Origin of the sequence: Streptomyces xylophagus (genome assembly GCF_000716435.1) — a bacterium.
Taxonomy (GTDB): Bacteria; Actinomycetota; Actinomycetes; order Streptomycetales; family Streptomycetaceae; genus Streptomyces; species Streptomyces xylophagus.
Genome location: NZ_JNWO01000016.1, coordinates 114,682 through 170,794 on the forward strand (window position 1 = coordinate 114,682; position 56,113 = coordinate 170,794).

At 70.2% G+C, this 56,113-nt stretch carries 52 protein-coding genes and 2 pseudogenes (2 of these 54 running past the window's edge); 30 read left to right on the forward strand and 24 right to left on the reverse strand.

The genetic code is table 11. From position 1 onward, the window contains the following. A protein-coding gene (locus OO70_RS32040; RefSeq protein WP_043678806.1) for a nucleotidyltransferase family protein crosses the window boundary here: on the forward strand, positions 1-47 show its final stretch. The gene continues 568 nt to the left of window position 1, outside the view; only the last 47 of its 615 coding nucleotides appear in the window; its start codon lies off the left edge, out of view; it ends in the stop codon at positions 45-47. A 191-nt stretch (positions 48-238) separates the two neighbouring features. Then, positions 239-1,861, forward strand: coding sequence for a malate synthase A (gene aceB, locus OO70_RS32045; RefSeq protein WP_043678809.1), 1,623 nt, complete (start codon positions 239-241; stop codon positions 1,859-1,861). Between the two features lie 44 nt (positions 1,862-1,905). Here the strand turns inward: aceB and OO70_RS32050 are convergent, their stop codons facing one another. Then, positions 1,906-2,208: a SelT/SelW/SelH family protein gene (locus OO70_RS32050; RefSeq protein WP_043678811.1), complete on the reverse strand. Its 303-nt coding sequence runs from the start codon at positions 2,206-2,208 to the stop codon at positions 1,906-1,908. Next, positions 2,205-3,119, reverse strand: coding sequence for a HipA family kinase (locus OO70_RS32055; RefSeq protein ID WP_043678815.1), 915 nt, complete (start codon positions 3,117-3,119; stop codon positions 2,205-2,207). Before OO70_RS32055 ends, OO70_RS32050 begins: the two co-directional genes overlap by 4 nt. Positions 3,120-3,363: 244 nt before the next feature. On the opposite strand from OO70_RS32055, the gene OO70_RS32060 reads away from it, so the two are divergent. Further along, positions 3,364-3,606, forward strand: coding sequence for a hypothetical protein (locus OO70_RS32060; RefSeq protein ID WP_043678817.1), 243 nt, complete (start codon positions 3,364-3,366; stop codon positions 3,604-3,606). Positions 3,607-3,626: 20 nt separating this feature from the next. Here OO70_RS32060 and OO70_RS51395 read toward each other — a convergent pair whose 3' ends face one another. Then, positions 3,627-6,227: a protein kinase domain-containing protein gene (locus OO70_RS51395; RefSeq protein ID WP_078651643.1), complete on the reverse strand. Its 2,601-nt coding sequence runs from the start codon at positions 6,225-6,227 to the stop codon at positions 3,627-3,629. A 151-nt stretch (positions 6,228-6,378) separates the two neighbouring features. Further along, entirely contained in the window at positions 6,379-7,878 is a 1,500-nt protein-coding gene (locus OO70_RS32070) for an IucA/IucC family protein (protein ID WP_043678819.1), read from the reverse strand. Between the two features lie 37 nt (positions 7,879-7,915). Here OO70_RS32070 and OO70_RS32075 point away from each other — a divergent pair, with 37 nt between their 5' ends. From OO70_RS32075 to OO70_RS32085, 3 genes are read left to right on the forward strand one after another with little or no spacing between them, the layout of a single operon-like run. Further along, entirely contained in the window at positions 7,916-9,484 is a 1,569-nt protein-coding gene (locus OO70_RS32075; RefSeq protein WP_234336996.1) for an IucA/IucC family protein, read from the forward strand. A gap of 9 nt (positions 9,485-9,493) precedes the next feature. Continuing rightward, complete coding sequence (locus tag OO70_RS32080) at positions 9,494-10,759, forward strand: VWA domain-containing protein (protein WP_043678821.1); 1,266 nt, start codon at positions 9,494-9,496, stop codon at positions 10,757-10,759. Then, on the forward strand, positions 10,759-11,574 hold the full coding sequence (locus OO70_RS32085) for a hypothetical protein (protein ID WP_043678824.1): 816 nt from the start codon (positions 10,759-10,761) through the stop codon (positions 11,572-11,574). Before OO70_RS32080 ends, OO70_RS32085 begins: the two co-directional genes overlap by 1 nt. Before the next feature lie 49 nt (positions 11,575-11,623). Here OO70_RS32085 and OO70_RS32090 read toward each other — a convergent pair whose 3' ends face one another. Beyond that, entirely contained in the window at positions 11,624-12,253 is a 630-nt protein-coding gene (locus tag OO70_RS32090) for a winged helix-turn-helix transcriptional regulator (RefSeq protein WP_043678827.1), read from the reverse strand. 88 nt (positions 12,254-12,341) lie between these two features. Between OO70_RS32090 and OO70_RS32095 the strand changes: the two genes are divergently transcribed. From OO70_RS32095 to OO70_RS32115, 5 genes are read left to right on the forward strand one after another with little or no spacing between them, the layout of a single operon-like run. Beyond that, a complete protein-coding gene (locus OO70_RS32095) occupies positions 12,342-13,550 on the forward strand; it encodes a pyridoxal phosphate-dependent aminotransferase (RefSeq protein ID WP_043678830.1) in 1,209 nt (402 codons plus the stop codon). A gap of 59 nt (positions 13,551-13,609) precedes the next feature. Continuing rightward, a complete protein-coding gene (locus OO70_RS32100; protein ID WP_043678833.1) occupies positions 13,610-14,143 on the forward strand; it encodes an HAD domain-containing protein in 534 nt (177 codons plus the stop codon). 3 nt (positions 14,144-14,146) lie between these two features. Beyond that, positions 14,147-14,746: a histidine phosphatase family protein gene (locus OO70_RS32105; protein WP_043678835.1), complete on the forward strand. Its 600-nt coding sequence runs from the start codon at positions 14,147-14,149 to the stop codon at positions 14,744-14,746. A gap of 49 nt (positions 14,747-14,795) precedes the next feature. Then, positions 14,796-15,425 carry a hypothetical protein gene (locus OO70_RS32110; protein WP_043678840.1) on the forward strand — a complete coding sequence of 210 codons (630 nt, stop codon included), beginning with the start codon at positions 14,796-14,798 and terminating at the stop codon, positions 15,423-15,425. Between the two features lie 55 nt (positions 15,426-15,480). Further along, positions 15,481-15,903, forward strand: a complete 423-nt coding sequence (locus OO70_RS32115) for an acyl-CoA thioesterase (protein ID WP_043678841.1) — start codon at positions 15,481-15,483, stop codon at positions 15,901-15,903. 7 nt (positions 15,904-15,910) lie between these two features. Here OO70_RS32115 and OO70_RS32120 read toward each other — a convergent pair whose 3' ends face one another. Next, on the reverse strand, positions 15,911-16,300 hold the full coding sequence (locus tag OO70_RS32120; protein ID WP_043678844.1) for a winged helix-turn-helix transcriptional regulator: 390 nt from the start codon (positions 16,298-16,300) through the stop codon (positions 15,911-15,913). Positions 16,301-16,401: 101 nt separating this feature from the next. Here OO70_RS32120 and OO70_RS32125 point away from each other — a divergent pair, with 101 nt between their 5' ends. Then, entirely contained in the window at positions 16,402-17,841 is a 1,440-nt protein-coding gene (locus tag OO70_RS32125) for an MFS transporter (RefSeq protein WP_043678851.1), read from the forward strand. A gap of 38 nt (positions 17,842-17,879) precedes the next feature. On the opposite strand, the gene OO70_RS32130 is transcribed toward OO70_RS32125, so the two are convergent. After that, positions 17,880-18,743 (reverse strand): NAD(P)H-binding protein, encoded by an 864-nt coding sequence (locus OO70_RS32130; RefSeq protein WP_199827451.1) that lies wholly within the window; start codon positions 18,741-18,743, stop codon positions 17,880-17,882. 87 nt (positions 18,744-18,830) lie between these two features. On the opposite strand from OO70_RS32130, the gene OO70_RS32135 reads away from it, so the two are divergent. Together OO70_RS32135 and OO70_RS32140 are read left to right on the forward strand one after the other, a co-directional pair. Next, the gene (locus tag OO70_RS32135; RefSeq protein WP_051741830.1) at positions 18,831-19,631 is read left to right on the forward strand and encodes an AraC family transcriptional regulator; all 801 of its coding nucleotides are present in this window, start codon (positions 18,831-18,833) and stop codon (positions 19,629-19,631) included. Between the two features lie 144 nt (positions 19,632-19,775). Then, complete coding sequence (locus OO70_RS32140) at positions 19,776-20,594, forward strand: chitosanase (protein ID WP_043678857.1); 819 nt, start codon at positions 19,776-19,778, stop codon at positions 20,592-20,594. Here OO70_RS32140 and OO70_RS32145 read toward each other — a convergent pair. The 7 genes from OO70_RS32145 to OO70_RS32175 form a co-directional block, all read right to left on the reverse strand. Beyond that, positions 20,579-21,949 carry a nucleobase:cation symporter-2 family protein gene (locus tag OO70_RS32145; RefSeq protein WP_043678860.1) on the reverse strand — a complete coding sequence of 457 codons (1,371 nt, stop codon included), beginning with the start codon at positions 21,947-21,949 and terminating at the stop codon, positions 20,579-20,581. The two genes, OO70_RS32140 and OO70_RS32145, sit on opposite strands and share 16 nt — an antisense overlap. A gap of 204 nt (positions 21,950-22,153) precedes the next feature. Next, positions 22,154-23,527: an 8-oxoguanine deaminase gene (locus OO70_RS32150; protein ID WP_043678863.1), complete on the reverse strand. Its 1,374-nt coding sequence runs from the start codon at positions 23,525-23,527 to the stop codon at positions 22,154-22,156. A gap of 64 nt (positions 23,528-23,591) precedes the next feature. Beyond that, complete coding sequence (pucL, locus tag OO70_RS32155; RefSeq protein ID WP_043678866.1) at positions 23,592-24,476, reverse strand: factor-independent urate hydroxylase; 885 nt, start codon at positions 24,474-24,476, stop codon at positions 23,592-23,594. Between the two features lie 6 nt (positions 24,477-24,482). Beyond that, the gene (gene uraH, locus OO70_RS32160) at positions 24,483-24,908 is read right to left on the reverse strand and encodes a hydroxyisourate hydrolase (RefSeq protein WP_043678869.1); all 426 of its coding nucleotides are present in this window, start codon (positions 24,906-24,908) and stop codon (positions 24,483-24,485) included. Then, on the reverse strand, positions 24,905-25,420 hold the full coding sequence (uraD, locus tag OO70_RS32165; RefSeq protein WP_043678872.1) for a 2-oxo-4-hydroxy-4-carboxy-5-ureidoimidazoline decarboxylase: 516 nt from the start codon (positions 25,418-25,420) through the stop codon (positions 24,905-24,907). The genes uraH and uraD overlap by 4 nt, the downstream gene beginning before the upstream one ends. 107 nt (positions 25,421-25,527) lie before the next feature. After that, positions 25,528-25,896 (reverse strand): helix-turn-helix domain-containing protein, encoded by a 369-nt coding sequence (locus tag OO70_RS32170; protein WP_043678874.1) that lies wholly within the window; start codon positions 25,894-25,896, stop codon positions 25,528-25,530. Beyond that, complete coding sequence (locus OO70_RS32175; RefSeq protein ID WP_043679138.1) at positions 25,893-26,144, reverse strand: hypothetical protein; 252 nt, start codon at positions 26,142-26,144, stop codon at positions 25,893-25,895. The genes OO70_RS32170 and OO70_RS32175 overlap by 4 nt, the downstream gene beginning before the upstream one ends. 186 nt (positions 26,145-26,330) lie before the next feature. On the opposite strand from OO70_RS32175, the gene OO70_RS32180 reads away from it, so the two are divergent. The 4 genes from OO70_RS32180 (at position 26,331) to OO70_RS32195 (ending at position 29,466) form a co-directional block, all read left to right on the forward strand. Further along, positions 26,331-27,152, forward strand: a complete 822-nt coding sequence (locus OO70_RS32180; protein ID WP_043678876.1) for a TIM barrel protein — start codon at positions 26,331-26,333, stop codon at positions 27,150-27,152. A gap of 22 nt (positions 27,153-27,174) precedes the next feature. Further along, positions 27,175-28,065 (forward strand): 2-hydroxy-3-oxopropionate reductase, encoded by an 891-nt coding sequence (locus OO70_RS32185; RefSeq protein WP_043678879.1) that lies wholly within the window; start codon positions 27,175-27,177, stop codon positions 28,063-28,065. A gap of 474 nt (positions 28,066-28,539) precedes the next feature. Further along, positions 28,540-28,788 (forward strand): hypothetical protein, encoded by a 249-nt coding sequence (locus OO70_RS32190; RefSeq protein ID WP_043678881.1) that lies wholly within the window; start codon positions 28,540-28,542, stop codon positions 28,786-28,788. A 117-nt stretch (positions 28,789-28,905) separates the two neighbouring features. Continuing rightward, positions 28,906-29,466 carry a TIGR04222 domain-containing membrane protein gene (locus OO70_RS32195; RefSeq protein ID WP_051741834.1) on the forward strand — a complete coding sequence of 187 codons (561 nt, stop codon included), beginning with the start codon at positions 28,906-28,908 and terminating at the stop codon, positions 29,464-29,466. Positions 29,467-29,610: 144 nt separating this feature from the next. Here the strand turns inward: OO70_RS32195 and gcl are convergent, their stop codons facing one another. Next, positions 29,611-31,395 (reverse strand): glyoxylate carboligase, encoded by a 1,785-nt coding sequence (gene gcl / locus OO70_RS32200; protein ID WP_043678884.1) that lies wholly within the window; start codon positions 31,393-31,395, stop codon positions 29,611-29,613. Positions 31,396-31,574: 179 nt separating this feature from the next. Between gcl and OO70_RS32205 the strand changes: the two genes are divergently transcribed. After that, positions 31,575-32,294 (forward strand): hypothetical protein, encoded by a 720-nt coding sequence (locus OO70_RS32205; protein ID WP_043678887.1) that lies wholly within the window; start codon positions 31,575-31,577, stop codon positions 32,292-32,294. 32 nt (positions 32,295-32,326) lie between these two features. Here the strand turns inward: OO70_RS32205 and OO70_RS32210 are convergent, their stop codons facing one another. Both OO70_RS32210 and OO70_RS32215 read right to left on the reverse strand, forming a co-directional pair. Then, positions 32,327-33,916: an AMP-binding protein gene (locus OO70_RS32210; protein WP_043679145.1), complete on the reverse strand. Its 1,590-nt coding sequence runs from the start codon at positions 33,914-33,916 to the stop codon at positions 32,327-32,329. 20 nt (positions 33,917-33,936) lie between these two features. Then, a complete protein-coding gene (locus OO70_RS32215) occupies positions 33,937-35,607 on the reverse strand; it encodes an AMP-binding protein (protein WP_043678890.1) in 1,671 nt (556 codons plus the stop codon). A gap of 146 nt (positions 35,608-35,753) precedes the next feature. Here OO70_RS32215 and OO70_RS32220 point away from each other — a divergent pair, with 146 nt between their 5' ends. The 3 genes from OO70_RS32220 to OO70_RS32230 all read left to right on the forward strand — a co-directional run bounded on the left by OO70_RS32220 (position 35,754) and on the right by OO70_RS32230 (position 40,551). Beyond that, entirely contained in the window at positions 35,754-36,566 is an 813-nt protein-coding gene (locus OO70_RS32220) for a helix-turn-helix transcriptional regulator (protein ID WP_043678893.1), read from the forward strand. Between the two features lie 172 nt (positions 36,567-36,738). After that, positions 36,739-39,555, forward strand: coding sequence for an ATP-binding protein (locus OO70_RS32225; protein ID WP_043678896.1), 2,817 nt, complete (start codon positions 36,739-36,741; stop codon positions 39,553-39,555). A gap of 204 nt (positions 39,556-39,759) precedes the next feature. Further along, positions 39,760-40,551 (forward strand): S1 family peptidase, encoded by a 792-nt coding sequence (locus OO70_RS32230; protein WP_043678899.1) that lies wholly within the window; start codon positions 39,760-39,762, stop codon positions 40,549-40,551. Between the two features lie 103 nt (positions 40,552-40,654). On the opposite strand, the gene dmpI is transcribed toward OO70_RS32230, so the two are convergent. Both dmpI and OO70_RS32240 read right to left on the reverse strand, forming a co-directional pair. Continuing rightward, positions 40,655-40,837: a 4-oxalocrotonate tautomerase DmpI gene (gene dmpI / locus OO70_RS32235; protein ID WP_043678902.1), complete on the reverse strand. Its 183-nt coding sequence runs from the start codon at positions 40,835-40,837 to the stop codon at positions 40,655-40,657. Positions 40,838-40,929: 92 nt separating this feature from the next. Further along, a complete protein-coding gene (locus tag OO70_RS32240) occupies positions 40,930-41,796 on the reverse strand; it encodes a LysR family transcriptional regulator (protein ID WP_043678905.1) in 867 nt (288 codons plus the stop codon). A gap of 66 nt (positions 41,797-41,862) precedes the next feature. Here OO70_RS32240 and OO70_RS32245 point away from each other — a divergent pair, with 66 nt between their 5' ends. Then, a complete protein-coding gene (locus tag OO70_RS32245; protein ID WP_043678908.1) occupies positions 41,863-42,510 on the forward strand; it encodes a LysE family translocator in 648 nt (215 codons plus the stop codon). Positions 42,511-42,523: 13 nt separating this feature from the next. Here the strand turns inward: OO70_RS32245 and OO70_RS32250 are convergent, their stop codons facing one another. Beyond that, positions 42,524-43,633 carry a winged helix DNA-binding domain-containing protein gene (locus OO70_RS32250; RefSeq protein ID WP_043678911.1) on the reverse strand — a complete coding sequence of 370 codons (1,110 nt, stop codon included), beginning with the start codon at positions 43,631-43,633 and terminating at the stop codon, positions 42,524-42,526. Between the two features lie 162 nt (positions 43,634-43,795). On the opposite strand from OO70_RS32250, the gene OO70_RS32255 reads away from it, so the two are divergent. Both OO70_RS32255 and OO70_RS32260 read left to right on the forward strand, forming a co-directional pair. After that, positions 43,796-44,965, forward strand: coding sequence for a magnesium and cobalt transport protein CorA (locus tag OO70_RS32255; protein WP_043678914.1), 1,170 nt, complete (start codon positions 43,796-43,798; stop codon positions 44,963-44,965). 741 nt (positions 44,966-45,706) lie between these two features. After that, positions 45,707-47,212 carry a GMC family oxidoreductase gene (locus tag OO70_RS32260; RefSeq protein ID WP_043679148.1) on the forward strand — a complete coding sequence of 502 codons (1,506 nt, stop codon included), beginning with the start codon at positions 45,707-45,709 and terminating at the stop codon, positions 47,210-47,212. 325 nt (positions 47,213-47,537) lie between these two features. On the opposite strand, the gene OO70_RS32265 is transcribed toward OO70_RS32260, so the two are convergent. Beyond that, positions 47,538-48,572 carry a helix-turn-helix domain-containing protein gene (locus tag OO70_RS32265; protein WP_051741838.1) on the reverse strand — a complete coding sequence of 345 codons (1,035 nt, stop codon included), beginning with the start codon at positions 48,570-48,572 and terminating at the stop codon, positions 47,538-47,540. A gap of 233 nt (positions 48,573-48,805) precedes the next feature. Here OO70_RS32265 and OO70_RS51400 point away from each other — a divergent pair, with 233 nt between their 5' ends. Beyond that, positions 48,806-49,996 carry a transposase family protein gene (locus OO70_RS51400; protein WP_051741840.1) on the forward strand — a complete coding sequence of 397 codons (1,191 nt, stop codon included), beginning with the start codon at positions 48,806-48,808 and terminating at the stop codon, positions 49,994-49,996. A 58-nt stretch (positions 49,997-50,054) separates the two neighbouring features. Beyond that, a pseudogene (locus OO70_RS57115) lies at positions 50,055-50,144 on the forward strand (IS5/IS1182 family transposase); the annotation flags it as partial. 37 nt (positions 50,145-50,181) lie between these two features. On the opposite strand, the gene OO70_RS32275 reads toward OO70_RS57115, so the two are convergent. The 3 genes from OO70_RS32275 to OO70_RS32285 all read right to left on the reverse strand — a co-directional run bounded on the left by OO70_RS32275 (position 50,182) and on the right by OO70_RS32285 (position 52,539). Beyond that, positions 50,182-51,228: an amidohydrolase family protein gene (locus OO70_RS32275; RefSeq protein ID WP_043678917.1), complete on the reverse strand. Its 1,047-nt coding sequence runs from the start codon at positions 51,226-51,228 to the stop codon at positions 50,182-50,184. Further along, the gene (locus tag OO70_RS32280; RefSeq protein WP_051741841.1) at positions 51,225-51,770 is read right to left on the reverse strand and encodes a hypothetical protein; all 546 of its coding nucleotides are present in this window, start codon (positions 51,768-51,770) and stop codon (positions 51,225-51,227) included. Before OO70_RS32280 ends, OO70_RS32275 begins: the two co-directional genes overlap by 4 nt. 136 nt (positions 51,771-51,906) lie before the next feature. Continuing rightward, complete coding sequence (locus OO70_RS32285) at positions 51,907-52,539, reverse strand: TetR/AcrR family transcriptional regulator (protein ID WP_043678920.1); 633 nt, start codon at positions 52,537-52,539, stop codon at positions 51,907-51,909. A gap of 160 nt (positions 52,540-52,699) precedes the next feature. On the opposite strand from OO70_RS32285, the gene OO70_RS32290 reads away from it, so the two are divergent. From OO70_RS32290 to OO70_RS32300, 3 genes and pseudogenes are all read left to right on the forward strand, one after another. Further along, positions 52,700-54,274: a bifunctional 3-(3-hydroxy-phenyl)propionate/3-hydroxycinnamic acid hydroxylase gene (locus OO70_RS32290; protein ID WP_106971802.1), complete on the forward strand. Its 1,575-nt coding sequence runs from the start codon at positions 52,700-52,702 to the stop codon at positions 54,272-54,274. A gap of 8 nt (positions 54,275-54,282) precedes the next feature. Then, positions 54,283-55,146 carry an alpha/beta fold hydrolase gene (locus OO70_RS32295; protein ID WP_043678926.1) on the forward strand — a complete coding sequence of 288 codons (864 nt, stop codon included), beginning with the start codon at positions 54,283-54,285 and terminating at the stop codon, positions 55,144-55,146. Further along, positions 55,143-56,113 (forward strand): annotated as a pseudogene (locus tag OO70_RS32300) (VOC family protein); it runs 37 nt beyond the window's last position. Before OO70_RS32295 ends, OO70_RS32300 begins: the two are co-directional and overlap by 4 nt.

The window sequence follows — 56,113 nt, forward strand, 5'->3', positions numbered from 1 at the left end:
ACACTGAGGCGGATCTCGTCCACCTTGAACAAGGCCGTCCACTTTGAGTGAGCGGAGTGGCACTGAGCGCCACTTTGGCTCGATCCGGAGAATCTCGACGTCAACAAACCATTGAACTTCCACGATGAGGAAACTAGTATCCACTGTTCAGAAGCGCCCGACGGCTCCTCGGGTGCTCCCAGCCCTACCCGGGTCACCTGGCACCCGGTGCCTCGCTCGCTGAAGGAAGTGACAGTTCATGTCCGCACCAGCGCCGTCCTCGCCGGTCGTCGTCGACGCCGAACCCCTGCCCCGGCAGGAGGAGGTCCTCACCGACGAGGCCCTCGCCTTCGTGGCCGAGCTGCACCGCCGGTTCACGCCCCGCCGGGCCGGACTCCTCGCCCGCCGGGCCGAGCGCCGTGCGGAGATCGCCCGCACCTCCACCCTCGACTTCCTCCCGGAGACCGCCGCGATCCGCGCCGACGACTCCTGGAAGGTGGCCCCCTCCCCCGCCGCGCTGAACGACCGGCGGGTCGAGATCACCGGCCCCACCGACCGCAAGATGACGATCAACGCCCTCAACTCGGGCGCCAAGATCTGGCTCGCGGACTTCGAGGACGCCTCCGCGCCGACCTGGGAGAACGTCGTCACGGGTCAGCTCAACCTGATCGACGCCTACACCCGGGCCATCGACTTCACGGACCCCAACTCCGGTAAGTCGTACGCCCTGAAGGCCGAGGACGAGCTGGCGACCGTCGTGATGCGGCCGCGCGGCTGGCATCTGAATGAGCGTCACCTCTTGGTCGACGGCGAGCAGGTCCCGGGCGCCTTCGTGGACTTCGGGCTGTACTTCTTCCACAACGCGCAGCGGCTGCTGGACCTCGGCAAGGGCCCGTACTTCTACCTCCCGAAGACCGAGTCGCACCTCGAAGCCCGCCTGTGGAACGACGTGTTCGTCTTCGCGCAGGACTACGTCGGCATCCCGCAGGGCACCGTCCGCGCGACCGTGCTGATCGAGACGATCACCGCCGCGTACGAGATGGAGGAGATCCTCTACGAACTCCGCGACCACGCCTCGGGGTTGAACGCGGGCCGCTGGGACTACCTGTTCTCCATCGTGAAGAACTTCCGTGACGGCGGGCCCAGGTTCGTCCTTCCGGACCGCAACGCCGTGACGATGACGGCCCCGTTCATGCGGGCGTACACCGAACTCCTCGTCCGCACCTGCCACAAGCGCGGCGCACACGCCATCGGCGGCATGGCGGCGTTCATCCCGTCCCGCCGTGACGAGGCGGTCAACAAGGTCGCGTTCGAGAAGGTCAAGGCGGACAAGGACCGTGAGGCCGGGGACGGTTTCGACGGGTCCTGGGTGGCCCACCCGGACCTGGTGCCGATCGCCATGGCGTCCTTCGACGCGGTGCTCGGCGACCGGCCGAACCAGAAGGACCGGCTGCGCGAGGACGTCGACGTCAAGGCCGCCGACCTGATCGCCGTGGACTCGCTGCACGCCAAGCCGACGTACCCGGGGCTCGTCAACGCCGTTCAGGTGGGCATCCGTTACATCGAGGCGTGGCTGCGCGGGCTCGGTGCCGTCGCCATCTTCAACCTGATGGAGGACGCGGCCACCGCGGAGATCTCGCGCTCGCAGATCTGGCAGTGGATCAACGCGGACGTCGAGTTCGAGAACGGCGAGCGGGCGACTCCCGAGCTGGCGCGCAAGATCGCCGCCGAGGAGCTGGAGAACATCCGCGCCGAGATCGGCGCGGACGCGTTCGCCGCGGGCCACTGGCAGCAGGCCCACGACCTGCTTCTGGAGGTCGCGCTCGACGCCGACTACGCGGACTTTCTGACGCTGCCGGCGTACGAGCAGCTCAAGGGCTGATCCTCAGCCGAAGAGCTGACCAATCAACTGCCGCGAGGCGAGGCTCACTTGTCCGAGTGGCCCAGGGACTTTCCCGGGGCCACTCGGTCGCGTACGAGCTTCTTCACGGCCGTGGGCTCCGGGAAGCCCTGTTCGCGGCGGTCCCACACCACCTCGTCGTCGACGCGGACGACGAAGACGCCACCGGTGCCGGGTTTCAGGGAGAGTTCCGTCAACTCGGTCTCGAAGGTGGTGAGGAGTTCCTGCGCGAGCCAGGCCGCGCGGGGCAGCCAGCGGCACTGGGTGCAGTACTCGATCTGTACGCGGTGCTCCTGCTGTACGCGGTTCTCCGCGAGGGCGTCCGTCATCCGAGGTGTACCGACCAATCCTGTTCCGCCGCCGGTCTGCCGTGCAGGTCGGGGACCCGCTTGAGCCAACTCGGGCGGCCCTGCTGTGTCTTCGCCGCGCGCCGGGCCTCCTCGGCGGCGAGTTCCTCCCGGCTGGGGAAGTCGGTGGGCAGCCAGGCCGCGGAGGCCCGCACGCGCGCGTGGAGGTAGGCGACGTACGCCTCGCGGACGGCGTCGGGGGTCGCGAAGCCCGGTTCGTCGGCCAGCCAGGCGTCCGGCACCTCCGCCGCGATGCCGCGCAGCAGTTCCTCGGTCACCCGGGGGGCGAGTTCGGTGTCGGCGGCCCGGGTGTCGGGGGTGTAGCGGCCGAGGGCGTGGTGGCGGAAGTCGTAGGCCTTCGTGGGGTCGGCGCCGTCCCAGCGGTGGTGGAAGACGAGGGCGGCGCCGTGGTCGATGAGCCACAGTCGCGGGGGTGCGATGCCGAGCGTCGGCCAGATCATCAGGTTGGAGCTGTGGACCGTACGGTCGACATTGACGGTCAACGCGTCGAGCCAGACGACCTTCCCGGCCTCCAGCGGGTCGACCGTGCACCGGGCCGCGATCTCCGGGGTGAAGTCCTGCGCACCCGGCAGATAGTCCATGCCGAGATTCAGACCGACACTCGCGCTGTGCAGGTCCCGTACCTCCTGGTGGGGCTCCTCGTCGGCGATCGCCGGGTCGAAGTGCACGAGCACCAGTTCCGGGAAACGGAGTCCGAGGGCGCGGGCCAGTTCCCCGACGATCACTTCGGCGACCAGTGCCTTGCGGCCCTGCGCGGAGCCGGTGAACTTCACGACGTAGGTGCCGAGGTCGTCGGCCTCGACGACGCCGGGGACGGAACCGCCCGACCTCAGGGGCGCGACGTAGCGGGTTGCCGTGACCTCTCTCAGCATTCCTCAGGCCTCCCGCCCTCTTCGATCTTGCGTGAAGTGATCAGAGTAACCGAGGGTGATCGCCGGAGGAGTGCCCGCGTCACGGCTCGCTCTGCAGCCGGTTCTGCCGGTACGGGGCCCCGGTCACCGGTACAGCTTCTACCACCGCTATATCTGAACCGGCGGTTTACCCAAGGGTGCCCCCCACGACCACTTCGGTCGCCGGGACCCCCCCGCTGCGACATGAACGGACACGGAGACACGCATGGCCATCCCCCCGGACTCGATTCGTGGGCTCATTCTCTTCGCACGCCCCACCAACCCTTGGGCACTGCTCTCCGCACGACTCACCGTCTGGACCGCTCTGTCGCTGCTGTCGGCCCTGACCCCGGTCTACAACGCGGACGCCCTGCTGTGGATCTGGCCCTTCGCTCTGATCGCATGTCTCCTGATGGCCGGTCAGGCGATCGGCGCGATGAGAGGCAAGAGCCAGGCCGGAACCGGGTGAAACAGCCGGGTCGGCGCGGTTCAGCGCCAGGAGGGGTGGCCCTCCGGGGTGGTGCCGGTGGTGAGCCTGCGGATGCCTGTGCCGTCCGCGCGGACGGCCCAGATCGCCGGTTGGTCGAAGGGGCCGCGGACGAACGCCACCCACTTGCCGTCCGGGGACCAGACCGGGTCCATCTCCTGGGCGGCCGTCTGCACCAGCGTTCTGTCGTCCGTGCCGTCCGTCCTGACGACGTGGATGTCTCCGCCGGTGCTCACACCGGGTGCTCCGGCGGTGTAGGCGAAGTACTTGCCGTCCGGGGACCAGACGGGGTCGAGCGCCCGCCGGGCCTGGTGGGTCACCTGCACGGGTTCGCCCCCCGGCCGCGAGGGATCGACGACGTGGATCTGCCAGCCCGAGGTCTTCTGCAGGCAGACGGCGATGTGCTTGCCGTCGGGGGACCACGCCGGGTCCTCCACCTTCGCGGTGCCGGTGGTCAGTTGCTGCGCCGAGCCGTCCGCGACGGTCACGACGAACAGCTGCTGCACGCCGTCCGCCCGGCGCAGTACGGCCAGCCGCTTGCCGTCCGGGGACCAGGAGACCCGGCCGCCCGCGATGGCGGCGATCCGGCGCACGCCGGTACCGTCCGCGTTCGCCGTCCAGACCGCCGATTCCTGCGCCGTCTTCCGCGTGAACGCGAACGACTTGCGGTCGGGGGCCCACTGCGGAAGAGCGTCACACGTCCCGTCGATCAGCTGCTTCGGGTCGTCCGTGGTGGAGTCGCGACGCCCGATCACGCTGTGGCATGTCGACGACCCCGGGTCCGTGTCCATGCGCACCAGCAGCGGGGCGTCAGGAAACGCGGCGGGCGTCGACAGCCGGGGCGAGGAGGAGACCCCAGCACCGGCACCGGCGTCGTCCTGACCGGAACCGGCCCAGGGATGCCACACCAGCAGACCCGCGGTGGCCGCCACGACCAGCAGCGCCGCTACGGCGACGGTCCTGCCGCGACCCCGCCGCTTGCCGGCACCGCCAACTGGTCCAGCGCCGCCCACGGGCACGGAGCCGCCGGGCGGCTGCAGCGGGGCGGACGCGAAGTCCGGCGCCGGCCCGAACTCCGGCGCGGGCCCGAAACCAGGCCTGGGGCCGGGCGACGACCGGACGGTCAGTGGATGGGAGGCCCCGGCCCACCCATCGGCAGGCGCCTGCGGAACGGCCCCGGCCAGCGGCCGTGCGCCATCCGTAGGCTCGCCGGGCGCCATGGGCCACGGATCGGCAGCGGCGACCGGCCGCTCACCAAACACCGGCTCAGTAGGTACCACCGACCCCGCCTCGGCAGCCCCGACCGGCCACCCCCCGAACCCCGGCTCAGCAGCCGCTCCCGACCGCTCACCGATCACCGGCTCGGCAGCCCCGACCGGGCGCTCCCCGAACACCGGCGCACCAGACACCACCGACCCCGGATCACCCACACCCGACCGCTCCTCAAACGCCGGCGCGCCAGACATTCCCGGCTCCGGATCACCACCCGCTACTGGCCGCCCACCAAACACCGGCGCACCAGACACCTCCGACCCCGCGTCGCCACCCCCAACCCACCGATCCCCGAACACCGGCGGCGGCCCGGAGAGCGCCGTACGCGGATCAGCGGGCGAGGCCGCCAACCCATCCGCCGGACCGCCCACCGCCAACCCATCGGCAGCCGGACCACCCGCCAGAAAACTGCCCCCCGCCGGACCACCCGCCCCCAAACCGTCCGCCCCCGCCGCGAAGTACGCCGCCGGGTCCTGACTCCTCCGTACGAGCGCCGTCGCCTCGGCCGGTAGCCACACGTCCGACGGATGCTGGACGACGAGTTGGTCGAGGAACTCCAACGGACCGGGGCGGTCCCGCGGGTCCTTGGCCAGGCAGGCCGCGACCAGTTCGCGCAACCGGCCGGGAACGTCCGTGAGGTCCGGCTGTTCGTGGACGACGCGGTAGGGCCAGGCGGCCGACGCCCCGTCGCCGAAGGGAGCGTGGCCCGCCGCCTGGCCGAGGACGACACCCAGGGCGAACATGTCCACGGCGGGAGTGAGCGTGCCCCCGGTGAGCTGTTCCGGCGCGAGGAAGCCGAGGGTGCCGATCTGGAAGCCGGTCTGGGTGAGGGCCGTACCGTCGAGGGCCCGTGCGATGCCGAAGTCGATGACCCGGGGGCCGTCCTCCGCGACGATGATGTTGGCGGGCTTCAGGTCGCGGTGGATGACCCCGGCCTGGTGGATGGCGGCCAGTGCCTCGGCGAGGCCGGCGGCCAGCACGGTGAGGGTGTCCGCGGGAAGGCGGCCCACCTGGTCGAGAACGGCCTGGAGCGTGGGTCCGGGTACGTAGGCGGTCACCAGCCAGGCCGGTTCGCCCTCCGGGTCGGCGTCGACGACCGGCGCGGTGTGGAAGCCGCCGACGCGGCGGGCCGCGGCCACCTCGGCGGCGAATCTGCGCCGGAAACCCGGTTCCGTGCTCAGTTCGGGCCGTACGACCTTGACGGCCACCGCCCGGCCCGACCGCGACCGGCCGAAGTAGACGACGCCCATTCCGCCCTGGCCGAGCCGTCCGACCAGCCGGTATCTGCCCTCCCCGACAGAGGCGGGATCACCTGCTTGGAGCGGCTTCATGACTCCCCCATCTCGCCCCGTCGTCTCGCCCTGTTCGCACCCCGTCGAGCGACTGGAATCAGCCGCGAGGCTCCCCAATCCCAGCCATCAGTCTAGGTGTTCCGCTCATGACGTCACCGGGTTCGGAACGGTTCCCCTCACGCCCCCCACGTCACCCCGCCAACGGGTTCGGCAACGGCAGATAGCGGGCGTCGGCGCCGTCCGCCCCGGTCCAGCGCAGCAGCAGGTTGGTCTTGCCGGGCAGGGTGGGCGAGGCGAGGAGTGCGGCGGCCTCGGGGAGGTCGTGGCGGGCGAGTTCGGCGCGGACGGCGGGCCAGGGGTCGAGGGTCGGGTGGCGCTCGGCGAGGACTCCGGCGATCTCGACGAGATGGTTGACGACCAGGCAGTACACCAACCGCTCCCACCCGGCGGCCCGGTCCACGTCCGTCAACAGCTTCACGCCCTCCGCGTCCCGGTACAGCGCCTGCGCGGGCATGCCGTCCGCGTCGACGGCGACCAGCGTGTTCTGCAGATGTGCTTCGAGTACGACGCCGTGGTCGGCGAAGGCGGTCAGCGCGGGCGGTACGACCTGGCGCAGATACGCCTCCCACCAGGCCCCCGGGTCGGCCGCGACGGAGAGCGGGTCGCCGGCGAAGCCCTCCACCAACCCCGCGGCGAGCAGCGGGGTCGTGCCGGGCAAGAGGTGGTCGCGCAGGCCGTCGCGGACCAGGACGGCGAGTTCCTCGAAGGCGAAGTCGGCGGTGCGATAGCCGCGGTCGCTCAGCCAGGCCGCCGGACCGCTCATCGCGGCGAAGGCATCCCGGACGGCCGTGTCGGTGCGCTTGAGTTTCAGCAGGTCGTGGCGCCAGAGTCGGCGCACGTCGTTGGTGATGCGCACGTCGAGGCTGAACTTGAGAAACAGGTCCTCGGCAGGGCTGTACACCGTCCGGATCGCCGCCGTCGGCCAGACCGGGGTCGCGGTCGTGCCGAGGCGGATCAGTCGGCCGTCCGCGAAGGCCTCCGCGAGGCCGCCGCCGACGAGGTCGAGCTGCCAGGGGTGCGCGGGCAGCAGCCGGTAGCCGGGCGGGGCCTCGCCGAGGGCGTCCAGGGCCGAGACGTCCCCCTCCTCCACGACCGCGTCCTCGCGCAGCCCCAGCAGCACCAGCGGGAAGCGTGCGTACGCCTCCGGGGCGTAGGGCAGCCAGCCCGCGACGGGGCCGCCGCCGCGTGCCTTGGGCGCGGGATGGTAGGGATGGCCGGTGATCAAGGACTGTTCGGAGCGGAGATACGGGTCGTCGGGCGCCGTCGCGCTCTCGCACGCGGTGAGCAGCGCGGCGACCGCGTCACGGCTGTCGGTCATCTCGGCGGGCAGTTCGTGGTTGGACACCCCGGTGTGCCGGGTCAGTTCCTCTGCTACGAGTTTCACGAGTTCGGGGTGGTCTACGGGCTGCCAGTCGCCGTCGGCGTACACCTCGGGCTCGGCCGGCCGCCGCTCGCCCCGCACCCGCAGCAGTCGACCGCTGCCCGGCAGCCGGTACACCCGTCGCTCCCCCGCGTCCGGCAGCGGCCGGGCCACCTCCCGCAGCAGACAGTTGAGCAGCGGCGCGGCCGCGTACGCGTCGGCGCGCTCCGCCACGTCGTCGCCCGGGGGTGTGAAGTCGACGCGATCCATTCGTTCCCCAAGTCCGTGTCCTGCGATCGCGATCAGTATGTCTCTCGTCGTCACCGACCAAGACGCCCCGTCCGCACCCGAGGAGTCGACCGTGGACCGTCCCCCGCTTCCCGAGGCCGAGGTCGCCGAGGAACTCGCCGCCGTACGGCCCGACCTCCTGCAACGGTACGCGGCCGAACTGCCCGGCGCCCGCGCGGCGGTCCTCACCCGGCTGTGGCGGGCGCTCGCCCATGAGCCGCTGCCGTGGATCACCGGCCGGGCCCCGGGCCTGTTCCTACGGCTCTCCGGCGGCCGGACGCTGCACGGCCCGCCCGCCGACCCCTACGCGACCGACGCGTACGTCACCGTCGTCCACCTCGACGGCGTGACCTACGACGATCCGGCGCGGCTGATGACCGACCTCGCCGTGCCGCACGGGACCGCCTTCGCGGTCGAACTCGGGCACAGCGTCGCCTCGTTGGCGCTGTCGCGGGCCAACCAGCCCGCCCCCTCGGAGGAGTGGCCGGCGCACGACTGGGAGTGGGAACAGCGGATCGTCGACGGGCATCCCTTCCACCCCAACTGCCGTTCCCGGCCCGGGTTCTCGGTGGCCGAGCAGCTCGCCTACGGCCCCGAGCACCGGCCTGTCGTGGAGCTCGGGTCGGTGCCGGTGCGGGCGGACGAGTGTCTGCTGACCGGGGTGTGGCCGGACGAACTGCGGGACGCGGGACGGCTGTTGATCCCGGTGCACCCGTGGCAGGCGGTACACGTGTTGAAGCGGGCGGGGGACGAACCGGTGGACGCGCATCCGCTGATGTCCCTGCGCACCCTGGCCCTGGCCGACGGTCCGCACGTCAAGACCGCGTTGAGCGCCCGGCTGACGTCCTCGGTGCGGGACATCTCCGTCTACTCGATCGGTCTTTCGGCGGCCCTGTCGGCGTTCGGGGAGACCCTGGCGGCGCGCTCCGACGGCCTGTTGCACGTCACCCGCACCCTGGGCGCGGCCACCGCCAACTCCCCGGATCTCGCCGCCGTGTTGCGGGAGTCACCACAGACGTACGCGGCCACGGAAGCGGGCGAGCGGGTTCTGCCGGTGGCCGCTCTCGCGACCACCGACCTGCCCCGATCGCCCGTCTGGCTGGCCGAGTTCACACGCCTCGCCCTCGTCGTCTGTCTGCGGCTCCTGGAGTCCGGTGTGGCCCTTGAGGCGCACGGTCAGAACCTGCTGGTGGTGCTGTCCCGTTCGGGTGCCCCGGTACGCCTGGTCTACCGCGATCTCGCCGACATCCGGGTCAGCCCGAAGCGCCTTGCCCGGCACGGGATTCCGGTCCCGGAGCTGAGCGGACGGATCGTCACGGACGACGAAACGACGCTGCGGCGCAAGCTGTTCGGCTCGCTGGTGGCGGGCGCGCTCGCGGGTACGGCGGGTTCCGGTACGGCGCTCAGGGCGGCGCTGGCGGCGGTCGTACCGGATCTTCCGCGGACGCCCGACCTGCTCGCGCTGCTCGAACAGCCGCTGCCGGCGAAGGCGTTGACGCTGATGCGGCTGTCGCCGGAGCTGCCCGGGGACCAGTGGACCGGGCTGCCGAACCCGCTCGTTTTGGAGCCCGGTCCATCTGATCAATAGGATCCGGCGATGATCACAAGACAACGGCTGGCGGCGGGGATCTGTGCCCTGCTCGCCACCCTCACGGCCGGGGTCGCCTTCCCTGCCGGAGCGGTCGCCGACGAGACGGACTCCACGGCCTCCCCCAAGGTCGAACTCGTGCTGGACGTCAGCGGTTCCATGAGCGCCAAGGACATCGACGGCGGCTCGCGGATGGCAGCGGCGAAGCAGGCGTTCAACGAGGTGCTCGACGCGACACCCGAAGAAGTACAGCTCGGCATCCGCACCCTGGGCGCCAACTACCACGGCAACGACCGGAAGACGGGCTGCAAGGACACCGCGCAGCTGTACCCTGTGGGCACCCTGAACCGCACCGAGGCCAAGGCCGCGGTCGCGACGCTCACACCCACCGGCTGGACGCCGATCGGCCCGGCGCTGCTGAAGGCGGCGGACGACCTGAACGGCGGTGACGGCACCCGCCGTATCGTCCTGATCAGCGACGGCGAGGACACCTGCCAGCCGCTGGACCCGTGCGAGGTGGCCCGCGAGATCGCGGCCAAGGGCATCGGCCTGACCATCGACACCCTGGGTCTGGTGCCGGACACCAAGACCCGCGACCAGCTCAGCTGCATCGCGGAGGCGACCGGCGGCACGTACACCTCGGTGCAGCACAAGGAGGAACTCTCCGACCGCGTGGGCCAGTTGGTGGACCGCGCCGCCGACCCGGTGGTGACCCCGGTCGCCACCGAGGGCACCGCCCAGTGCACGAGCGCCCCGACCCTCAAGTCCGGTCTGTACACGGACCGCGAGGAGTTCGGCAAGCAGCGCTTCTACCGCGTGGACGTCAACCCCGGTCAGGAGCTGCGCGCTTCGGTGAGCGTCGGCGCCGACCGCGAAGTGAACCCGGACTACGGGGTGTTGCTGCGGGCGGTCACCGTGCACGGCCGTGAGATCGTGCGCGGCGAGGGCACGGGCAACGGGCGTACGGATGTGATCTCCACCGGGCTGCGCTACCCGAAGGCGGAGAGCGACGACGACAACGCACCGGCCGAGACCGTGTGTCTCCAGGTCACCAACTCCTTCTCGGCGGCCTCCGGGGTGAAGACCACCCCCGGTCTGCCCCTCGAACTGACCGTCGACGTCGTGGACGCGCCCAGCAAGGCGAGCGACGTGGCCTCCTTCGGCCTCGGCCGCGGCTGGTGGCTGCTCGGCGCACTCGTGCTGACCGGCTTCGTGGCGGGTCTGCTCTGGGGCTGGCTGTCCCGCTGGCGTCTCGCGGTCTGGAGGACCAACTGATGCGGATCACACGTGTGTTGAGCACGGCCCTGCTGATGGCGGGGCTGGCCGCGGGACCCGCGGTGGCGGACTCCTCGCCCTCCGCGAGCCCCTCCTCCTCCGACGACAGCTCGGCCCCGACCCAGGCCGGCACCTCCTTCCGTACGGCGACGGAGCTGGACCAGGGGCAGACGGGCACCGCGACCGGCTCCACGGGTGACTACCTGTACTGGTCGTTCGCCGCGGACGCCGGTCAACGCCCCACCGTCAAGGCGACGGTGAAGCTGCCGGACACGCACGCCGGGGAGACCTGGCAGCTCGACGTGTACGACGGGCTGCGGCGCCGCCAGGCCTGCCAGTACGGGGCTGCGACGCGCACCGCCGCGCAGGACGCGACCTCCGTGGACCTGGCCTGCACGCTGCGTACCGTCCGTGCCTGGTCGGAGACCTGGGCCAACGACCCGCTGCCGGGCACGTACTACGTGCGGCTGACGGTCGTGGATCTGCAATCGTCCGACCTGGGCCTTCCGGTGAGCACCGAAGTACGGGTGGATTCCAAGGACATCGGCGGTGCGGCGGCGGTGGACGGTTCGCTGGCGCAGCCGCTGACGCCGGGGATCGCGGCCAAGTCGGCATCCGATGACGACAGTTCGTCGTCGACTTCGGCCGCGCTGTCGAGCATCGAGCCCGACGGCGGCTGGTCCTCCGGGTGGTGGTCCGACCGCTGGGTGTGGACGGGTGTGGGCGGTGTGCTGGCCGCGCTCGCGGGGATCGGCGGGTATGCGCTGACCCGGGGGTCGGGACGGCCGAGGCGGGTTCCGCCGCCCGGCATGTGACTCCGTGACGGATCATCAGAAGGCCCGCTCATGGCGGGCCTTCTGCCGTTCACGCCTCTCGCAGCGCCTTCGCGAGCGTGCCCTCGCCGGTCACCTCGATGCGTCCGGCGCGTACCGCGTCGGGCACGCTCAACTCCCCCTGCGCGACGGCCGTACACGTGTCGACGCCGAGCACCAGCCGAGCATCTGGCTCCCGGGGTGCAGGCCCTTCGCCGTAGACCGGCCCGTCCTCCTCCGCCCCCACCCAAAGGTGGAACTCCCCCTCCTCCAGCCGGACTTCGACGAGCCCCTCCCCCTCCAGCGCCCGCAGCAGCGGCATCGCGAACCAGTGCGCACGCACCGCGTCAGTAGGCCGCCGCTCCCCCAGTTCGGGCGCACCCCACGCACCGAGCGCTTGCAGTACGGGCAGCAACTCCCGCCCCCGGCCGGTGAGTTCGTAGACGTAGACGGCACCGGGAGGCGACAGCCGCCGCCGGGTCGTCAGCCCGTCCCGTTCCATGTCCTTCAGCCGTGAGGCGAGTACGTCCGTGCTGACACCCGGCAGATCGGCGTGCAGGTCCGTGTAGCGGCGCGGGCCGGCGAGGAGTTCGCGGACGATCAGCAGGGTCCAGCGGTCGCCGACGAGGTCGAGCGCCCGGGCCGCGGAACAGTACTGGTCGTAGCTTCGGCGAGGTGACATGCGACGCAGTCTAGACATGTTGTTGGACTTTCCAAGCTCACACTTGGTAAAACCAAGCAACACACGAAGCCGATGGGGCGAGGGCGCAATGGAGTTCCGGCAGTCGAGCAAGCTCAGCGAGGTCTGTTACGAGATCCGCGGTCCGGTGATCGAGCATGCCAACGCACTGGAGGAGGCGGGCCACAGCGTCCTGCGCCTGAACACCGGCAACCCCGCGCTCTTCGGCTTCGAGGCGCCCGAGGAGATCCTCCAGGACATGATCCGGATGCTCCCCCAGGCGCACGGCTACACGGACTCCCGCGGCATCCTCTCTGCCCGGCGTGCGGTCGCCCAGCGCTACCAGACCCTGGGTCTCGAAGTCGACGTGGACGACGTGTTCCTGGGCAACGGCGTCTCCGAGCTGGTCTCCATGGCCGTACAGGCACTGCTGGAGGACGGCGACGAAATCCTCATCCCTGCCCCGGACTTCCCGCTCTGGACGGCGGTGACGACCCTCTCCGGCGGCAAGGCGGTCCACTACCTCTGCGACGAACAGGCGGACTGGTACCCGGACTTGGACGACATGGCGGCGAAGATCACCGACCGCACCAAGGCCGTCGTCATCATCAACCCGAACAACCCGACCGGCGCCGTCTACCCCAAGGAGATCGTCGAGGGCATCCTCGACCTCGCCCGCCGGCACGGCCTGATGGTGTTCGCCGACGAGATCTACGACCAGATCCTCTACGACGACGCCGTGCACCACTCGGCCGCCGCGCTCGCTCCCGACCTGGTCGTCCTCACCTTCTGCGGCCTGTCGAAGACGTACCGGGTGGCCGGCTTCCGCTCGGGCTGGCTGGTGGTGACGGGCCCGAAGCAGCACGCGAAGAACTACCTGGAGGGCCTGACGATGCTGGCCTCCATGCGGCTGTGCCCCAACGCGCCCGCGCAGTACGCCATCCAGGCCGCGCTCGGCGGCCGTCAGTCCATCCGCGACCTGACCGTCCCCGGCGGGCGACTGCACGAACAGCGCAACGTGGTGTGGGAGAAGCTGAACGAGATCCCGGGGGTCTCGTGCGTGAAGCCGAAGGGCGCGCTGTACGCGTTCCCCCGGCTCGACCCCAAGGTGCACAAGATCCACGACGACGAGAAGTTCGTCCTGGACCTGCTGCTCCGGGAGAAGATCCAGGTCGTCCAGGGCACCGGCTTCAACTGGCCGACCCCCGACCACTTCCGCATCCTCACGCTGCCGTACGCGGACGACCTGGAGGCGGCGATCGGGCGGATCGGACGGTTCCTCGGCGGGTATCGGCAGTAGCAGTCCCCTTCCCGTCGCCGTAACAGATACCTTCGCGCCGCCCTGGGTATCTCCTCCGCATGGTCGATCCCCCCTTACTCCTCCTCGACGTCGACGGCCCCCTGAACCCGTACGGCGCCCGGTTCCTACGCCATCGCGGCTATGTCACCCACCGACTGTGGCCGGCGAACTGGTCGGCCCGGCAGAAACCGGGCTCCCGGCGACTGCGGCGGGGCCTGCGGGTGCGGCTCCACCCGGGGCACGGGGAGCGGATACGCGCGCTGCCGTACGAGCCGGCCTGGGCCACCACCTGGATGCACCAGGCCAACGAACTGATCGCGCCGGCGATCGGGCTGCCCGACGACCTGCCGGTGATCGAGTTCACCGACATGTTCACCAGGGCCCCGGACGGGCTCTACTGGAAGACCCGGCAGGTCGTGGCCTGGGCGGCGGGGCGACCCTTCGTCTGGGCCGACGACATGATCACCGACCTGGACGTGAGGCATGTGGAGGTGCACCACGACGGGCCGGCACTGCTGCTCCAAGTGAACCCGCGCAAGGGTCTGCGCGAGAGCGATTTCGCGACGTTGGAGCAGTGGGCCCATAGCCTGTGAGGTATGGGCGATCTTTTCCTCGTACGGCACGGAGAGACCGAATGGTCCCGGTCGGGGCGGCACACCGGCTTGACCGATGTCCCGCTGACCGCGAAGGGGCGGGAGGAGGCGCGCGGCCTGGTGCCGCTGATCCGTTCGCACCGGGTCGGCGCCGCGTTCGCCAGCCCCTTGCAGCGGGCCCGGGAGACCGCCGAGCTGATCGGGCTGACGGACGTCCGCGTCGATGTGGACCTCCGGGAGTGGGACTACGGCGGGTACGAGGGGATCACGACCGTCGAGATCCAGCGCACCCGGCCCGACTGGTTCCTGTTCACCGACGGGGTCGCGCCCGGGCCGCCGGACCATCCCGGGGAGAGCCCGGAGCAGGTGGGGCAGCGCGCCGACCGCGTGCTGTCCAAGGTGGAGGCGGCCCTCGCCAACACCGAGGGCGTGGTCGTCCTGGTGGCCCACGGCCATTTCCTACGGGTGCTCACCGCGCGGTGGCTCGGACTGCCGCCGTCGGACGGGGCGCTGTTCCAGCTGGCGACCGGGACGCTGTGCCGGCTGGGCACGGAGCACGGTCGGCCGGTCATCGCCGCGTGGAATGTCAGACCTCCGTCGTAGCCTTCGAATGAGCCGCGGACACCCATGACGCGGCGGGGAGGAGCACGCCGTGACACGACCGCCGACCGCCGCGCAACGGCGTGTCATCGACTCCGCCGATCCCGTCTCCGGGCGGCTGCGCGGTACGGAGGCGCAGCTCGCCGCGCTGGTGAAACGGGGGCTCGCGTTCCGGCACCCGCGTCCGCCGCACGACTACTTCCTGACGCCGGCGGGGCATCGCCTGCGGGAGACGGCGCCGGAGGTCCCCGAGCCCGTCGTGGAAGCCCCCACGACCGCCGGGGTGTTCGCCGCGCGCATCGGCGGTGAGGAGACGACAGCCGGCACCGGTCCGGCCCGCACCCGTGAGGTGCACAGCGCCTGGCAGGGGCTGCTGGAGCTGCGCCGGATGACGAATCCGGACGGTTCCGTGGACCGGCCGTGCGGCTGGGAGCGGACGCATCTGGTGCAGGCCGCCGCGCTCGCCCTGGAGGCGGCCGGGCACCGGCCCGCCGGGCGGGACGCGGAGGGTTACCGGGTGCGCGCGACCCCGCAGCCCGAGGCCGTCGCCGTGCGCGACCCGGACGGGGAGGCGCTGCGCGCCTGTGCGGGGACGCTGGAGCGGGCGGGCTGGCAGGTGAGCGGGCACAACGAGCCGCGAACGGGGGCGAGTTATCTGCTGGCCTCACCGCGAAGGACCTGACGGGCATGCCAAGATCGGGAGGGCAGATCGTCCGTCAGTGCGAGAAGGGAACGCAGTGAGCGAGCCGTTTTCCGTCCCGGTGACCGTCCGCGGATACGAGACCGACAGCCTGGGACACCTCAATCAGAGCGTGTACCTCCAGTACGCGGAGCACGCCCGCTGGGCGCTGTTGCAGGCCGCGGGAGTGGGCCAGGCCGAGTTGCTCGCCCAGGAGGTCGCGCCGGTCGTCCTGGAGACGACCATCCGCTATCTCCGCGAGCTGCGCGCGGGCGAGGACATCGAGGTGAGTTGCGTCTTCGAGTGGGGCGAGGGCAAGACGTTCCGGGTCCTGCAGACGATCACCAAGACGGACGGCACGGTCTCGGCGGAGGCCGCGTCGGTCGGCGGCCTGCTGGACCTCAAGGAACGCAGGCTGATCGCCCAACCGCAGGAATTCTTCAAGAAGTTGACGACGGACCCGGGGCTGTTCGGGCTCTGAGCGGCGGCTACTCCGGCTCGCGCCCGGTGTCGTAGGCCGCGCGGGACTCGGCGATGTAGACCCGGTTGCGCTCCGCCCAGTCGGTCAGCCGTTGCAGGGTCTCGTGCAACTCCTCGGCCACCGGGGTGAGTTCGTACTCGACCTTCGGCGGCACCGTCGGGTGCACGGTGCGGGTGACGAGTCCGTCGCGTTCCAGATTGCGCAGGGTGAGGGTCAGCATGCGGCGGCTGATGCCCTCGATGCTGCGCTCCAACTCGGTGAAGCGGATGGGTCCGTGAGCCGCCGCGACCAGGATCTGCACGCTCCATTTGCCCGAGACCCTGTCAAGAACTTCGCGGACCGGACAGGCGTGCGCGTTCACGACCTGGGCGGTAACACCGGTGTTCCCCTGGGACATCCAAGTGCCTCCTTACGACGACCTCCATGGTTCCCCACGATGGTCCCTGTTACAAGTCGTGCCCTTACGGGTGCTACGGAGAACTATGGAGGCCACGAGCCATGTCGACCCTGTCGGAGTCACCGCCCCGAACGCTGGACCGAACGTACTCCCGCTGGGCGTCCCTCGTCGTCCTGTGCGCGGGGACGCTGATGACGATCCTGGACGGCAACATCGTCACGGTCGCCATGCCGGCGATCCAGAACGACCTCGGCTTCTCGGGGCCGGGGCTCGCCTGGGTCGTGAACGCCTATCTGATCCCGTTCGGCGGGCTGCTGCTCCTCGTCGGGCGGCTGGGCGATCTGGTGGGCCGCAAGCGGATGTTCGCGGCGGGACTCGCCGTGTTCACCGCGGCCTCCGTACTGTGCGGGGTCGCGACCAGCCAGGGGATGCTGATCGCTGCGCGCGCGGTGCAGGGCGTCGGCGGGGCGATGGCCTCGGCGGTCGTCCTCGGGATGCTGGTCGCGCTCTTCCCGGAACCGCGTGAACAGGCCCGCGCCATCGCGGTGTTCAGCGCGGTCGGCGCCGGGGGCGGGGCGCTCGGCACGTTCCTCGGCGGGGCGCTGACGCAGGCCCTGAACTGGCACTGGATCTTCCTGATCAACCTGCCGATCGGCATCGTGGCGTGGCTCGCGGCCGTCCGCGTCCTCGCCCCGGAACAGGGCGCCGGGCTCGGCAGCGGCGCCGACTATCCGGGGGCCGCGCTGGTCACCGGCGCGCTGATGCTCACGGTGTACGTCATCGTCGGCACCGGGGGCCGCGGCCTCACCGCGACCCTCCTCCTGGCCGCCCTGGCCCTGGCCCTGTTCGTGGCGTTCACCTTCCGCCAGGCCCGGGCCGCGCGCCCCCTGCTCCGTCTCCGACTGTTCCGCTCCCGCCTCCTGACCGGGGCGAACGCCGTCCAGATCCTGATGATCGGCACGATGTTCGGCTTCCAGTTCATCGGCGCGCTGTACGTCCAACGCGTCCTGGGCTTCAGCGAGTTGCTCACCGGCACGGCGTTCCTGCCGGCACCGGTCGTGATCGGGGTCCTGATGCTGGGCCTGTCGGCACGGACCATCGGCCGCTTCGGCGCGTACCGGGTACTGCTGGCCGGGCTGGTCCTGATCATCGCCGGGATGGCCCTGCTGAGCCGCGCCCCGGCCGACGGCTCCTACATCACAGACGTACTCCCGCCGCTGCTCCTGCTGGCCACCGGCTTCGCCGCCGCGATGCCGGCGCTGACCGGGCTGGCGATGTCCGGGGCACGGGAGGAGGACGCGGGACTGGCCTCCGGGCTCTTCAACACCACGCAGGTGGTGGGCGGTTCACTGGGACTGGCGGTGCTGTCGACACTGGCGGCGAGCCGGACCGACGGACTGGTCGCCCGGGGTGCGGAGTTGATCCCGGCGACGGCGGAGGGGTATCAACTCGCCTTTCGTGTGGGTGCGTTGCTCGCGGCGGGGGCGCTGGTGCTGGCGGCGGGGGTGCTGCGGACCAGGCCGGGACAGGGGCGGGACTGACGCCCTCGCCCCGGCCTCACTGCCCGCCCGCGCTCGGCTCACCCCTCCCCGAACACCTCCCGATGGTCCTCGACCCACTCCCGGTAAGTTCGCGCCGAACGCCCCAGCACCTCTCCCACGTCCTCGGTGACGACCTCGTTGCCGCCGTCGCGGACGTACGCCCTGCTGATCTCGGAGGCGTCGATGAACGTGTCGCTGAAGCCCAGTCCGAGCAGATACTCGCGCGCCTCGGTCGAGGACAGGTCGCGCACCTCCACCGGACGTCCGAGGACCCCGGCGAGGACGGCGGCCTGGTCCGGAACGCTGAGTACCTCGGGGCCGGTCAGGGTGTATGTGCGGCCCGAGTGGCCCGGGTCGAGCAGGGCGGCCACCGCGACCTCGGACACGTCACGCGGGTCGACCACCCCTTGGCCGCCGGTGCCGCTCGTGTTCGGTATCGGGCTGCCCGACCGCACGGACGTCGCCCAGCCCAGCGTGTTCGAGGCGAAGGCGGAGGGGCGCAGGACCGTCCACTCCAACCCGCTGTCCCGCACGGCCTGTTCACCGGGTACGTGCCAGGTGCCGACCGGGCCGATCGCGGGGTCGCCGGCGCCGATTCCGGAGAGCTTCACGATCCGGCGCACCCCTGCCGCCCGTGCCGCCTCGACCAGACCGCGGTCGCGCTCGGCGTCGTCCGGCCCGAACACGCCCACCAGGAAGGCGACTTCGGCGCCGGTCATCGCCGCCTGCACGGAGGCGCGGTCGGCGTGGTGGCCGCGCGCCGTGTCGACTCCGGAGGGCACCTGGGCCTTCGCCGGGTCCCGGGTCAGGGCGCGCACCTTCTCACCGCGCGCCGCGAGCTGTCGTACGACTTCACTGCCGATGGTGCCGGTGGCACCGGTCACGAGGATCATGGCACCCACAGTGGGCGGGGAACGGCGCTCGGTTCTAGGAGATTCCGGCACGTTCCCGGGCCGCGTAGGGCCCGCCCGCGCCCTTACCTTGGAGGGGTGACGAACCCCGACCTGTCCGAACGGGAGTTGAGCCTGCCGGACGAGCTGCGCCCCTGGATCGCGCGCATCACCGACCTGACGGTCAGCATCGTTCCGGCGGAGCCGTTCGTCCATCTCCCGGACCCGGAGACGAAGTTGGTGGTGCGCGTCGAGGGGAACGGCCGGCGCAGTGTCCTCGTCGTCGGGCCTCGGGTCCGGGCCACGTACCACGCGGCCAAACGCCTGGTGTCCTGCGTGGAGTTGCGGCTGGCGCCGGGCACCGCACGGCCGTTGCTGGGTGTTCCGGCGGTCAATCTCGTGGGCCGGGCCATGGCCTTGAGTGATCTGCCGGGTGGAGCGGCCCGGCAACTGGCCTTCGAGCTGGGCGGGTTGGAGCCCGAGGCCGCGGTGGCGCGGCTCACGGAGGTGCTCCCGGCGCGGCTCACCGCCGTCGCGGACCCCTCCCGCACCGAACTCGTCCGGGCCGGCGTCCACGCGATGTCGATCCGCACCGGCCACCTCCCCGGCCCGGTGCCCGACGTGGCCCGCGAACTCTCCGTCAGCGAACGGCAGTTGCGCAACCTGTTCGCCGAGGGGGTCGGCCTCTCCCCCAAGCACTACGCCCGTATCAACCGGGTGCGTGCCGTGGTCGCCCACGCCACCGAACTCTCCTGGGCCCAACTCGCCGCCGCCACCGGCTACTACGACCAGTCCCACATGACGTCCGACTTCCGCGCCCTGATGGGGGTCCCGCCGCGGTCGTACTTCACGGGCCGACTTCCCGAGGCCATGCCCTGCCAGGCGGTGCGGCGCGGCTGAGTTCGGCGTCGCGCGCCAACCTCACGGCGTGGCCGGGGAATTCACAGTGACCTGCTAACTCCGCCCCACGGCCCTCCCAAGTTGGCGAGCGAGTCTCAGCTGCCTTTCAGAGTCGCTGTGTACCGCGCCCGCCTTGGAGTCGACGTGCCGTTCTTCCGAAGAAAAGCCACCCGCCGCACCCTGCTCGCCGCCCTCGGCACCGCGGCGATCGCGAGTCAGTGGCCGTCCGCCGAGGCCTCGACGGTGAGTGCGGCGGGGCTCGACGCCCCGGCGAAGAAGGACATCGCGATGCGGCTGGTGTCGAGTGCGGAGAACTCCTCCCTGGACTGGGAGGCGCAGTACAAGTACATCGAGGACATCGGCGACGGCCGCGGCTACACCGGCGGCATCATCGGTTTCTGCTCCGGTACCAGCGACATGCTGGCGCTCGTCGAGCTGTACAGGAAGCGCGCTCCGGGCAATGTCCTCGCCGGCTATCTGCCCGCGCTGCGCGCCGTCGACGGCACCGCCTCGCACAAGGGGTTGGCCCCGGGCTTCCCCGCCGCCTGGCGCAAGGCGGCGAAGAGCTCCGCCGCGTTCCGCAAGGCGCAGCGCGACGAACGCGACCGCGGCTACTTCGACCCGGCCGTGGCACGCGCCAAGAAGGACGGGGTGGGCACGCTCGGGCAGTTCGTCTACTACGACGCGATGGTCATGCACGGCCCCGGCACGGACCCCCTCTGCTTCGGCGGCATCCGCGCCCGGGCCCGCAGGCACGCGACCACGCCCACCGACGGCGGCGACGAGACGACGTACCTCAACGCCTTCCTCGACGCGCGCGTCTGGGCGATGAAGCAGGAAGCGGCGCACAGCGACGTGACCCGGGTCGAGACGGCCCAGCGGGTGTTCCTGAAGAAGGGCAACCTCGACCTGGACACACCGCTCAAGTGGAAGGTGTACGGGGACAGTTACGAGATCGACTGACCGGTCAGGGGTACGGCCTCGGTCGTACCCCTGATCTGCGTCTGCTCGTGGGTCCGGCCGAGGTGGTTGAAGACCAGGTTCAGTGCCACCGCGGCGACGCAGCCCGTGGAGATGCCCGAGTCGAGGACGATCCTCGCGGTCTGCGGGAACGCATGGTAGAAGTCCGGCGCCGCGATCGGGATGAGGCCGACGGCCAGGGACACCGCCACGACGACGACGTTGTTGTCCTTCTCCAGGCCCGCCTTGACGAGGGTCTGGATGCCGCTGGCGGCGACCGAGCCGAACAGGACCACACCCGCTCCGCCCAGCACCGGGCGCGGTACGACGGCGATGAGCGACGCGGCCGCCGGGCACAGGCCCATCAGCACCAGGAAGCCGCCGCCGGTGGCGACGACGTACCGGCTGCGGATGCGGGTCATGGCGACCAAGCCGATGTTCTGCGCGAAGGCGCTGCACATGAAGCCGTTGAAGAAGGGGCTCAGCGCCGAGCCGAGGGTGTCGGCACGCAGGCCCGCGGTAATGGTCGCCTCGTCGGCCGGGCGGTCGACGATCTCGCCCAACGCCAGCATGTCGGCGGTGGATTCGGTCATCGAGACCACCATCACCACGATCATCGACACGATCGCCGCGAGCTGGAACTGCGGTGCGCCGAAGTGGAACGGGGTCGGGAAACCGATCAGGTCCGCGTCCGCGACCGGGCCGAAGTCCGTTGCGCCGAAGGGGATCGCGAGGAGCGTCCCGATCAACAGGCCCAGCAGGACGGCTATTTGCTTGACGAAGCCCCGCGTGAATCGGCGGACGATCAGGACGACGACAAGAGTCGCCGCCGCCAGGCCGAGGTTGGTCGTCGAACCGTAGTCGTGCGCGGCCGGGTCGGGCCCCTGCGCCCAGCCGAAGGCCACGGGCAGCAGCGAGAGGCCGATGAGGGTGATCACGGTGCCGGTGACGACCGGCGGGAAGAAGCGGACCGCCTTGCTGAAGAAGGGGGCGGCGAGGAAGCCGAGGAGTCCGGCGACGATCACCGCGCCGAAGATGACGGGCAGTGCGTCGGACCTGTCCTTGGTGGAGGCCGCGATCGCGGTCATCGGGGCGACGCCGGCGAAGGTGACGCCGTTGACGAAGGGCAGCCGGGCGCCGATCCGCCAGATCCCGAGGGTCTGCAGGAGGGTGGCGAGGCCCGCGGTGAAGAGACAGGCGCCGGTGAGGAAGGTCAGTTCGGTGCCGGAGAGGCCGACGGCCGCCCCGACGATCAACGGCGGGGCGACGACACCCGCGTACATGGCGGCCACGTGTTGCAGTCCCGTGGTGGCCATCTTGAGCGCGGGGAGTTTCTCGTCGACAGGGTGAGCGGTCACTGTGGTTCCTCCGGGTCAGCTAACACGTCGACTCTGACGTGGGTTTCGTGGAGGTGGTGCGCGGCCGTGCGGGACCATGGGAAAAATGCTTACAAAAAGGACGGAAAGGGCCGTTCCGGGGCGCGCACGTACATGCACGCCCCGGCCACGGCCACCGGATGAGGGCCGTCCCCCTCAACCGGAGCTCTTCAACCAGTCAACTGGTCAGCTCTGTGCGGCGATCCGCGCCAGCCGCCGGGCCTCTTCCCGCGTGGAGCGGGCGATCGTGTCCTCGTCGACGTGCAACAGCCGGTTGTTCTCGACGATCTGACGGCCGTTCACGAAGGAGGCGGTGACGGGGGCCGCGGACCCGAAGACCAGCGCGGTCACCGGATCGGCGATGGAGGAGTGCGCGAGAGTGTCCAGGTTCCACAGCACCAGGTCGGCCAGCTTGCCCGGCTCCAGGGAGCCGATCTCGCTTGCCCGGCCCAGGACTTGGGCGCCGCCGTACGTCCCGAGACGCAGCGCCTGGCGGGCGTTGAGGGCCGCTTCGCGGTGGGCGCCGAGGCGGTTGATCAGGAGGGCGTTGCGCAGCTCGGTGTGGAGTTCGCCGGACTCGTTGGAGGCGGTGCCGTCGACGCCGAGGCCGACCGGGACGCCGGCGGCGAGCATGTCGGGGACGCGGGCGATACCGGCGGCGAGCCGGGCGTTGGACGAGGGGCAGTGGGCGACGCCGGTCTTCGTACGGGCGAAGGCGGCGATGTCGGAGTCGTTCATGTGGACGCAGTGCGCCATCCACACGTCGTCGCCGAGCCAGCCGGTGGACTCGAAGTAGTCGGTCGGGCCCATGCCGAACAGTTCCTTGCAGAACTGCTCCTCCTCGACCGTCTCCGAGCCGTGCGTGTGCAGCCGTACACCGAGGCGGCGGGCCAACTCGGCGCCCTGCCGCAGGAGTTCGGTCGACACGGAGAAGGGCGAGCAGGGGGCAACGGCCACCTGGGTCATCGCGTCGAAGGAAGCGTCGTGGTGCTCCCGTACCGTCGCCTCGGTCGCGGCGAGGGCGCCTTCGAGGGTCTCGACGGCGAAGTCCGGGGGCAGTCCGCCGTCCTTCTCGCTGCGGTCCATCGAGCCGCGGGCCAGCGTGAAGCGGACCCCCATCTCGCGGGCGGCGCCGATGATGGCGCCGGAGAGGTCGCCGGAGCCCTTCGGGAAGACGTAGTGGTGGTCCATCGCGGTGGTCACCCCGCCGCGGGCCATCATCGCGAGGGAACCCTGCGCGGCGGCGCGGACCATCGGCTCGTCGATGCGCGCCCAGGTCGGGTACAGCGCGACAAGCCAGTTGAAGAGGTTGTGGTCGGTGGCCAGGCCCCGGGTGATCCACTGGTAGAAGTGGTGGTGGGTGTTGACCAGACCGGGGGTCACCAGGTGGCCGGTAGCGTCGATGCGCCGGACCACATCGGTGAGCCCCTCGGGCGCCTTGCCCGCACCGAGCGACTCGATGCGGTTGCCGGCGATGACGACATACCCGGTGGCGTACTCGGTGTCGGCGGCGTCCACCGTCGCGATCGCACAGTTCTCGATGACGACACGCTGAACCATCGTTACCATCGTTCGTCTCAACTTCCTTGCTTCTGGGCCGAGTTCGCGGTTCGCGTCGTTCGCATCAGAGATTGGTGAGATCCACCGGGATCCTCGGCTCGCAGCCGTCCCGCAGGACGGTCGCCTCGATCAGGCCGTAGGGCCGGTCGGCGGCGAAGTACACCTCGTTGTCGTTCTTCAGCCCGAACGGCGCCAAGTCCACAAGGAAATGGTGCTTGTTGGGGAGCGAGAAGCGCACCTCGTCGATCTCGCCACGGTTGTCGATGATCCGCGAACCCATTTGGTACAGGGTCTGCTGGAGCGAGAGGGAGTACGTCTCGGCGAAGGCCTGGAGCAGGTGCTGCTTCGTCTGCTCGTAGGACTCCTCCCAGTCCGGCATCTCCTGGGTGTCGTCGGACCAGTTGAAGCGCCAGCGCGCGGACACCTCGGTCGCCAGGATGCGGTCGTACGCCTCGGGCAGCGTCGTGTACTTGTCCTTGACGTAGCCCCAGAACTCGGAGTCCGTCGAGTTGAGTACCGTCAAGTCCTTGAGCCCGGAGACGACTTCCCAGCTCCGCCCGTCGTACGTGATCTGGGTGAGCCGGGTCTCCTGGCCCTTGCGGACGAAGGAGTGGCCCCCGGTCGTGCGCTCCCAGGCGTACTCCTCGATGCGGATGCGCGCCGTCCTGATCGGCTCCTGCGAGGTCACGAAGTGCCGGGCGAGATGGATGCCGAACTGCTCGGCGGACTCGATGCCGTGTTCCTTGGCGAACGCGTACACCGTGTTCTTGGTGGTGTCGGTCGGCAGCACGTTGGCGTTCGAGCCGGAGTAGTGGACCTCGTCCATGTCGCCGCTCAGCGACACGGACACGTTGAGGTCCTTGATGTGGTGGGTGGCGCCGTCCCGCGTGATCTTGACGACTCGGTTCTCGGCCTTGCCGTACTGGTTCTGTCCAAGAATCGTGGGCATCTTCTGCTAGCTCCCTCGGTATACGGAGTAGCCGAACGGGTTGAGCAGCAGCGGTACGTGGTAGTGCTCGCCGGGGTTCACGGCGAAGGTGATCGCCACTTCCGGGAAGAACACTCCGGTCGGACCGCTGTCCCGATTCGCGGGGGCGTCCTGCTGCGCATCGGCTTGCTTGTTCTCTGAACGCTGCTTGTTCTCTGAACGCTGGAAATACGCCTCGACGGCGAAGTCGAGCCGTACGTGTGTGGTGCCTTCCGGCAGCGCCGGGAGGTCCTTGCACCGCCCGTCCGCGTCGGTCGCGGAACCGCCGAGCGCCTGCCAGTCCGCCAACGCCCCACTGCGGGCGGCGAGTTGGACGGCGACGCCCTCCGCGGGACGGCCGACGGAGGTGTCCAGGATGTGCGTGGACACCGAGGCGGTGGTGCTGCTGCTCATGCCGTTTCTTCCTCTACGAGCTTGGCCAACCGGATGCGGTTGATCTTCCCCAACTCGGTGCGGACGATCTCCCTCTCCTGCTCCGGCGAGTTGCCGATCCGTTCCTTGACCGCGTCGCGCATCTGCTCGCCGGTCCGTCCGGTGGCGCAGATCAGGAAGACATGGCCGAACCTCTCCTGGTACGCCAGGTTGAGGTCGAGCATCTCCGCCTTGAGCTCCTCGGAGGCGCCCGCCATGCCGCGTTGTTCACGGGCGGAGGTGGGGTCACCGGGCTTGGGCCGGCCGATCGGCGGGTGGCCGCCCATCGCCTCGCCGAGGTCCTCGGCGGTCAGATCGGCCATCGCCGCGTCACTCTCGGCGTAGAGGTCCTCGGGTCCGGCGTACGGGCGGCCGGTGAGCAGTCGCCGGGTCCACGCCGTGGATGCGCACACCTCCAGGAGGGCGGCGAGGGCCGCGTGCTCCTCGATGGCGTTGAACCGGGCGAGGCCCGGCGGCGTGGATGTCGACGTCACGGGAGCCTCCGTGGCCTTGTGCTGATCGGGCTGGCAGTAGCTAACGCCCTCGGCAACACCACGTCAACACTTTGTTGAAAATTCCGGGTAACAACCGGGGAAGGGGTTCAGCTCTCCTTCTCGCGGTTCAGGTAGTTGTACACGGTGAACCGGCTGACCCCGAGGGCGCTCGCGACGGTCTCCACGCCGTGCCGCACGGAGAAGGCGCCGCGCGCCTCCAGTATCCGTACGACCTCCTGCTTGGCCTTGCGGTCCAGGTCCGCGAGGGGCTTGCCCTTCTTGCGCTCCATGGCGGCCAGGATGTGGTCCAGCGAGTCCGCGAGCTGCGGCAGACGTACGGCGACCACGTCGGCACCCTCCCAGGCGAGCACGACGTCGTCGGGGCCCGCTTCGTCGGGCGGGAGCATCTCGCCGCCCATCGCGTCGACCAGCGGTTTCACGGCCGTGATGAACGGCTCGTCCCCGGTGCCGGTCACCGGTCACCCTCCCCGATGACGTTGAGCTGGAGCGAGATCCGGGTGGCGCCGGCCTCCAGGGTCCTGCGCAGCAGCGCGTCGACGGCGCCGAGCACCGCGTCGGCGCCACCCTCGGCCGTGTTGCCGAACGGCCCGACGTCCACGGAGTCCAGCTCCGCCACCTCGATGACCTCCCTGGCGACCACCGCGTGCGCGGGCGCCTCGTCGAGGTCGAAGGGCTCTGTCGTGAACTCCACTCGCAATCGCACGCGCACAACCTAACGCGCGGTGTCGTTTTCCGCCGAGCCCCCTTGACAAGCTCCGACACCCGACGGCAATCTTCCAATAAGCAGAAACTAACTTCCACAATACGGAATTATGTTACTGGCTCTGGACACCATCCCCCCGACATCGCCTCGACATCGCCCTCGACACGGAAGGGAGCGCAGACCCCCATGGGATTCGCAGACCAGCGCTTCAACGTCAACCTGTCGATCCTCTTCACCGAGCTCCCGCTCCTGGAGCGCCCCGCGGCCGCCGCCGCGGCCGGCTTCACCGCGGTCGAGCTGTGGTGGCCCTGGGTCGACTCCCCCACCCCCGAGCAGTCCCAACTCGACGCGCTCAAGCGGGCGTTGGAGGACGCCGGCGTCCAGCTCACCGGCCTGAACTTCTACGCCGGGCAGCTGCCGGGACCGAACCGCGGCGCCCTGTCGATCCCGGGCGAGGAGTCGGAGCGGTTCCGCGCGAACATCGACGTGGCCGCCGACTTCGCCCACGCGCTCGGCGCCACCGCGCTCAACGCGCTCTACGGCAACCGCGTGGCGGGCGTCGACCCGGCCGAGCAGGACGCGCTCGCCCTGGAGAACCTGGTCCTCGCGGCCCGCGCCGCCGACCGGATCGGCGCGATCCTGCTGATCGAGGCGCTCAACAAACCCGAGTCACCCTTGTACCCGCTCGTCAGCGCCCCCGCCGCCGTGGGAATCGTCGACAAGGTCAACGACGCGACCGGCCTCGGCAACGCGCGCTTCCTCATGGACCTCTACCACCTGTCCATGAACGGCGAGGAACTCCCGTCCGTGATCGAGGAGTTCGCGGCGAAGACGGGCCATGTGCAGATCGCGGACAACCCGGGCCGCGGCGCCCCCGGCACCGGCTCGCTCCCCCTCGAAGACCTCCTCGACCAGCTGCGCAAGGCCGGTTACGACGGCTGGGTGGGCCTGGAGTACAAGCCCGGCGACCGCCCGAGCGCCGAGGCCTTCGACTGGCTGCCCCGCTGACCTTCCCCGAAAGGCAACTCCCATGAGCAAGCTCCCCAAGATCGCCTGGATAGGCCTCGGCATCATGGGCTCCCCCATGTCCGAGAACCTGCTCAAGGCCGGTTACGACGTCACCGGATTCACCCTGGAACAGGACAAGTTGGACCGCCTGGCCGCCGCCGGCGGCACCTCGGCGGGATCGATCGCCGAGGCCGTGCGGGACGCCGACGTGGTGATCACGATGGTGCCCGCGTCCCCGCAGGTCGAGGCCATCGCCTACGGTCCGGACGGCATCCTGGAGAACATCCGCTCCGGCGCCCTGCTGATCGACATGTCGTCGATCACCCCACAGACCTCGGTGGACCTGGCAAAGGCCGCCGCGGACAAGGGAGTTCGGGTCCTGGATGCCCCCGTGTCCGGCGGCGAGGCCGGCGCGGTCGAGGCCGTACTCTCCATCATGGTCGGCGGCGCCCGGGCCGACTTCGACGAGGCGAAGCCGATCTTCGACGCGCTCGGGAAGACCATCGTGCTGTGCGGTCCGCACGGCTCCGGGCAGACCGTGAAGGCCGCCAACCAGCTGATCGTCGCCGTCAACATCCAGGCGTGCGCCGAGGCCGTGGTCTTCCTGGAGAAGTCGGGCGTGGACCTGGCAGCCGCCCTCGACGTCCTGAACGGCGGGCTCGCGGGCTCCACGGTGCTGACGCGGAAGAAGGACAACTTCCTCGACCGGGACTTCAAGCCGGGCTTCCGTATCGACCTGCACCACAAGGACATGGGCATCGTCACGGACGCGGCCCGCAACGTCGGCGCCGCGCTGCCCGTCGGCGCCGTGGTGGCCCAGTTGGTCGCATCGCTGCGCGCCCAGGGCGACGGCGGCCTCGACCACTCGGCGCTGCTGCGCGGCGTCGAGCGCCTCTCCGGCGCGCAGGTCTGACCCAAGGGTCCAGGGCCCAGGGCCCTCCAGGGGTCGTAGAAACTTCCGGGCGGCGTCGTCGCTGACAACTGTCCTGTCGCGCCCAGGCGTTGGCGCCGCCCGGAATCATGCAATTCAGTTCGCCAACAGACGGCCCGTGCGTGCCGGACGACCCGGATGAGGGGTGGTCGCCGGTACCGCGCGGGCAGGGCCAGGACCGCGGCGGAGTGCGAGCCAGTGCGGTGGTGAAGGTTCCGAGGCCTCCTTCTCGACCTGAGAGAAGGAGCACCCTGGTCCCGTCGCACCCGCCGCGGTCCCAGCCGAACGCCTCCACAGAGGCCCCAGACCCCGTCCGGCGGCGCGAACGTCCTGTCGCGCCCAGCCTCGCGCCGTCGGACGGCCACCACGACGAGCGCCGGATGCGGACAGTCCCGTATCCGGCGCTCTTCGGTGTTTCCGGGTGCGGAACCGCCGTACGCGCAGCAGCCTGAAGGCATGGCACATCCACCGGAACACCCGCACATCGTGGTGCACCCCCCGGCCCTGGACGGCTCCCGCCGGGTCACCACCGGCGACGAGACCCTCGGCATCGCCTCCCACCTGGACGACGTCGTCGAGATCCTGCGCCTGGCCGACCTGGACCGGATCGAGGTCGAGGAGAGCGATCTGATCGAGTGGCAGGGCGGCGGCCCCGAGGACTGGCCGGGCCTGTCGGAGCACCACACCGAGCACCACGATCAGTGAACCTCAAATAAACCTCTGAACCCCTCTCGCGAGGCTTCAACCACCCCTGAACGCGGGCACATTCGTCGCACGAGGCCCGCCGGCACGGGGGCGGCGGGCCTCGCATCAGGGGGTGTCATGAGCGGTGGTCCGACGATCCGGCTCCAGCCTCACGAGGTCGCGCTGCTGCGGGGCGGTCGCCGGGCGGCCGTCACGGTGGCCGTGGTCGCGCTGCATCTGCGGGGCGAGGTCCGGGCCGGGCGGCGCGGCACGATGCGGACGTCGGGGGTTGCCGCGGGCGCGGGGGCGCTTCCTCATCTCACCAGGGCGGTGCACTCCGCGTTGTACCGTCCGGCGGGGTTGCGGCAGTTGCTCGAACGGCAGGGGGTTGGGCAGGCGGTCGTGGAGTTGCGGGGTGACCTTGTGGCTGCGGGGCTGCTGCGCAGGGTTCCGCCGGGGCGTACGCGCGCTGCGCGCGGCCTGTTGAAGTCGCTGCGTGGTCAACTGCCGTTGCCTGTGGGGCGGGAGGGGGTGTCTCCGGAGGAGGTACTGCTCGCCGTTGCGCTGTACGGGGATCGGGCGTTGACCTTGCTTGTGCCTCGATTTGCGGGGGCGGCGGGGCTTGTCGGGCGGGGTGGGAGTACGGAGTGGGGGTTGCCGGGGCCGTCGGGTGGGGGGTTTGTTTGTGGGGTCGGGTAGGGGCTGCCGGGTTCTGTTGACTGCGGAGTGCGGGTTGAGTGTGGCTGGTCGCGCAGTTCCCCGCGCCCCTTTGTGTGGCGCTTCGCGCCTACACAAAATGGGGGCGGCCCATCCCCCTGGGATGGGCCGCCCCCTTACTCCGGCTCAGACCTTCAGGGGTCTGATCGATGTCGGTGCGTGGCCGGGCTCGGTCGCGATTTCCTCGAACTCCACCACCTCGCTGATGTCGTTCGTTTTGCTCATCGCGATGTTGGTGACGCGTTCCAGGATTGCCTCGACGACGACCGGGACGCGGAACTCCGCGGCGAGCTTCTTGGCCTGGTCGAAGGCGGTGGCGAGGTCGTCGGGGTCGGTGACGCGGATGGCCTTGCAGCCGAGGCCCTCGACGACCTTGATGTGGTCGACGCCGTAGACGCCCAGTTCCGGGGAGTTGATGTTCTCAAATTCCAGGTTGACCTGGAAGTTGATGTCGAGGCCGAGCTGTGCCTGCCGGATGAGGCCCAAGTAGGCGTTGTTCACGAGGACATGGACGTACGGGATCCGGTGCTGGGCCCCGACCGCGAGCTCCTCGATCATGAACTGGAAGTCGTAGTCGCCGGAGAGGGCGACGACGGACGCCTCGGGGTCGGCCTTGGCGACGCCGAGCGCGGCCGGGATCGTCCAGCCGAGGGGGCCCGCCTGACCACAGTTGATCCAGTGGCGCGGGCGGTAGACGTGCAGCATCTGGGCGCCGGCGATCTGGGAGAGGCCGATGGTGGAGACGTACCGGGTCTCCGGGCCGAAGGCCTTGTTCATCTCCTCGTAGACGCGCTGCGGTTTGATCGGGATGTCGTCGAAGTGCGTACGGCGCTGGAGTGTTGACTTCCGATCCTGCGCCGAGGCCGCCCAGGCGGAGCGGTCGGGGATGTCGCCCGCCGCCTTCAACTCCCTTGCCACCTCGACGAAAAGCTCCAGCGCCGCCCTCGCGTCGGACGCGATGCCGTAGTCGGGGGCGAAGATCCTGCCGATCTGGGTGGGCTCGATGTCGACGTGGACGAAGGTGCGTCCGGCGGTGTAGACGTCCAGCTTTCCAGTGTGGCGGTTGGCCCAGCGGTTGCCGATGCCGAGGACGAAGTCGGACTCCAGGAAGGTCGCGTTGCCGTAGCGGTGCGAGGTCTGGAGGCCGACCATGCCGGCGTTCAACTCGTGGTCGTCGGGCAGGACGCCCCAGCCCATCAGGGTCGGGACGACCGGGATGCCGGTCAACTCGGCGAACTCGACGAGGAGTTCGGCCGCGTCCGCGTTGATGACACCGCCGCCGGCGACGATCAGCGGGCGTGCGGAGGCGTTCAGCATCCCGATCGCCTTCTCGATCTGGGCGCGGGTCGCGGTCGGCTTGTAGACCGACAGCGGCTCGTACGTCTCCGGGTCGAACTCGATCTCGGTGACCTGCACGTCGATCGGCAGGTCGATGAGGACCGGGCCGGGGCGTCCTGAGCGCATCAGGTGGAAGGCCTGCTGGAAGACACCGGGGACCTGGGCCGCCTCCAGGACGGTGACCGCCATCTTCGTCACCGGCCCGGCGATCGAGGCGATGTCGACGGCCTGGAAGTCCTCCTTGTGGATCACGGCGGTCGGGGCCTGGCCCGTGATGCAGAGGATCGGGATCGAGTCACCGGTCGCGGAGTAGAGACCGGTGATCATGTCGGTGCCGGCCGGGCCCGACGTGCCGATGCAGACGCCGATGTTGCCCGGGTGGGTGCGGGTGTAGCCCTCGGCCATGTGCGAGGCGCCCTCGACGTGCCGGGCGAGGGTGTGGTGGATACCGCCGGAGGCCTTGAGGGCGGCGTAGAAGGGGTTGATCGCCGCGCCCGGGACGCCGAACGCGTCGCTGACGCCCTCGCGCTTGAGGATCTCGACTGCCGCGCGGGCAGCGGTCATACGAGCCATGGAGTACTCCTGCTTCGGCTGTCGGATTCGCATCACCGTCGCGCCCCGCGGTGAAAACTCCTCGATTGCTTCCAGATTTCTTCCACATTGTGGAAACTAACTTCTACTATCTGGAAGCAATGTAAGTGGAGGGGGCAAGGCCGTCAAGAGAGGGACAAGCAGGGGTTTCCAGGAGGACGATGGGGCGCATGTCCGAGAGCGTGCCGGTGCGCTGTCCGGCCTGCCGACGTGAGCACGTCTACGCCGCACCGTCGTATCCCTGCGTCTGCGGGGCCCCTGTCGCCCCGCCGCTGGATCGGCGCGGCGCGGCGACGGTCGTGAACCACCGGGTGTGGGACGAGGACTGGATCGCGGTGCGCTGCGCCGCCTGCGGTCGCCTCGACGAGTGGCCTTACCCGGAACTGGGCTGCCCGTGCGGGATCCTGCTGCGGATTCCGGTCGCGGGAGAGCAACAGCCGGCCGAACCGACGTCACAACCCGCCGCGCGGACCACCAGGACCGACACCGACGTCCGGGGCCGCCCCGCCTTCCAGCCCGTCACGATCCGCACCGCACGCGACGCGGTCACCGCCGCCGCGCTCTATCTGCGCTGGCTCGGCTACCGGGACATCCGCCGCGCCGACCAACGGCCCCCGTCCGGCATCGGCCTCGCCGCCCGCGGCATCCTGGCGCAGGTCGACCCGACCGTACGCCCGGCCTCACTGCGCGACGTGGAGTGCCTGTGGCTGACCGCCATGACGGAATCCACCGGCTGCGTCTACTTCTCCCTCGCCGGCTACGCCGACGACGCCCGCACCCGCGCCGACGAACTCCGCGTCCCCCTGTTCGTCCTCGACCTCACGGGCACACCACAGCCGGTGAACGAACTGGCCGACGAACTCGACGCGACGGGTTGTTAGTTCGGGGCCGTACCCCCTGCCGCCACCCGACATCACCCCTCCCGAACAGCCTGCTCCCGCAACTCGATCTTCCGCACCTTCCCCGACACCGTCATGGGAAAGGCGTCCATGATCCGGAGCAGACTCGGGATCTTGTAGTGCGCCAACCTGCCCTCGCAGAAGCCCCGCAGCTCCTCCAGCGTCAACGGGTCCGCCGGGTCGCGCGGGATCACGCAGGCCAGGACCTCCTCGCCGTAGCGCTCGTGCGGGATGCCGACGACCTGGACGTCCGCGACCTTCGGGTGGGCGTAGAGGAACTCCTCGATCTCGCGCGGGTAGATGTTCTCGCCACCCCGGATGATCATGTCCTTGATGCGGCCGACGATCTCGACATAGCCGTCCTCGCGCATCATCGCCAGGTCACCCGTGTGCATCCAGCGGCCCGCGTCGATCGCCTCGGCGGTCTTCTCGGGCTCGTTCCAGTAGCCGAGCATCACGCTGTAGCCGCGCGTGCACAACTCCCCGGCCGTGCCCCGGGGTTGGGTCACTCCGGTCGCCGGGTCGACGACCTTGACCTCCAGGTGCGGGAGGACGCGGCCGACCGTGCCGGTGCGGTGTTCGAGGTCGTCGTCCACCCGCGTCTGCAACGACACCGGGGACGTCTCCGTCATGCCGTAACAGATGGACACCTCCGCCATGTGCATCTCGGCGACCACCCGCTTCATCACCTCGACTGGACAGGGCGAGCCCGCCATGATGCCGGTGCGCAGCGAGGAGAGGTCGTAGCTCGCGAAGTCGCGGAGGTTCAACTCCGCGATGAACATGGTGGGGACGCCGTAGAGAGACGTACAGCGCTCCTGCTGGACCGCCTTCAGGGTCGCCGCCGGGTCGAAGGACGCCGCCGGGATCACCATGCACGCGCCGTGCGAGGTCGCCGCCAGGTTGCCCATCACCATGCCGAAGCAGTGGTAGAAGGGCACCGGGATGCAGACCCGGTCCTGCTCGGTGTACGAGATCAACTCGCCCACGAAATAGCCGTTGTTGAGGATGTTGAGGTGGGAGAGGGTGGCGCCCTTGGGGAAGCCCGTCGTGCCGGACGTGTACTGGATGTTGATCGCGTCGTCGCAGGACAGTTCGGCGTACGGTGCGTCGCCCGTGCCGCGCGCGAGCAACGTCTCCCAGCTCGGGTCCCCGATGTACACGACCTCACGCAACTCCGGGCACGCGCCCCGTACTTGGTCGACCATCGCCCGGTAGTCACTCGTCTTATGGCTGACGGAGGCGAACAGGACCGAGATCCCCGCCTGCTTGAGGACGAACTCCACCTCGTGGGTGCGGTACGCAGGGTTGATGTTCACCATGACTGCGCCGATCCGCGCGGTGGCGTACTGCACCAGCACCCACTCCGGGCAGTTGATCGCCCAGATGCCCACCCGGTCGCCCTTCACCACCCCGCTCGCGAGCAGCGCCTGGGCCAACTGGTCGATGTCGGCGGCGAATTCGGCGTACGTCCAGCGCCGCCCGGACGGCACGTCGACGAGCGCCTCGCGGTCGGGCCAGGCTGCGACCGCCCGGTCGAGGTTGGCTCCGATGGTGTCGCCGAGGAGTGAAGTCCCGCTGGTTCCATGGCTGTACGAGTTCATCGGCGAGTTGATGGGCGCGTTCATCGGAAGTCCTCCTCGCGGTACTCGGCAGCCGACCCCGCGGCCGTCGCCTCACGCAGTTCGATCCGGCGGATCTTGCCGGAGACGGTCTTGGGCAGGTCCGCGAACTCCAGACGGCGGATCCGCTTGTACGGCGCGAGGACCTGGCGCGAGTGCTCGAACAACACCTTTGCCGTGTCCGGCCCCGCCTCCCACCCCTCCGCGAGCACGACATACGCCTTCGGCACGGCGAGCCGCAACTCGTCCGGCGCGGGCACCACGGCTGCCTCCGCCACCGCCTCGTGCTCGAGCAGCGCGCTCTCCAGCTCGAACGGGGAGATCTTGTAGTCCGAGGCCTTGAAGACGTCGTCGGACCGGCCGACATAGGTGATGTAGCCGTCCGCGTCCCGGGCGCCGATGTCACCGGTGCGGTAGTAGCCGCCGGCCATCGCCTCCGCCGTACGGTCCGGGTCCCCGTGATAACCGGTCATCAGGCCCACCGGCTGATTGGACAGGTCGAGCGCGATCTCCCCCTCGGCCACGCCCGGCGCACCCGACACCGGGTCGAGGAGTTCGACCCGGTACCCCGGACTCGGCCGCCCCATCGAACCCGTCTTCAACGGCTGACCGGGACTGTTGGACACCTGCACGGCCGTCTCCGTCTGCCCGAAGCCGTCCCGGATCGTCACGCCCCAGGCCCGCCGGACCTGCTCGATCACCTCGGGATTCAAAGGCTCCCCCGCGGCCAGGGCCTCACGGGGCGGGGTCCGCAGCTGGGTCAGATCGGCCTGGATCAGCATCCGCCACACCGTCGGCGGGGCGCAGAACGTCGTCACACCCGCCCTGTCCATCTCGGCCATCAGCCGCGCCGGATCGAAGCGCGTGTAGTTGTGGATGAAGACGGTCGCCTCGGCGTTCCAGGGCGCGAACAGATTCGACCAGGCGTGCTTGGCCCAGCCCGGCGAGGAGATGTTCAGATGCACATCACCGGGCTGGAGGCCGATCCAGTACATCGTCGCCAAATGCCCGATCGGGTACGACGTGTGGGTGTGCTCGACCAGCTTGGGGTGGGCTGTCGTGCCCGAGGTGAAGTAGAGCATCAGCGGGTCGTCGGCGAGGGTCGGTTCGTCCGGCGTGAACTCGGCGGAGGCGCTGTACGCGTCCTCGTACGTCCGCCAGCCCTCGACCGCGCCGCCGACCGTGATCCGCGTGTAGTCCCCGGGCACCTCGTCGAACTTGTCGACGTCCCCGGAGCGCACGATGACCTGTCGGACCCGGCCGCGTGCGACGCGGTCGCGCAGGTCGGCGGGGCCGAGCAGCGGGGTGGCGGGGATGACGACGGCGCGCAGTTTCATCGCGGCGAGGGCGGTCTCCCACAGCTCGGTCTGGTTGCCGAGCATGACGAGGATGCGGTCCTCGGCGCCGACGCCCTGGGCGCGCAGCCAGTTGGCGACCCGGTTCGAGCGGGCGGACATCTCGGCGAAGGACAGGGCGGTCTCGGTGCCGTCCTCCTCGACGATGCGCAGGGCCGTGCGGTCGTTCCCGGCCGCGATGACGTCGAACCAGTCGAGCGCCCAGTTGAAGTGCTCGGGCCGGGGCCAGGAGAAACCCTCGTAGGCCGTGGCATAGTCCTCGCGATGCGCCAACAGGAAATCCCGCGCGCTGCGGAACGACTCACTCGCCGTCGTCATCTGTCCTCCTAGTAACCGGACCATTGCCGGGCGGCTCTCTGACATCGTGTAATCCGTGATGTGGGTCTCACTACCCCCGTACGGGGGTGTGTGCAGCAGAGCGGCCGCAATGAAGGGGCAAGCGGGTGGCGACGGACGCGGCAGGGATGGTGGAGATTCAGGCGGCGCTGGTACGGCTCCGGCGCGGCACCGGGCTGCCGGTCGCCTTCGGTGGCCTGGTGGAGAGCGGCCGGCAGCAGATGCGCATCAGCGAACTGAGCGGCACGTTGACCCCGTCCCTGCGCGCCCTCGCGGTCTCCTCGGGCAACGGTCTGGGCGGCAGGGCGGTCGCCCTCGCCCGCCCGTGCGCCGTCCTGGACTACTCCGCCTCCCGCCAGATCAGCCACGAGTACGACGCCCCGGTCGCCGCCGAGGGCCTGCGCGCGATCCTCGCGGTCCCGGTCGTCGTACGCCGCCGGGTGCGCGGTGTCCTCTACGGCGCGCTGCGCACGGCCCAGCCGTTGGGCGACCGGATGCTGAGCGCGGCGATGGAGGCCGCCCGGGACGTGGAACAGGCGCTGGTGGTACGGGAGGAGGTGCGGGAGCTGCTGAGCGCGGCGCGCCCGGCACCGGCCCCCGACCCGGCGGCGAGCGCGGTGTGGGAGCAGGTGCGGGAGGCACACGCGGCGCTGCGGGCGCTGGCCCCGCGCATCCCGGACCCGGAGCTGCGGGCCGAACTCCTGGACGCCTGCGGCCTGTTGACCGCCGAGGCGGCCGTCGGGGACGTAGAACTGGCGCCCCGCGAGCTGGACGTACTGGCGTGTGTGGCGGCGGGCGCGACGAACGTGGTGACGGCGGAGCGGCTCGGGCTGCGGCCGGAGACGGTGAAGGGGTATCTGCGCTCGGCGATGCGGAAGCTCGGCGCGCACACCCGCGGAGAGGCCGTGGTGGCGGCGCGGCGGGCGGGGGTGCTGCCGTGAGGCGGGCGGTCGGGCGGGCGCGGGACGGCCCTCGTGGCGGCCAGCTATTCATTCATCGGAGCTTTGAATTTCCCTATGCCTGGCCGTTGTTATTTCCCTCACGACCCCATCCATCCGAATTTCAAGGACTGATTGCCTAATATTGGCCCGGACACGACACACGAGGGGAGCGGTGACCGTGCGACGGGACTTCAAGGAGCCTGCCAGAACCCGCCCCGACCTGGTCATCGGCCGGGAGGAGATGTTCTCCGCCGCCCGTGACCAGCTCGCAGGCGGTGGCAGTGTGCTGCTCCACGGCCCCGCCGGAATAGGAAAGTCGACCGTCCTGCGGGCGTTGGCCGCGGAATACGGCGACACCGCGCGGACCGTGTTGCGCTGCTCGGCCACCGAGTCCGAATCCCATCTCCCCTTCCTCGCCCTCGCCGACCTCCTCGGTCTGGTCCTGGACGAGGTGTCCGAGCGGCTGCCCGGCGCCCAGCGCACCGCGCTGGAATCCGCGCTCACCGGCCGCGGCGAGTCCTCCCTCCAGCGCGACGGACTCGCCCTGCGCCTCGCCGTCCTGTCCGCGCTGCGCGCCCTCGCCGCCGACGGCCCCGTCCTCGTCGTGGCGGACGACCTCCAGTGGCTGGACCCGGCCAGCGCGGAACTCCTCGGCTTCGCCGCCCGGCGGCTGGGCGACACCCAGGTCCAGATGGTGTTCGCGGTGCGCACCGAGGGCCAGGAGTACGACCGGTATCTGAGCGCGTCGCCGCCGGACACCCTCGCGTTCCGGCTCAGCCCGCTCTCCCGGGCGCAGGTGTCGGCGCTGCTCGACGACCGCGGCTACACCGGGCTGCCCCGCTCCACGGTCCGCGAGATCCACCGCACGAGCGGCGGCAACCCGCTGTTCGCGCTGGAGTTGGGCCGCGCCCTCGCCGAGAACCCGACCCCGCCGAGACCGGGCGAGCCGCTGCCCGTGCCCACTTCACTACGCGCGTTGGTGCTGAGCCGGCTCGACATGCTGCCCGCCGAGGCGCGCCGCACCCTGCTCGTCGCGAGCGCGGGTGCCCGCCCGACGGTGGCCCTGCTCCAGACCGCCGGCCGGGAGAACGCCGAGGCCGAGACCGCCCAGGCCGCCGAACTCGGCCTGCTGGCAACGGAGTCCGAGGCTCCCGCCGTACGGTTCGCGCATCCGCTGATCTCCGCCGCACTGTACGCGGAGGCCCCCGCGCAGGAGCGGCGGGCCGCGCACGCGGCGCTGTCGACGGCGGCCTCCGACCCGATCGAGCGCGCCCGGCACCTGGCCCTCGCGACCACCGGCACCGATCCGGAGGTCGCCGCCCGGCTCGCCGAGGCCGCCACCCTGGCCCGCGACCGCGGGGCACCCTCGGTCGCCGCGTCGCTCGGACTGCTCGCCGCCCGGCACACCCCGGGCGACAGCGTTCCCGGGCCCGACGAGCGGCGGTTGCAAGCCTCCGAGGACGCGATCACCGCTGGCGAGCTGGATCTCGCCCGGGACATCGCGCGTGAGGTGCTGACCCGGACCTCGGTGCCCGCCGAGCGGGTGCGGGCCTGGATCATCGTGATCGACACGGCCGGCCACTCCATGGCGGACGTCGACGCCGTCTTCCCGCAGGCCCTCGCCGACGCGGGCGACGACCCCCGGCTGCTCGCCCTGGTCCGCTACCAACTCGCCTGGCGCGCCCTGCTCGTGGAGGGCGACTTCGCCGAGGCCCGCGCGGAGACCGCGCGCTCGGCGGAACTGGCCGCGCTCGCCGGCGACCGGCGCACCGAACTCCTCGCGCTCTCCTTCCAGGCGCAGACCGAGACCCTGATGGGCCATCCGGACGCCCCCCTCACCATCAAGCGCGCGCTGAAGGAGCCTCAGGACCCGAGGGTGGCGTGCCATCACAACGGCGCCGGATCGGCCCGGTTCCGCTGGCTGGTGATGAGCGATCAGCTGCCCGAGGCCCGTGCCACCATCACCGCGCTGCTGCGCGAGGTGCGGCGACGCGGGTCGGTGGAGAGCGAGGTCCACTTCCTGCGCGGCTTCGCCGAGACCGAACTACGCTCCGGGCACTGCGGCCGCGCCCTCGACCTCGCCCGCGAGGGCCTGCGGCTGGCCCGCGACTCCGGGATCGGCCAGACGGCGTCCGCGATGCTCACCGCACTCGCCGAGGCCTCCGGCGGTGACGTCGAGGAGGGGCTGGCCCTCGCCCGGGAAGCGGTCGAGCACGCCGAGGAGGACGGCGACCAGATGTATCTGTCCCGTGCCCTCGGTGCCCTCGGGTACGCCCAGTTGGTCGCCGGGGACGCGCACGGCACCGTCCGCTCGCTGCGCCGGGTACGCGAACTGGAGCAGGCCCTCGGAGTGACCGACCCGGCACGCGGACGCTGGCACGGCGACCTCGCCGAGGCCCTCGTCCGCATCGGCGAGACCGCCGAGGCACAGGACGTCATCGACGTGACCCGCGAACGCGCGCTGCGCCTCGGCCGCGAGAGCGTCCTCGCCGTACTCGACCGCGCCGAGGCCCTGGTGCGGGCGGCACGCGGCGAACACGACGAGGCCGTAGCGCAACTGACGTCCGTTCAGGACCGGCTCGCCAAGCTCGGCTACGGCCTGGAGGAGGCCCGCGCCGCCTTCGCACTGGCCTCGCTGCGCACGGGGCAGCCCGGACCCACGTCGTACGACGAGGCGACCCGGCTGTTCCGGCGCTGCCGGGCGCTGCCCTGGCTGCGGCAGGTGGACGAGGCGGCCGTCGCGAGACCGCAGCAGCCGACGCCCGCAGCCGCGCCCGCCCCCACGCTGGAGGGACTCGACGGGCTGGCCTCGATGGAGCGTCAGGTCGCCGCGCTCGTCATGGAGGGCGCCACCAACCGGGAGATCGCCGCCCGGCTGTTCATCAGCGTCAAGACGGTCGAGGCGACCCTGACCCGCGTCTACCGCAAGCTGGGGATCCGCTCGCGGGTGGATATCGTCCGACTGGCGGCGGGGCGTCGTCCGAACTGAGGACCCTGAGGGTTAACTGTGCGGCGACCGAGGGTTTTCCCTGCCCAACTCCCCTAGGGGGTTCCCTCATTGGGAACAGGGTGTGCCGGGTTCTAGCTTATGGGTGTGCCGCTCGCCCGGGCATACGGGGGTCGGTCCCGCGACCCCCGTTGCACACCCCCACACCCGCGCGACCCCCCACCGGCAACCCTAATGAGGAGACTCATGTTCGGGCTCAACCGCGCCAAGAGAACCGCGGCTGTCGTCGCAGCAACCGCTGCCGCCGCCGCGACCGCACTGCTCAGCGCCCCCACCGCTGTGGCAGCCCCCCAGCCCATCGTCGGCGGTTCCACGACCACGACGACGACGTACCCGTTCGTCATGCAGATCACGGACGCCTCGCAGAACCAGTTCTGCGGCGGCACACTCGTCTCCGCGACCAAGGTGGTCACCGCCGCCCACTGTATGGTCGGCGAGACCACCAGCAGCGTCCGCGTGGTCGGCGGCCGTACCTACCTCAACGGCACGAACGGCACCGTCAGCAAGGTCAGCAAGATCTGGATCAACCCCAGCTACACGGACGCCACCAACGGCGACGACGTGGCCGTCCTGACGCTGTCGACGTCGATGCCGTACACGACGGCGTCGTACGTCTCCTCCTCGCAGACCAGCGTGTACGCGGCCGGCACCACAGCCCGCATCCTCGGCTGGGGCACCACCTCGGAGAACGGCAGCTCCTCCAACCAGTTGCGGACCGCGACCGTCCCGATCGTGTCCGACACCAGCTGCAAGAGCTCCTACGGTTCGGACTTCATCGCGTCCGACATGGTTTGCGCCGGATACACATCCGGCGGCGTAGACACCTGCCAGGGCGACAGCGGCGGTCCCCTGCTCATCGGGGGCGTCCTGGCAGGGATCACTTCTTGGGGCGAGGGCTGTGCCGAGGCGGGTTACCCGGGTGTCTACACCCGGCTGACCACGTTCTCCAGCCTGGTGACCACGCAGGTCAACTCGTAACCCGGAAGAACTCCTGAGCACCCCTCAGGGAAATGCCAGGGTGCGTTGCGGGCTTCCACGAGCAGCCCGCAACGCACCCTATCCATGTGCCGGTCGGTGCCCCTTACTTGTCGGCGATGAGCTTCCCCGCCGCGCCCCAGCTGTCGGCCGGCACCTCGTGGATCCACACCTGCACGCTCTCGGCGGGGATCTTGTACGCGTCGACGAAGGCGTCGGTGACCCGCTTGACGAGGTCCCGCTTCAGCTCGACGTCACGCGGACCCTGCTGGACGGTCACGATGGGCATGCTGAACTCCCTTGACTGGCTTGTCCTTTTCGGTGAGTCCAGTTCATCGCGTCAGGCATCCCCGACCAAGAAGCAGCCCGCGACCGCAGCGATCAGTTCTCGTGATCGCCGCAGGCCAGCAGTAGGGCGTCCAGATGCGGAGGCCGGCGCGTGGCGTGCACGGCGAGGCCTGTCGACAGCGTGAGGCCGGGCGCCGTGAACGGTACGAAGGCCACGCGCGGGCTGTGCAGCACGCGCGCGTGGGAGGCGTAGACGACCGTCCACAGCGGACGCGCGCCGATGCTCGCCAGGGTGTCCTGCAGGGACCCGCTCACCGGTCCGGGCAGCGGCTCGAACCCGGCCGCGTGACAGGCATCGACGACCAGGTCGACGAGTGCGGGATTGTTCCGCCGCTCGGTGAGGGCCAGCGGCAGCGCGGCCAGCTCCGCGACACCGATCGCCGCCCGCCCGGCCAACGGATGCGAGGCAGGCAGAGCCGCTACGAGAGGGTCGGCCCACAACGGCAGCACTCGTACCCCCGGCACCGGCTCGACCGCCCGGACGAACGCCGCGTCCAACTGCCCGCCGGCGACCCGGGCGAGCCGTTCGCCGACCGGCAGCGAGAACAGCTCGACGGGAACGTCCGGCGCCCGCTCGGCGAACGCGCCGAGGACCCGGTCCAGATGCGCGCCGAGCCCGGTACTGGTGCCGATCCGCAGCCCCGGCGGCGGGGCGACGGCCGCCCGGGCCCGCTCGGCGGCGGCCAGCACCGCCCGCGCCTCGGGCAACAGCCGCTCCCCCGCCCCCGTAAGCCGTACGCGCCGGGGCGACCTGTCGAACAGCTCGGCGCCCAACTCCCGCTCCAGCCGCTGGATCTGCTGACTGACCGCCGACTGCACAATGTGCAGCCGCTCGGCGGCCCGCCCGAAGTGCAGCTCTTCGGCGACCGCGACGAAGTAGCTGAGCTGCCGCAGTTCCATGGCCCCGACTCTAGAGCGAGCTCACGGACGCCTGTTTCAATGAGCCCCCTGATAGGAGTGATAGGCATGGTGTCCACGGACCGTTTTCTCGCCTTCGCGGCGATGTCGCTGCTGGTGATCGTGATCCCGGGACCCAGCGTCCTGTTCGTCATCGGCCGCGCACTCGCCCACGGCCGCCGCACGGCGGTGGCGACGGCGCTCGGCAACGTCTTCGGCTCGTACGTGCTGGTGACGGCGGTGGCGTTCGGCATCGGCGCGCTGGTGGAACGGTCGGTCACGATCTACCTGACGGTGAAACTGGCAGGCGCGGCCTACCTCGTCTACCTCGGGGTCCAGGCGTTCCGGCACCGCAAGGACCTGAAGGCCTCGGCGATGCAGACAGCTGCCACGTCGGAACCCCGCGGCGACCTCCGTACGGTCCTGGACGGCGCCCTGGTCGGCGTCACGAACCCCAAGGGGGTGGTGTTCTTCGCCGCCGTACTCCCCCAGTTCGTCAACCACTCGGCGGGCAGTGTCCCGCTCCAGATGCTCCTGCTGGGCCTCATCCCGATCTCGATCGGCCTGGTCACGGACACCCTGTGGGGCCTGACCGCCTCGGCCGCCCGCACCTGGTTCGCCCGCGACGACCGCCGCCTGTCCCTGATCGGCGGCGCGGGCGGCTTCACGATGATCGGCCTGGGCGTGACGGTCGCGGTGACGGGCCGCGCGGACTGATCCCTCTACGACGCTACGGCCCTACGACCGTCCCGAACCGGATGTCGTACGACGTCCCCTTGTGCATGGTGTCGAGCATCCGCGCCCCTTCGGCGGTCACCTCGTCGCGCTGGGCTTTGGTCAGCCTGCCGAAGGGTTCGACGACGAGATGGTGGCCGTCGAGCTTCCAGACCCCGGCGAGGAACCCGTCGACGAGGAACGTGCGGTGGGCGACGTTGCCCTGCCAGGCGCGCCCCCAGTACTCGGGCGGTACGACCCGCGTGCGGTCGGCGTGCGAGAGGAGCAGGTTGTCGAACTCGGGCAGGAAGCGCGGCGGGGCCGGGGTGTCGGCGGCGGGGCGGGGCGCGTCCGGGAGGTCGAAGAGTTCGACGCCGTTCGGGTCGTAGAAGGTGACGAGCTGCGGACGCAGTCGCTCGAAGGCCTCGCGCAGCCGGGTCAGGCCCGCCCAGGTCTGCATGTCCTTGACGGAGGCCGGACCGAAGGCGGCGAGGTAGCGCAGGACGGTCGCGTCCGGGGTGGGCGCGGGTTCGGCGGGCCGCCCCAGCCAGTGCTCGGCGGTGGTGAGCGCGACCTGTCCACTCCGCCCCCACAGTCCGCGGGGGGTGACCTGGACGAGCGGGAGCTTGCAGCGGGCGGCGATCGCGAGGGCCTGCGGGTCGGCGTCCGGCCACTCGACGAGGAGCGCCTCCCGCAACTCCTTCATGGTGCGCGGCTCGGCCTCGACGAGTTCACGGGCGAGCGAGGCGAGCCGGTCGAGATCGACCCCGACGAGCCCCCTGCGGAAATTGCCCAGCTCACGATCGCGGGCGGCCTGCACCAAGGGTTGCAGGGTGAGGCAGTCGGCGGCGGTGTGCGTGTGGATCGTGGACCGCATGGTGACGATGCGGACGACCGCGCGTTCGGCCATCAGCCCGGAGAGTTCCTCGGGCGTGAAGCCGTCGAGACGGGCGGCGAGGGCGTAGTACGGCGGCTTGACGTTCTGCGCCTGGAGGCCGAGGAGATGCTCGATGCCGGCGCGGGCGGAGAGGGGCGAGCGGCGCAGGAGGAGCTGCCGGTCGAGGGTGGCGCGGTTGAGGGCGCGGGTGTCGAGTACGGGAGCGGTCGGGGTCTTCGCCTTGGTCACGCTCCCCACGCTAAGGGCGATTGCGGACACCTTCGGTCCGCAACTCTCACCGAATCCGGGAGCCGGTTCACACGCCCAGGCTGTTTGCCCCGTATATCCTGCTCATGCTCAGTGATCACGTGGACACAGACGTAGTCATAGGCTTGATCGAGAGGCACCGCGATGCCCCAGCGACGCGCCCGCCCCACCTCGAAGAACGGCAGCACCGGCAGGACGTCCGGCTGGCGCCGCACACCGGCCCCACCCCCGGCACCCGCGCCGAAGCCCCCGGTGTCCGCCGCCGACACGCCGCCCTCCGAACCGTCCGACACGGGCAGCGTCGTTCAGGCCGCCCTGTACCGGGACGGCGTGCGGGTCTCGGCGCCGGACACCCTCGCCGACACCTTCCGCGAACTGCGCGAACAGCCGTCCGGCATGGCCTGGATCGGCCTGGCCCGCCCCACCGAGAGCGAACTCCTCTCCCTGGCAGCGGAGTTCGACCTCCACCCGCTGGCGGTCGAGGACGCGATGGAGGCCCACCAGCGCCCGAAACTGGAGCGCTACGGCGAGACGCTCTTCGTAGTCCTCAGCGCCGCCCGCTACTTGGACAACACGGAAGAGGTCGACTTCGGCGAGCTGCACGTCTTCGTCGGCCCGGACTTCGTGATCACGGTCCGGCACGGCGCGGCCCCCGACCTGTCGGCGGTCCGCCAACGCATGGAGGAATCCCCGGAGTTGCTGAAGCTCGGCCCCGAGGCGGTGCTGTACGCCATCCTCGACGCGGTCGTCGACGGCTACGCGCCCGTCGTCGCCGGCGTCCAGATCGACATCGACGAGATCGAGACAGAGGTCTTCCGCAGCGAACCGCAGGTCTCCCGCCGCATCTACGAACTCTCCCGCGAAATGGTCGAGTTCCAGCGCGCCACCCGCCCCCTTGTCGGCATGCTGCACAGCCTGATGGCCGGCTTCGCCAAGTACGGCACCGACGAGGAACTCCAGCGCTACCTCCGCGACGTCGCCGACCACGTCACCCACACCAGCGAACGAGTCGACGGCTTCCGCCAGGCCCTCACCGACATCCTCACGGTGAACGCGACCCTGGTCACCCAGCAACAGAACGCGGAGATGCGGGCGTTGGCGGAGGCGGGGTTCGAGCAGAACGAGGAGATCAAGAAGATCTCGTCGTGGGCGGCTATTTTGTTCGCGCCGACGTTGGTGGGGACGATCTATGGGATGAACTTCGATCGGATGCCGGAGTTGCATTGGGTGCTTGGGTACCCGTTCGCGATCCTGCTGATGGCGGTCGTATGCACCAGTCTGTACGTCATCTTCAAGCGGAAAGACTGGCTCTGAGTAATCGCCCTGGGAGGCGCTGCCAATCGGTGGCGTGGCCCCGATCGCAGGCTCCGACAATGCCTTCGAGGTCGCTGGGGAAAATCTGGGGAGAATGAGCCGCGTTCCGATCCCTGCGATCGCGGGCGTTGATTGCGGAAGCCTCACCGCTGAGGCGCAGGCGGGGAACACTGACCAGCACAGTGCAGGCCGGCCGAGCCAGCGGGTTTCCGCGCGCTGTGCCGAGCCGAACCCCAGCTCCAGGGGCAGGAGTTGCCGGGCCATGTCGTTGTGGAGCGCGTGCAGGATGCCCTGCAGACACAGACGGTCCGCCACCGGCCGCGGCCCCGGCGTCTTCTCCGGCCAGGGCGGCCGTAGCGGCTCGATCAGCACCCACACCAAGATCCTGTTACGAGCTCTTATGGCGCTCAGGTTCCGAACGGACGTCGCGGTGGTTCAAGTGTGTGCCGTGTCGGTTTTCCTAAGCTTCAACGGCAGAGGGAACACCCGGGTGACTGTTCCTGGATGGGTACACACCAAAGACGGGGTGATCGGCTGTGTGCGGGTCGGACGTGCAGGCCCGCCGGATCAAGGTGATCGTTCGTCACCGGGTCAACGCCCACACCGGAGCTGACGCGAAGACAGCCCTCCTCACTTTTGAACCCCTTTAGTACATAGGCGTAATCAGCCCCTTGATCGTCGAGGAGCTGATTTCCTGAAATCCGGCGGTCGGACAAGGCTGCCGTGGAAAGCGGAGACATGATGGGCAAGATTTCTTATGACTATGTCGTGGTGGGAGCGGGGACAGCGGGATGCGTGATTGCCTCCCGGCTTTCGGAACGCCCCGGCGTACGGGTGTTGCTGCTGGAGGCCGGAGCCCGGGACGCAACCGAGACGATGGCCTCTCCTTGGGGCTTCCTGGGGTTCGACCCGTCGTCCCTCTGGCTGGGCGCCTCGACCGTGCAGGCCGGTACAGGCAGGGTCGCTGACGTGCTGCGCGGCAAAGCGCTCGGCGGCTCATCGAGCATCAACGGCCTCTACCACCTGCGGGGGCACCGCTCCGGTTACGACGAATGGGCCGGACTCGGTGCTCCAGGATGGGGTTTCGACGATCTGCTGCCCTATTTCCGTCGCAATGAGAGCACTCGCAGCCGTGATGCCTCCGTGCGGGGCACGGACGGGCCGGTCCTGGTCGCCCCGGTCCCGGAGCCCCATCCGCTGGCCACGGCGGGTGTCGACGCCGCGGTGGAGGCCGGGTTCGCCCGCGCCGATGACATCGGCGGCGGGCTGGAGACCGGGTTCGGGTGGAGTGACATGAATCTGCCCGGCGGCGCCCGCCAGAGCGCGGCCGACGCCTACATCCGTCCGTTCCTCGACCGGCCGAACCTGGACGTCGTCACGGACGCGACCGTGCAGCGGCTGCGCATCACCGCGGGCCGCTGCACCGGCGTCGAGTACACCATCGGTGGGGAGCACCTGTCCGTCGATGGCGCCGAGGTGGTACTGACCGCGGGAGCCATCGGCTCCGCACACCTCCTGATGCTGTCCGGGATCGGCCCGGCACAACACCTTGAGGACCACGGTATCGACGTCGTCGCCGACCTGCCGGGAGTGGGCTCCCATCTGCAGGACCATCCGATGGCGGGCGTGGTGTACGAGGCCATCCAGCCCGTACCGTTCGTTCCTGCCAACCCGCCGGCCGAAATGATGGGGCTGCTGTACAGCGACCCCGCCGCGGCGCGGCCGGACCTTCAGGTCTACGTCGTCGCCGCGCCGCTCCCGTCGGCATGGGGCCGGCCACCGGCCAACGGCTACTCCATTGCTTTCTCCGCGATGGCTCCGCACAGCAGCGGCACCGTGCGCCTGGTGGACGCCGATCCCGGCAGCGCTCCCGTCGTCGACCCCGGCTACCTGAGCGACGACCGTGATCTGGAGATCATGCGCAAGGGCCTGGCCCTGGCACGCCGCATCGGGGAGGCCGAGGCGTTCGCCGACTGGCGCAAGCAGGAAGCGGTGCCGGGCTCCGGGACGAGCGGCGAATCCGTGGACGAGTTCCTCCGAAAGGCCACCGGCCCCTACTTCCACTACACCGGCACCTGCCGCATGGGAACCGACGCCGATGCCGTCGTCGACCCTGCGAACCTTCGCGTGCACGGAATAGCCGGACTGCGGGTCGCCGATGCATCGGTGATGCCGTCCATCCCCTCGGCCAACACCAACGCGACCGTCTACGCCATCGCCGAACGGGCCGCCGAACTGCTCGACTGAGCCTTCGTCAGCGCCCACGGCGCTCCCCCGACGTGCTCATCCCCGACGCCTGAACCGCCGGCAGCTGGTCGGAGTCTCGACCGACTGCCGGCATCCTGCTTGCCGAATGGTGAGCCGCGGGGCGGTGGATCACCTCTCAGCTCGCCGGGGAGCGCCGAGTTGCCAGGGACCGAGGGCCCTGCGGGCGCCGGCGGCGAGGTCACCCAGATCCGCGCCCTCATCAGCGACATCCCGCCGCGGTCGCATGCCCGGGCCGCCCACAGCGCCGCCCTGCCTTGTGGGGGACACGAGTTGGGGCATCCGCTGGAGCGTGGTCGAACCTGTGTCACGTTCTTTCGGCCGGCCCGTGACCCGGCAGGTGCCTGTTCGGCGAGGGCGAGGCTGCTCCGGCCGAGCGGGCGTACTCGGTGGGAGTCTGACCGTAGTGCTTCTTGAAGGTCCGGGTGAAGTGGCTGCTGTCCGCGAACTGCCAGTGTGCGGCCAGCTCCGAGATACTCAGGCGACCTGACGGCGCGGTGAGGGCGAGCCGGGCCTCTTGCAGTCGCCGGTTGCGGATGTAGGTGGTCACCTGTTCGCCGACCGCGGCGAATGCCCGGTGCAGCGTACGGACGGAGACGTTGAGTTCACGTGCAAGCATCGCAGGAGAAAGTTCGGGATCAGCGAGCCGGCGGTCCGCGAGGTCCTTGGCTGCCTGAGTGAGCGCGGGAGCCAGCCGGGGTTCCACGTCGTCGAACCGGCCCTTCGCCACCGCCTTGGCCAGCTCGATCAGAGCGCCGTGGGTGGCTTCCACACCGGCTGGGCCGAGGTCGGCCACAGTTGTGTGGATCATGTCCGTGAAGGCCGTCAGCAGGCGTATCTCGGCCGAGTCCGCCGGCCCGGTGATGACCCGGTTCCCGAGCAGGGGTTTGAGTTCGCCCGGGGGCAGGACCAGGAACTTCGCCGTGATGTGCGCCGACGTCTCGAAGGCCGTCAGGCGCCCGACGTGCCGGACGAGGAACTGCCCGGCCGGTACGGTCCGCTCGCCGCAACCGGGCGGGCCGCCCAGAGTCCATGCGCCGCGCTGCACCACGTACATGGCCACCAGATCCTGATCGCCGCCCGGGGCGTCCGCGGTCCGGGTTGCCGACGCGGCGTGAAGATCGGCGATCGCGGCGCCATGCACCTTGGCCACCTTGCCCTTGACCCGGAAGTCACCGATCGTGTCAGGGCTGAAGGCCGGCAGTTGGAAGACCTCGTCGCCGATCTGCGTCTCCCACCCGTGCCGGAAGGCGTCGAGTCCCCGCGGCGCGGCGCCCGGGGCGGTCGAGTCCACCGCGAGCACCCCACGGGCGCCGTCGACCCCCGCTCCAGAACTGTGCATGCCCCTGTGATCCCCTCACCGTCAGTGCTCCGACGCCATCCTGTGGTGCTCGTGTTCCGCAGGACGTCACCACGGCTCATGTGTGCACTGTGCCAATCCTCCTACAGCGACCCGCATGGCAACGGTCGAGGGAGAAAGCTGATGCGTGCTGATCCGGCGAGATGAGCTGATCGCCCGCGTACGCGCCGCCGTGGCCGGCTCGCCCAGTTCGGCAACGTGAGACGCGACCCGTGATGATCAGGCTTCGCGAAGCCTTTGATCACGAACAGAAGCCTTCGACCACGAACAGGGGGGTCGCGTTCGCGTGCCGCCGCTACCGCCTGAGCTCCCTGCTCGCGCTGTGCGTGGTCGCCGTCCTCGGCGGAGACACGTCCCTGGCGGCCATCGCCCACTTCGCCGCCGATACCGACTCCGACCTGCGCGAACAACTCGGACTGATCTCCAGCACGCCAAACACCTCCACACCGGGACGACTTCTGACCCGCTTGGACGGCGGCGCCCCGGACGACACCGTGGGCGCCCGGCTCGCCCGGTACGCCGCCGACCCCATCGACGAACCCGGTGACAACGCCGAGATCGACACCATCGGGAGACCGGCAACTGCCCGCCGTTCCAGCATCGGTGAGTCGCGCCGCCCCAGGGCACGTCCAGGAACCGTCCGGCCGATCGCGCACACACGCGGGGTTTGCCACGCACAGTTGCGACTTGTCGTCGCCCCCTCCTTGGACGCGGCGGGACTGTCACACCCTCCTGCCATGCTGTGCGCCATGACAGCAGCCGAGGATTCGCCCGCTTCCGCCGCCCCGGTGGCCACCATGGACGCCCTGTTGTGGCGGTGGGTGGATCACGTCAATCGGGACGGTGAGAAGGGAATGACGCGGCCGGAATGGTTCTCCTACGTCGGCGAGTTAGAACTCGCGGAGACCGTCACCTGGTACGGGATGGCGACCACCGGTCGATGGGGTCACGGCGGTCTGCTCTCCGGCCCCGGCAAGGCTCCGGTGTACGCGGGCTTCCACTGGTCTCAGATGGGCGACGAACCGGCGGTGGCCCGGGTCAGCATGGTCGTCCTGCCGCTGACGGATCCAGCCCGGATCGTCGCGGCAGACTGGACCGACGGATACAACGGCTACGAACCGGCGGCGTTGGACGGATACGCCGTCCTGTGCGCCGATCCGTTCGATCCGCTGCACGTCGACGGCCGCGATGCCGACGCCGATCTCCGCGAGGTCGAGCGGATCATCGCGGTCGGCGACGGCCAGGGCCGCCGGGCCAACTACGCCGAGATCGTCACCGATCCGGACCGCGGTGGCAACGCCCTGTTCTTCCCGGTCAATGAGGAGGAACGAGACGGCTACGAGGCACTGGAGGAGGACGGAACGGTCGTCTGCCTCGCCTTCATCGCCTACGACTTCCCCTGCTGAAGGGTGTTGCACAAGGCCGTGATCTGGGCATCTCCGGTGTATGGCTGGGGTGTTGAGGGCCGAGCGGGTGCTGGTGGTTGCGGTGTACTACCGCACCCTGACGATGCGACAGCTGGGGCCGCAGCTCGCGGTCGAGCCCGTCTCGGTACACCAGGACGGTTCTGCGCTGGTCCTGGGTACATGTCTCAATCGGTGCCGGGTTGGACGAGCTTGAAGACGAGGCGGGCGGCGGCTCGTTGGGTGGCTTGGCGCAGGCGCATCGGGGCGGGGCGGGCCGGAGTCCGTGCCGGAGTGTCTGCCAGGCGGGGGAAGAGGAGTTCGGCGTTGGTGCGGTTGACGGCCCGGAGGACACCGGGGTCGACACCGCTGTCGAGGCCGCCTGCGAAGTACTGGCTCGCGATGGCGGGGGCGAACGGCCAGTCGCTGCCGAAGAGGATGTGTCCGGGGCGGGCAAAGGCGAGCAGTGTGGGCAGGGCGGCGGGGCTGGAGGACAGGGCGGTGTCGTAGTAGAGGCCGCGGAAGTCGTCCAGTACGTCCAGGGGGCTGCGTCCGGTGTCGCCGGCGATGGCGACGGCCATGCGGTGGGAGGCGTAGGGCACGAAGCCGCCGGCGTGGCTGAGGATGAACCGGATGTTCGGGTACGTGCGTACGACGCCGTTGCGGACCAGGAGGTATGCGGCCCGGGTGGTGTCGAGGAGGAAGTCGGCGGCGAACGGCGGGATCCCGTCGACAGCGGCTGCCGGGAGGTCGGCGGGGTGGACGAACACGACGGCGCCCCGGTCGTTCAGGGTCTGCCACAGTCCGTCCTGGCCGCCCGCGCCGACGTAGACGCCCTGGTTGTTGGCGAGCAGGGTGACGCCGTCGGCCCCCAGCTCGTCCAGAGCGCGCTCGGCCTCGACTGCGGAGGCGGCGGCATCGGGCATGGGCAGCGTGGCGAAGTACCCGAAACGGTCCGCGTGTTCGGCGGCGAGGGACGCGGAGAAATCGTTGAGCCGCCGGGCCAGGGCGGCGGCCTCGCCCGGATCGGTGAGGAAGCCGGTGCCCGGGGTGGAGACCGACACGATCGCCGTGGCGGTGCCCAGCAGGTCCATCACCTCCAGGGCTGGCTCGGCGCTCCACTCGGGCAGTTCACGGCCGCCGGCCTCGGCGATGCCCGCCTGGTCGAGAAGGTCCCGGTAGAAGGAGGGAACGACGTGCTGGTGGACGTCGACCCGGCCCGCCGCGCCGGTCACGAGGCGTCCCCTTGGGCCTGCTGGGCGGCGAGCAGGTCGAGCGTCACGTCGGTGAGCAGGTCTTCCTGGCCGCCGACCACACGCCCCGCCCGAGCAGGGCACGCGCGTCGATGCCGTAGCGCGCGGCGTCGGACTCGGTGTGGCGCAGTTTCCCGGTCGACCTGAACGGGGCGGTCCCTCAGCGATCGTACGAGGTCGTCGGCCGCGTCCGGCAGGGCGAACAGGCCGCAGCCGTAGGCGTGTTCGAGCTTGTCGGCGGCGGTGATGAGCACCTCCAGCGGAGCGTTGCCGGCACCGGCGCCCATGGCCGCGAGGCCGGCGTCGACAAGTTCGGCGACCCCGTGCATGTTCGGTACGCCGCCGGAGTCGACGACGTAGCCGCAGGTGGCGCCATGACTCTCCATCGGCTTCGCCTGACGGGTGAGGTGTGCCGGGTCCGACATGTGGCTCATCATGAGGAAGTCGACAGTGTCCATGCCCAACTCCCGTGCGGTCGCGATGTACTGGACGGAGATGCCGGCCTCGGTGCAGTAGGCGGCCACGCGGACGACGGAGGCTCCTGCGCGGAGGGCGTCCCACAGGTCGTGGACGCTGCCGATGCCGGGCAGATCGGCGACACGTGGTGCTCGGCCGCACGCAGTGGCCGACGGGCTGTCTCACGCTGTGGTGCGGTCGGGATCATCCCTTGCTCCTCGACGCCATGCGGGTGGCCGCGTCCCAGACCAGCTGTGCGTGCAGCTCGAACATCGCCACCAGGTCGACCGCGTCGCCGTGGATCTCCCGGTGCACGAACAGACCGTCGGCGCCGGCGACGGCGTAGGTGGCGAGCGTGCGCAGGGCGTCCTCGTCCAGATCCGGGAACACGGTCCCGGTCACCTCGGTGATCTTCTGGGTGGCGATGTCCCGGACCTGGAGGAACACCGTCCGGCCCCGCGGCTCGGTGGGCCGCCGCTCCAGAGCGAGCATCAGGCCGAGGCGCAGGAAGTCCGGCGCGTCGATCAGCGACTTGGCCACGTTCGCCGCCATGACGGTAATGCGCTCCAGCGGCGTGCCCGTCTCTTCGCCGGGCAGTACGACGGCTGCCAGCCAGGTCTCGAAACTGCGCTCGATGACGGCGGCGATCAGGTCGTCCTTGTCCTTGAAGTGCCAGTAGATCGAGCTCGCCGGCAGCCCGCACTTGGCGCTGACCGCCGCGATGGACGTGCCCTCGTAACCGCGCTCGCCCGCGATCTCCACCGTGGCGTCGAGGATGCGCTGCCGTGACTCCACTCCGTTCGCCCGCTTCTTGCGCGTCGTCTGCGGCCTGCTCATCGGATGTGCCCTTCCTGTCGTGCGGCACTTGACCCCGTTCCGCACCCACCTTACCGTAGCGATCGCTCCAACTGGAGCGAACACTACAGCAACGCGATCGCAACACACCGCGACAGGGACGACAGCGAGGTGCCTGGTGAGCGAATCCAGAGCCGGAGACATGACCTACGACGTGGCGGTGATCGGCTACGGCCCCACCGGAGTCACCGCCGCGAACCTGCTGGGCGCGATGGGTCTACGGGTCGTCGTCGTCGAACGCGACGCCGAGATCTACACCCGTGCCCGCGCGATCTCCACCGACGAGGAGGTCCTGCGGATCTGGCAGCGCGCCGGTCTGGCCGAGCAGCTGAAGCACGACATGCTGGCGGAGCGGCCCCTCGATTTCGTCGACGCGCGCGGCCGGCCGTTCCTCAGCGCGCACCCCACCCCGCGCGGACACGGGCATCCGCCGCAGATGTTCATCTACCAGCCGGCGCTGGAGCGGGTCCTGCGCGACGGCGCCGACCGGTACCCGAACGTGGAGATCCTGGTGCGGCACGAGTGCCTACGGCTCCAACAGGGCCCGGACGGCGTCGAGTTGACGGCCCTCTCCACCGCCGACGACTCCGTACGACGGCTGCGCGCCTCCTACGTCATCGCCGCCGACGGCGGTTCCAGCCTCACCCGGGCGCAGCTCAACGTGGGCTACGAGGGGCGGACGTACGAAGACCGCTGGGTCGTCATCGACACCGAGATGCTGAAGCCGTGGCCGGACCACGACCGGCTGCGCTTCCGCTGCGACCCGGCCCGGCCCGCCGTCGACTGCCCGACCCCGCTCGGGCACCACCGCTGGGAGTTCCCGATCCTGCCCGGCGACGACGAGCAGCACCTGACCACGGACGACGCCATCTACGCGATGGTGTCGCGGTACGGGATCAGCCGGGACCAGATCAAGATCCTTCGGGCCACCGTCTACAGCCACCACGTGCGCTTCGCCGCCCGCTTCCGCACGGGCCGCGTCTTCCTCGCCGGCGACGCCGCCCACGCGATGCCGCCGTGGATCGGCCAGGGCATGGCCGCCGGTGTGCGGGACGCGGCCAACCTGTGCTGGAAGCTGGCCGCCGTGCTGCGCGGCGAACTGCCCGAGACGGTGCTGGACAGCTACGAGGCCGAACGCAAGCCGCACGTCAAGGAGATCACCAAGCGGGCGGTGTTCGTCGGGCGGATCATCACCGAACGGCGTCTCCCGGTGACCCGCGTCCGGAACACCGCACTGCGCGGCCTCAACCGCGTACCGGGCTTCAGCAATTGGCTCCAGGACTCCCACTGGATACCCGTCGCCCACTACTCCGCCGGCTTCCAGGCCCGACCCCGCACCAAGGCGTCCGGCCACCAGATCCCGCAGCCCTGGGTGACCGGCCCCGACGGTGAACGCGTCCGGCTGGACGACGTACTCGGCGGTCGGTGGCTGCTCCTCTACGGCGGGCATCCCGTGCCCCAGCCCGCATGGGACCGCCTCGGTGTTCCCTCGCTCACCGTCACGCCCGCCGGCACCGAGCCGGCCGAGGGCACGGTCGTAGACAGCGAAGGCGTCCTGCTGTCGTGGATGGCCGAGCACCGCGCGGCCACACTCGCACTGCGCCCGGACGCCTACGTCTACGCGGCCGCACCCACCGGCACCCAACTCCCGCCGCCTCCCGCCGGTTTCGCCCCGGCGTCCCACGCGCCCGTTCCGATCGCCCCGATCGCCCTGTGAGGACTGCCATGACCACGCACACCGAACTGCCGTCGATGCAGGAGTCCCTGCTCGACGTCGCCGGCAAGAAGATCTTCGTCGCGGAGACCGGAGACGGCCCGCCCGTACTGCTGTTGCACGGCGGCGGACCCGGCGCCTCCGGAGTCTCCAACTACCACCGAAACATCGCCGAGTTGGCCAAGGAGTACCGGGTCATCGTCCCCGACCTGCCCGGCTACGGCCGCAGCACCAAGGGCGTCGACGGCGCCGATCCCTTCGGGTACCTCGCCGACGCGATCCGCGCGCTGCTCGACCAACTCGGCCTGGACACGGCCCACTTGGTCGGCAACTCCTACGGCGGTGCCTGCGCTCTGCGCCTCGCCCTGGACACGCCCGACCGCGTCGGGCGGATGGTCCTCATGGGGCCCGGTGGCATCGGCACCACCCGCGCGCTGCCCACCCCGGGCCTCAACAGCCTGCTCAACTACTACTCCGGGGACGGTCCTTCGCGGCTGAAGCTGGAGAAGTTCATCCGCACCTACCTGGTCTTCAACGCCGCCGACGTGCCGGACAGCGTCATCGACGCGCGCTATCGCGACAGCATCGACCCGGAGGTCGTCGCGGCTCCGCCGCTGACGCGCCCGAAGTCGCTGCGCGCCTTGTGGAAGATGGACTTCACCCGCGACGCCCGGCTGTCCCGGCTGCCCGTGCCGACCCTGGTGCTGTGGGGCGCCGCCGACAAGGTGAACCGGCCCAGCGGCGGCCGGATGCTGGCCGAGCGGATGCCCAACTGCGATCTGTACGAGGTCGCCAACACCGGGCACTGGGTCCAGTTCGAACGCGCCGAGCTGTTCAACCGGCTGTGCGCCGACTTCCTGGCAAGCCGCCGATGAACGCCACCGCTTCGGTCTTCGGTGCCGTCCACTTGGGCTACCTCGTCATCGAGACCAACCGCTTCGCCGACTGACGTCGCTTCGGCACCGAGGCCATCGGCATGCACCGTGACGACCTCGACTCCGGCCTGATGCGGTTCAGGCTCGACGACCAGGAGTGCCGTTTCCTGCTCAGGCGTGGGCCCGCCGAGGACGTCGTCGCCACCGGCTGGCACCTCGACGACCACACGACCTTCGAGCAGATCGAGGCTCGTATACGCGCCCACGGCGTCCCCGTCGTCGAAGGCACCGAGGAGGAGGCGGAGTTGCGCGGCGTCGAACGTCTCCTGCGTTTCCCCGGCCCCAAGGGCATCACCCAGGAGATCTACACCACGCCCGTCCTCTCGCCCGAGCCGCTGCGGATGCTCGCGTCCGGGTTCGTCACCGGCGACTCGGGCCTGGGCCACATCGCGATCACGTCCACCAAGCCGGCTCAGCTGCGCGGCTACTTCAACACCGTCTTCGACGCCCGGCTGACCGACTGCATCGACGAGACCATCAGCGGCGTCAAACTCAGGATCCGCTTCCTGCGGGTCAACGAACGCCATCACTCCATCGCCGTCGCCGCCGTCCGCGGCCTGCCGATCGACCCGGTCCGCACCCGCGTCCAGCACCTCAACATCCAGGCGGCCACCCTCGACGACGTGGCCCGCAGCTATCAGCGGGTGCACGAACTCGGCTTCGACATGGCCCTGTCCGTCGGCCAGCACACCAACGACAGGGAACTCTCCTACTACGCCCGCACCCCCTCGGGCTTCGAGTGGGAGGTCGGCTGGAACCCCGTCGTCATCGACGAGACCACCTGGCTGCCCAGCACCCACCAGGGCATCAGCATCTGGGGGCACACGCCGATCGGCCAGACGATCATCGACAAGCTCGACCAGTTCCGGCTCGGGGCTCGCTCCCTGGCCCGCCCGGAGGTCACCGT

What these genes read in the sequence shown, in the direction of transcription:
- OO70_RS32190 (WP_043678881.1), top strand. Translation starts at nt 28,540, where the DNA reads ATGGCACATCCACCGGAACACCCGCACATCGTGGTGCACCCCCCGGCC.
- gcl (WP_043678884.1), bottom strand. Translation starts at nt 31,395, where the DNA reads ATGGCTCGTATGACCGCTGCCCGCGCGGCAGTCGAGATCCTCAAGCGC.
- OO70_RS32100 (WP_043678833.1), top strand. Translation starts at nt 13,610, where the DNA reads ATGGTCGATCCCCCCTTACTCCTCCTCGACGTCGACGGCCCCCTGAAC.
- OO70_RS32220 (WP_043678893.1), top strand. Translation starts at nt 35,754, where the DNA reads ATGGTGGAGATTCAGGCGGCGCTGGTACGGCTCCGGCGCGGCACCGGG.
- OO70_RS51400 (WP_051741840.1), top strand. Translation starts at nt 48,806, where the DNA reads ATGATCAGGCTTCGCGAAGCCTTTGATCACGAACAGAAGCCTTCGACC.
- OO70_RS32150 (WP_043678863.1), bottom strand. Translation starts at nt 23,527, where the DNA reads ATGGTTCAGCGTGTCGTCATCGAGAACTGTGCGATCGCGACGGTGGAC.
- OO70_RS32265 (WP_051741838.1), bottom strand. Translation starts at nt 48,572, where the DNA reads ATGCACAGTTCTGGAGCGGGGGTCGACGGCGCCCGTGGGGTGCTCGCG.
- pucL (WP_043678866.1), bottom strand. Translation starts at nt 24,476, where the DNA reads ATGCCCACGATTCTTGGACAGAACCAGTACGGCAAGGCCGAGAACCGA.
- OO70_RS32255 (WP_043678914.1), top strand. Translation starts at nt 43,796, where the DNA reads ATGCCCCAGCGACGCGCCCGCCCCACCTCGAAGAACGGCAGCACCGGC.
- OO70_RS32070 (WP_043678819.1), bottom strand. Translation starts at nt 7,878, where the DNA reads ATGGATCGCGTCGACTTCACACCCCCGGGCGACGACGTGGCGGAGCGC.
- OO70_RS32245 (WP_043678908.1), top strand. Translation starts at nt 41,863, where the DNA reads ATGGTGTCCACGGACCGTTTTCTCGCCTTCGCGGCGATGTCGCTGCTG.
- OO70_RS32075 (WP_234336996.1), top strand. Translation starts at nt 7,916, where the DNA reads ATGTCTCTCGTCGTCACCGACCAAGACGCCCCGTCCGCACCCGAGGAG.
- OO70_RS32125 (WP_043678851.1), top strand. Translation starts at nt 16,402, where the DNA reads ATGTCGACCCTGTCGGAGTCACCGCCCCGAACGCTGGACCGAACGTAC.
- OO70_RS32295 (WP_043678926.1), top strand. Translation starts at nt 54,283, where the DNA reads ATGACCACGCACACCGAACTGCCGTCGATGCAGGAGTCCCTGCTCGAC.
- uraH (WP_043678869.1), bottom strand. Translation starts at nt 24,908, where the DNA reads ATGAGCAGCAGCACCACCGCCTCGGTGTCCACGCACATCCTGGACACC.
- OO70_RS32180 (WP_043678876.1), top strand. Translation starts at nt 26,331, where the DNA reads ATGGGATTCGCAGACCAGCGCTTCAACGTCAACCTGTCGATCCTCTTC.
- OO70_RS32260 (WP_043679148.1), top strand. Translation starts at nt 45,707, where the DNA reads ATGGGCAAGATTTCTTATGACTATGTCGTGGTGGGAGCGGGGACAGCG.
- OO70_RS32215 (WP_043678890.1), bottom strand. Translation starts at nt 35,607, where the DNA reads ATGACGACGGCGAGTGAGTCGTTCCGCAGCGCGCGGGATTTCCTGTTG.
- OO70_RS32105 (WP_043678835.1), top strand. Translation starts at nt 14,147, where the DNA reads ATGGGCGATCTTTTCCTCGTACGGCACGGAGAGACCGAATGGTCCCGG.
- OO70_RS32050 (WP_043678811.1), bottom strand. Translation starts at nt 2,208, where the DNA reads ATGACGGACGCCCTCGCGGAGAACCGCGTACAGCAGGAGCACCGCGTA.
- dmpI (WP_043678902.1), bottom strand. Translation starts at nt 40,837, where the DNA reads ATGCCCATCGTGACCGTCCAGCAGGGTCCGCGTGACGTCGAGCTGAAG.
- OO70_RS32205 (WP_043678887.1), top strand. Translation starts at nt 31,575, where the DNA reads ATGGGGCGCATGTCCGAGAGCGTGCCGGTGCGCTGTCCGGCCTGCCGA.
- OO70_RS32080 (WP_043678821.1), top strand. Translation starts at nt 9,494, where the DNA reads ATGATCACAAGACAACGGCTGGCGGCGGGGATCTGTGCCCTGCTCGCC.
- OO70_RS32120 (WP_043678844.1), bottom strand. Translation starts at nt 16,300, where the DNA reads ATGTCCCAGGGGAACACCGGTGTTACCGCCCAGGTCGTGAACGCGCAC.
- OO70_RS32095 (WP_043678830.1), top strand. Translation starts at nt 12,342, where the DNA reads ATGGAGTTCCGGCAGTCGAGCAAGCTCAGCGAGGTCTGTTACGAGATC.
- OO70_RS32285 (WP_043678920.1), bottom strand. Translation starts at nt 52,539, where the DNA reads ATGAGCAGGCCGCAGACGACGCGCAAGAAGCGGGCGAACGGAGTGGAG.
- aceB (WP_043678809.1), top strand. Translation starts at nt 239, where the DNA reads ATGTCCGCACCAGCGCCGTCCTCGCCGGTCGTCGTCGACGCCGAACCC.
- OO70_RS32090 (WP_043678827.1), bottom strand. Translation starts at nt 12,253, where the DNA reads ATGTCACCTCGCCGAAGCTACGACCAGTACTGTTCCGCGGCCCGGGCG.
- OO70_RS32290 (WP_106971802.1), top strand. Translation starts at nt 52,700, where the DNA reads ATGACCTACGACGTGGCGGTGATCGGCTACGGCCCCACCGGAGTCACC.
- OO70_RS32195 (WP_051741834.1), top strand. Translation starts at nt 28,906, where the DNA reads ATGAGCGGTGGTCCGACGATCCGGCTCCAGCCTCACGAGGTCGCGCTG.
- OO70_RS32185 (WP_043678879.1), top strand. Translation starts at nt 27,175, where the DNA reads ATGAGCAAGCTCCCCAAGATCGCCTGGATAGGCCTCGGCATCATGGGC.
- OO70_RS32055 (WP_043678815.1), bottom strand. Translation starts at nt 3,119, where the DNA reads ATGCTGAGAGAGGTCACGGCAACCCGCTACGTCGCGCCCCTGAGGTCG.
- OO70_RS32230 (WP_043678899.1), top strand. Translation starts at nt 39,760, where the DNA reads ATGTTCGGGCTCAACCGCGCCAAGAGAACCGCGGCTGTCGTCGCAGCA.
- OO70_RS32060 (WP_043678817.1), top strand. Translation starts at nt 3,364, where the DNA reads ATGGCCATCCCCCCGGACTCGATTCGTGGGCTCATTCTCTTCGCACGC.
- OO70_RS32210 (WP_043679145.1), bottom strand. Translation starts at nt 33,916, where the DNA reads ATGAACTCGTACAGCCATGGAACCAGCGGGACTTCACTCCTCGGCGAC.
- OO70_RS51395 (WP_078651643.1), bottom strand. Translation starts at nt 6,227, where the DNA reads ATGAAGCCGCTCCAAGCAGGTGATCCCGCCTCTGTCGGGGAGGGCAGA.
- OO70_RS32240 (WP_043678905.1), bottom strand. Translation starts at nt 41,796, where the DNA reads ATGGAACTGCGGCAGCTCAGCTACTTCGTCGCGGTCGCCGAAGAGCTG.
- OO70_RS32085 (WP_043678824.1), top strand. Translation starts at nt 10,759, where the DNA reads ATGCGGATCACACGTGTGTTGAGCACGGCCCTGCTGATGGCGGGGCTG.